The following is a 57,543-nucleotide window of genomic DNA, read 5'->3' as shown; positions in this document are numbered from 1 at the left end:
CGTCGAAATAGACGAGCACCAGCGACGGACTACGCCCCCACCGCGCCCGCGCCGTTCGCACGCCAGGTCGCGTCGGCGGATTCCAGGAAGGCCGCGAAGGCCTTCGCCCGGGCCAGCGTGAACATGATCGTGTGCGGGTTTCCGGCTGTCTGTCCGGACGGCCGGGCGGCGAAGCCCCGCAGCGGCCCGGGGTCGGATTCCGTCGCGAGGAACACGTAACCGTTCACGAGGAGCGTCGGTTCCTTGCTGACGATCCGCACCACGTCGGCGAGGGCCACGGTGGCGTCCTTGTTCCCGCCCAGCTTCGCCAGGCGGCTCCGCCTGATTTCGACGCGGTCGTGGTGAAGGGTCGCCGTGGCCAGGTAGCCCTTGAATACCAAGGGCTGCCAGGGCGGCGGCCGCAGTGCCGGATCTTCGCTGAAGCTGCGCATCGGCCCAGTGTGGCGGCTGATGGCGGGCCACCGGGTGGCTTACCCCGATACCCCATTTGCGCGACTGTGATCGCGCGGCGCCGTCGCCGCTCCTAGCGTTCGGGTTATCGAGGTGCATTTCCTGCCATGTGTGGATAAAGATTCCGCCGCTGCCCCTCGGGACCCGGAGGATTGACCATGCGCGCGATACGTCTCGCATCGGCCGCCGCGCTCGGCCTCAGCGTTCTCTCGCTCACCGCCCCGGCAGCCTCGGCCGTCGGCAGCAAAGTCTCCCCGTTGGTCGGTACCGCCACGCCGTCCACCATCGCCCCCGGCGGACAGGTCACGCTGTCCCTCTCGGGGTGCGAGGGCGAAGCGGACGCGTCTTCGGCCGTGTTCGACGTCGTCAGGATCTCTCAGGGTCGCCCGGCGACCGCCACGGTCGACTGGGACGCGAAACGTGGGGCCATGTACAGGGTGACGTACACCTGTGACGACGGTCGGCAAACCACCTCGCAGCTCACCATTGCCGGCGCCCGGCCGAGGCCCACCTTCACCACGCCTCGCCCGACCGTGACCACCACGGCCACGGCCACCCGCTCCCCCGCCGGCCCCGCCAGGGGTGGCGTGGGCGGCAGCCAGGACGGGATGAACGCCGGGGAGATCGCCGCGGGTGCGGCGCTGGTCGTCGCGGCCACCGGGGGCGTGATCTTCGTTCTGCGCCGGCGCGCCGGCAGCCGCCAGCACTGACGAACCCGGAGAAATCGCGGCCCCGGCCGCCCGAACGCCCGTTGCCCCGCGTCCTGGTCAGGACGCGGGGCGACGGGCGTTCACACAAGCAGGAGGTGCTCAGAACTCGGCGCGGTTCAGGCGACGCCTGCGTGCGATGAAGAGGCCACCACCGACGGCCGCCACGGATACGAGACCGGCCCCGACCTGCATCTCCGTGTCGGAGGGGCCGACCGATCCGCCGATACCGACGTTGGCGCCCCGGCCCGCGACGACCCGGAACTGGTGCGTGACGATCCTGGGGTTGTCGTTGCACTTGACGGCCAGGTGGTAGGTGCCGGGAGTGGCGTTGTGCCTGATCTTGGCGGTGGCGTACGACGTGGTGTCACTCGCCGGAAGATGGGCGGTCCGCTGGAAGACGTGGGACGACACAGTGCCGCCATGGCCGCACCCGGAGGCGCTGACCGTCAGCACACCGCCCTGGTGGACCCTGAACGGGTTGACGTTGACGTTGCTCGGACCGTTGGTGGCGGCGGCGATCGGGGCGGCGAGACCGACCGCCGCGCAGGCAACCGCGGTCACCAGGCAGGCGCGTGAAGCACGCATCGTAAAACCTCCACGGGACGGCGCCCCGGAGCGGTGCTCCGGGAAGATCGACGAGAACGCCTCCCAGACGAACACTTACCGACCGGGGCGATTAACGCATTTCGGGACTGGTCCACCCCGGTGAGGCGACACGCCGGTGCGGCGCGCCCGGATCTAACGGAGCCGCAGGTCACACACCGTCAGATATCTTGTACGACGAGTTACCCGGATGGGGTACCCGGAGGCCGCCCCGCCACCCGTTCGCCCCTCACGTCTCGCAGCCCCCACCCCGCGCGCTTAGCGTCCGTACAGACGCGTCGAAGGGAGCACCATGGGCCAGGAGTACACAGGCTCCGAGCCGAGAAAACGCTCGCCGTGGGGGGTCCTGGCCCTCGCCATGCTCACCGGACTCGCCCTGATGCGAAACGGCGCCGACGTGTCACTCGGCCCCCCGCAGCCCGCATCGGCCGCCTCCCTGAACAGCCGCTCCGACGTCGTCGGCACCGAGAAGGTGCGTCGCACCTCCGTCCAGCCTCTGCCGTACGCCCCGGCCTCCCGGATCCGCCTTCCCGACATCCACGTCGACGCGCCCATCGTGGACGTGGGACTCGACGCGGAGGGCTGGATCGACGCACCGCCGCCGCAGGACCCCAACCTCGTCGGCTGGTACCAGAACGGCATCGCGCCCGGCCAGCGCGGCACCTCGGTGATCGTCGGCCATGTCGACAACTCCGCCGGGCCCGCCGTGTTCTACAACCTGGGTTCGCTCAAGAAGGGCCACCGCATCCAGGTGGTCCGCTACGACGGCCGCGCCGCCGTCTTCGAGGTCTACGGCGTCGAGGTCTTCTCGAAGGAGGACTTCCCCGGCCCCAGGGTGTACGGCGACCTCGGCAGGCCCGAGCTGCGCGTGATCACCTGTGGCGGCGGCTATTCGAAGAGGGCCGGCTACACCGGGAACGTCGTCGTCTTCGCCTCCCTGGTCGACACCCGCTGAACAGGCGGCGCCCAGGGAGGCGGTTCGGGTACGGCACTTACCCCCGCAGCGCGGTGCTCGGCGCCGTGATCCGGTAGCCCGCGTCCAGCAGCTCAGGCAGGTACGTCCGCAGGGCCTCGACGCTCTGCCGCCGGTTGCCCCCGGCGTCGTGCGAGAGCACCACCACCCCCGGGCCCGCGCCGCGGCGCACCCTGCGGATGATGGCCGCGGTGCCCGGCTCGCGCCAGTCCAGGGTGTCGAGGGTCCAGGCGAGCGGCTCCATGCCCAGCTCCGCGCCGATCTCGAAGGAGCGGCGGTTCCAGGCTCCGTACGGTGCGCGGTACCAGTCGGGGGCGTGCCCGATGGTCCGCTCGACCACGTCGCTCGTACGCCCCAGCTCGGCGCGGATGCGGTCCGGCGACAGCCGCGGGATCAGCGGATGGGACCAGGTGTGGTTGCCGACGACATGGCCGTCCTCGGCCATCTCGCGCAGCAGGTCCCGGTTCTCGACCGCCATCCCCCCGCACACGAAGAAGATCGCGCGCACGTCGTAGCGCCGCAGCGTCCGCAGGATGTCCGGGGTGTAGCGCGGGTCGGGCCCGTCGTCGAAGGTCAGCACCATGCTGCGGCCGATCCCGCCCATGCGCAGGAAGGGCCTGCGGCGCACGGGGGGCCGGGCGGGTCTGAACTTGGGCGGGGTGTACGCCGTCATGGGCCGCAGCCGGTACGCCGAGAACCTAGCCGGCGCCCCGGCCTGCGGTCCTGCCGCCGGGGGCGGGCCGGAGGGATAGCGTCCCGGCGTCTGGGCCGCGTCCGGGCCGAGGAACCGCACGGCGGTGGCGGCCCCGAGGCAGGCGGCGAGGCGCAGCATCGCTCTGCGCCCCGGATACATCTGATCCTTTTTCATGACTAATAGCTCGCACGGCCGCAGGCCCCTGAGCCCGACCCACACCGGGCAGCGGGCGCCGAAGTACCCGATGGGACGAGCCGGTCCGTGCCGGACAGCGGCCCGAAGGTGATCGTCGCCGGCCTGGACGGATCCGGTTCCTCGCTGCGTGCCGCGGCGTACGCGGCGGGCCTCTGCCCGGCGGCAGAACGCGCTGCCGGCGCTGGATCTACGTACAGCCGCTGATGCCGGCCGGGGCCGCGCTCGGGATGCCGGTCACGGTCGTGCCGTAACCGAAAACCGGGCAAGCGGAGGAAGACGCCACTTGGCGTACGACACCTTTCGTCACAGCCGCACCTGAGCCATCATGAGCCGCCATCAGCCGACAGTCGTCTGCGGAGGTACCAGCCATGGCCGGACCGCGGATGGGGCAGGGCGTACTGCGCCGCAAGCCCATCGAACAGATCGAAGAGGGCGACGCGAGCGAGCGGCTGACCGGAACTCTCGCCCTCTGGCAGCTCACCGCGATCGGCGTCGGCGGCATCATCGGCGCCGGCATCTTCACCCTCGCCGGTACGGTCGCGAACGGTACGGCGGGCCCCGCCGTCCTCATCTCCTTCCTCATCGCGGGTGTGGCGAGCGCGGCCGCCGCCTTCTCGTACGCCGAGTTCGCGGGAATGATCCCGAAGGCCGGTTCGGCGTACACCTACGGCTATGCGGTCCTCGGTGAGCTCGCGGGCTGGTTCATCGGCTGGGACCTGCTGCTGGAGTACACGGCGATCGTGGCGGTGGTCGCGATCGGCATCTCCGGCTACTTCAACTTCCTGATCGAGGACATGGGCGCCGAGCTGCCCAACTGGATGCTGGGCGCGCCGGGCACCGGGGACGGCCACCGTGTCGATCTGTTCGCGGCGGTGCTGTGCCTGTTCGTCGCGTACTGCTGACGCTGGGCATCAAGAGCGCGGCGCGCTTCGAGACGGTCGTGGTGGTGCTGAAGGTCCTGGTGGTGCTGCTGGTGATCGTCGTCGGTTTCTTCCACGTCAGCACCAGCAACTACAGCCCCTTCTTCCCCTTCGGTGTCGGCGGTGCCTTCACCGGCGCTGCGACGGTGTTCTTCGCGGTCTTCGGGTACGACGCCATGTCGACGGCGGCCGAGGAGTCCAAGGACGCGCAGCGGCACATGCCGAAGGCGATCATGTACTCGCTCGCGATCACGATGGTGCTGTACGTACTGGCCACCCTGGTGCTCACCGGCATGCAGAACTACACGGAGGTCGACCCGGAGAGCGGCTTCTCGACGGCCTTCCAGTCGGTGGGGCTCGACGCGCTCGCGGATGTGATCGCGGTGGGCGCCATCATCGGCATCCTCACCGTGATGTTCACCTTCATGCTGGGTGTGACACGCATGCATCCAAGTGAACATTGTTTCCGAGCAGCAGTTCCGGCATGACCCACAGACGGATGTGGGTGGGCGGGATCGGCGTGGGGTCGAACGGCTCGGCGCCGGGCAGGCCCTTCAGGCGCTCCATCACGGCGGGCCAGACGCCCGTCATCCACCCAGCGTTGACCTTCCGCAGCGCTTGCCCGTCTCCGTACTCCTTGGGCAGCTTGCCCCAGGCAACCCCGGTGCGGACCTTCTCCAGCATCCCCGCCAGGGCCCGGCGGGCATCCCGCCCCGGTGCCGGCGGGATGACGTCCTTCACGCGCTCCCATGCCTCGTCGGTGAGCTCCGGCACCTGGTATTCGTTCTCTCGGAACCAGGCGATCAGCGAGCACCGTACGCCCGCCTTGCCTTGCGGAGCCGACGCCGTGACGGTCACCTCGGCTTCGAGCAGCGTCAGCAGCCGGGCTTGCTTCTCCAGCGAGAGGCGCCCGAAGCGCTCCTGAGCAGCCTTGGCGAGCTTCATCAGGTCTTCGGCCCTCATGGTCGTCTCCGTGGCCTCCTTCTGCCACTGGGCGGTGTCCGCCCGCAGTTTCTCCAGGCCGGCCAGCTGCTTCTTCAGTGGCCGGACGGCGTCAATCGCCTCCTGAGCGGCTTCAGCCTCGTCCAGGCCCCGGTCCAGCGCTTCACCGATGGCCACGGCACGGGTGACCTTGACGGTCTTCTTCTGCCGCTCGATCTTGGTGTCGAGTTCCTTGATCCGGTCCTCGAAGTTCACGTCCCGCTGGGCGGCCATGCCGATCCAGGCGGCGGCCACTCGCTCCAGGCGGTCAAGGTCGCTCAGGGCTTCCTGGACTCTGCGCCAGACGTCCTTCTCCATCGCTTCGGCCGGCACCAGCTTGCACTGGGGACCGCCCTTGTTGCAGCGGTACTTCGGGCTGCGCTTCCCAGTGGGATTCCATCCCGTGTACGTACCGCCGCAGAGGCAGGTGAACCTGCCGCTGATGGGATATGCCCGCCCTCCGTTCAGAGCAGGCCCCTTGGCGGCCATCAAGCAGGCCGCCTTCAGCTCCTCTCGCTCCTGATCCGTGAAGACGGGGGGCAAGTCGATGACGACCTCTTCGCCATGCAGCGGCTTGCCGTTGCGGTCCAGCTTCGCCTTGCTCTTCTTGCGAAAGACCTGTTGGGCATGCAGCAGCGCGTCTCCGGTCAGGACGTTGCGGAGGTTGTTACCCGACCACGGAACACCGCTGCGGGTGAACAGGCTTTCTGCATTTAGAAGGTCGGCGGCCTTGTCCCAGTTGCGATGTTCGACGAACAGCACGCGCCCCCGTTTGGCGACGGGGAGTTCGTGACGCTCCCGGCACCCTTCGCCGTGCCCGCAGACGTCGGGCACGAGCCGACTCTCTCGCTTCTTGCCCATGTTCTCAACGCGGTAGGCGAACGGAACGTAGCCGCCCGTGTATCCGCCGTCTTCGGCGTGCTCCTGGACGCCGCCCTGTGTGCGTGAGCGGATGCGCGTGTACTCCTTGAAGGCAAAATTCGCCTCCTCACGCATCTTGTCGCGGCCCTCGTCCGTGGTGTTGTCGATGTCGAGCTTGGCGTCGGCCACGAAGACCCCGAGGTCTTCGAGCTTCCATACCCACGGGTAGTAGGCCCGGTCCGCGCGGCCGATGGCCCGACCCTCGGGGACTACGACCACGTCGAAAGGTCGTGGCGTCTGCTGCGCCATCTCCATGAGCCGATTGAGATCTTCCCGCTCCGTCCAGTCCAGAGAGCCGGAAACCCCTTCGTCAGCGAAGGTGGTGATGTATGCCCAGTCCTTCTTCTCGATGTACCGCCTGGCTCGCTTCTCGCCGGCTTCGATGCCGTAACCCTTGGCCTGTTCCTCCGTGGAGACCCGGGCGTAGATCACGGCCCGGAGCTGGCCGGGTCGTACAGCCTGCTGCGCCACATCGATGGCGCTCATGAGAATCTGGGTCACGTCAGCCCCTTCGCGACTGGCAGTAGGCCCCGGTTTGCGCCTGGCCGCGCTGCCGGGGCCGCCTCTATGGCGGCATTATGTCGCCCTCTCGACGTCCTCGGGACCAAACAGGATCTCCAACACCTCCCGGTAGACAGCCGGGTTGGACTCCGCAACCACGAGAGTGATGTCGATCTTCGGGTCCGGGTCTATTGCGAAGTGCTCCCTGAGCCACTGGACGGCCAGCTGGCCGTCCACGGCTTTGCCGTCCTGCATGGCTCCTCCTTCCCGCCCCACAAGGGCGGGGTCACGCCGCGGTGCTACAGCGGTGCGGTTCGACTACGTCATGCCGGTAGCAGTGGCGGCCCATGTGGCGCCGCAGAAGCCCGGGCGAGCCGGGAACGCCATCCGTACGGGCAGCGCTGCTGGCTCGGGGAGCGGAAGGTCGACGACCTTCGGCGTGGAAGCGGGCTGGGCCATGAGGTGCTCGACGTACGAGTCCACGAGGAAGCCCCCGGCGGTGGGCCGTCTCCCCGACTGAAGGCGGATCTCGCTCCAGCTCACCCCTGCCTTGCGCAGGCGGTGGATGTGCTCACCCCAGGCCAGGATCTGGTCCCTGGGCCAACGCCGGACGTTCCGGACGAGCTTCCTGCGGAGCAGTGACCGCTGGTGATGGTCGAGCCCTCCCCAGACGCCGTACTCCTCGCCCAGGGTGTCCCTGCGGCACTCCTGGAGCGCCGGGCACTGAGCGCAGATTTCCTTGGCCCGGTCCCACATCCTCTCGGCGTGCGCGCTCGGGGGCGAGGCGGGCAAGCCGCCGTCAGCAAAAAAGTACGGCCAGTCCTCCACCCGGCATATGGCCCTGGGCGCCCAGCGCCTCTCGGGGTCGTACAGCACGAGCCCTCCTATCTGTTCCATGCGACCACGAAGATGAGGCCGATCACGGCGCCGGTCAGGCCGCCGGCTACGGACGACAGCACGTCATTCAGGGACCACCGCCACTCGATGAGGCGGAGGCGGCCGGCGATGGCTGCGAAGAGCTGCTTGGTTCTGGTCATGTCGTCCTCTCAGGAGCAAATGCAGTGCACCCGCTGGCAGTAGGGACATACGGGGATCAAGTCGTCTCCTCGCGCTTTCTCAGGGCCCGGTATCCGGCCTTGCTCCGCTCGGCCATGACGCCGCGCTGGTAGGCGAGCTCGAAGTGGGGGAGCACGGCCGCCAGGACGGCGTCACGGACCTTGTGGACGCCCTCTGTGCCGCCGCAGTCCACATGCAGTCCGATGGCGCACTCGATGTCTCCCTTGAGGTCCAGACGGCCTTTGTCGCGGGGCATTTGGGCCTCCAATGCGAAGAGCCACCGCGGTTGGCGGTGGCTCTGTCGGTGTTCTTGCTGGTCAGGCGGCCACGCGGGTGTGGTTCTCGATGAGCCGCGACGGGCTGCTGCCGCACTGGTTCGCCAAAACCCACCCGACCCGGCATGTGCCGGTCCGGGTGACCTGGATCGTGGGAGTCGCGTCGGCGCTGATCGCCGGATTCCTGCCGATCGGCGAGGCGGCCGAACTGACCAACATCGGGTTCCTGTTGGCCTTCGCCGTGGTGTGCACCGCCGTGATCGTGCTGCGCTACCGGCAGCCGGACCTGCCGCGCAGCTTCCGCACCCCCGGGATGCCGTTGGTGCCGGCGATCGGGGTGGTGTCCTCGATCTGGCTGATCACCTACCTGGCGTGGGAGACGTGGCTCCGCTTCGCCGTGTGGTTCGCGCTCGGCCTGGTCATCTACTTCGCCTACTCATACCGGAAGTCGGCGCTGGCGAAGACCCCTCCTGCGGTGGAGCCGCGCGGCAAGGAGTAACGGACGTCCTACCCTGCGGGGCATTCCCCTACCCGCCCCTTCCCGCTGTGACACTTTGCGGCTCCGCCGCGTGGGGGCTCCGCCCCAGACCCCGCTCCTCAATCGCCGGACGGGCTCCTTTGGAGCCCGTCCGGCGATTGAGGACACGGTCGGCCGGGGCTACTGCCCCATGACCAAGCCCCCCTTGCCCGCGCCGCGGCTCAGCACCACCTTCCGGATCCGGTCCCGTACGGCTGAGTGGTCCGCACCCCCCGCGATCGCCGCGTTGAGATTCACCACCCGCCCCGCCTCCGTGTCGAACCACTGCGGAATGAACTCCGCCTTGCGCACCACCCACCGCTCCCCCGCCCGCGCCGGCGGCGCGAAGGTGAAGCGGCCGATCGCGCCCTGGTTGCCGCGCGGGTCGTGCGCGCCCGAGTGGTTGACCATGGGACCGGCGATCTGGTCGCCCATGCCATAGATGATCCAGGTGCCGTTGACCTTCTCGTACGCCTGCGGGACATGCGCGTGCGTACCGAGGATCAGGTCGATGTCGGGCCGATCGTCCGTCTTGGACGCGGTGAGCGCCTTGCCGAGCTGCAACTGCTGGTCGTCCGGCGCGTCCTGCCACTCCGTGCCCCAGTGCAGCGATACGACGACCACGTCGGCGCCCGCCTTCCGCGCCGCCCGCGCGTCGGCGACGATCTTCTCCTGGTCCATGAGGTTCACCGCCCACGGCCGCTCCTCCGGCAGCGGGTAGCCGTTCGTGCCGTACGTGTACGCGAGCTGCGCGACCTTCGCGGTCCCGCCCTTCAGCCAGGCCGGTTCCCGCGCCTCGGCCTCCGCCCGGGCCGAGCCCACGTGCTTGATGCCCGCCTCGTCGAGCGCGCCGAGCGTCCTGTCGATCCCGTCGGCTCCCGCGTCCAGGCTGTGGTTGGAGGCGGTGGAGCAGGAGTCGTAGCCCGTGCTGCTCAGCCCCTTGGCGACCTCGGGAGGGGACTTGAAGTTCGGGTAGCCGGTGTACGGGCCGCCGTCCGCGCCGTACACCGTCTCCATGTGACAGATCGCGAGGTCCGCCTCGGAGACGACCGACTTGGCGCCCACGAGCATCGGCGCGAAGTCGTAACCGCTGCCGCCGGCGTCCCCTTGGGCCTGCCGGATGATCGAGGCGTGCGGCAGTACGTCGCCCGATGCGACCAGGGTGAAGCCCCGCTGCTCGCCGTCCGAGCCACCCGCGACATCCGGGTCCGGCAGGGGCGTCGCCGTCGGCAGTCCGGAGCATGCGGTGACGCTCCCGATCAGCAGCGCGGCCATGGCCGACATCCCTTGCAGCTTTCGTTTCACCATCAGACCGACTTCCAGCTTGTATGACTTTTGGTGAATTGAATCCATACGGGGGACTTCGGGAAGTCAAGGGACGCGGCCGGTCCCGTCACCGGAACGGACGCGCGGTCGCGACCGTTCGTCGCGCCATTCGTCGCACCGTTCGACCGCTCACCGCACGGCCCCTGCCGCCCGTTCGGCCGCCGCCTCCCGCACCGCCGCGCATCGGGCGGGCGGCGGATATCTTCGCCGCCGTCCGGCCATCGGCCACCCGGTCTCCCGAAGGGGCGTCAACGGTGACTTCCTCCGCTTCCCCGCTCAAGCAGCACACCGACGAACGAGCCATCGCCGACCTTCAGCGCGAGCACGGCAGGGCGCTGTTCGGCTTCCTCCTGGGCCTCACGTACGGGGACAGCCAGCGCGCGGAGGATCTCCTCCAGGAGACTCTGGTACGGGCGTGGCAGCACCCGGAAGCGCTGGCGAGCGACCACGACTCGATGCGCCCCTGGCTCTTCACGGTGGGCCGCAGGCTCGCGATCGACGCCCGCCGCGCCCGCCGCGCCCGGCCGCACGAAGTCGGCGACGACGTACTGGAACAGTCCGCGCTCCCCGACGACGACGTGGAACGCTCAGTGACCGCGCTCGATGTCCGGGAGGCCGTCAGGGCGCTGCGCGGAGAGCACCGCGAGGTGCTGACGCAGGTCTACTTCCGCGGCCGGTCCGTGGCGGAGGCGTCCGAAGTGCTCGGCATACCCGCGGGAACGGTCAAGTCCCGTACGTACTATGCTCTGCGCGCCCTGCGAAAGGTGCTTCCCGGGTACGGTCGCGACGCCGCCTGAGGCACCTTCGTCCCACCCGCCCCGCAGGTCAAAATCTTCACCCTCCGTACCCGTGCAGAGCAGGCCGATTTCGAAACCTCAGCGTCAAGTTGAGTAAAGACGGCACGCTGTGCGTCTGTGAGAGTGAAGGCTCGGCGGTGCCCCGAAGAAACAGAACAGATCCGTCCGGGAGAAGGTGGAGTGCTGTGCTGCCCGAGAGTACGAATGGCACCAGCGGAGAAAGGCTCGCGGTACCGATGGCTTGGCTGTACGCCGAGTACATCGCCGACGAGCTGCTCCGCACGGGCAATCTGATCGCGCCCGGCACGATCGAGTTCCGGGCCGGCCGGGAGACCCTGGCGCTCACCATCTATCTGTCCGACAGCTCGGACGAGCTGTCCGGCATCCGCGTCGTCTCCAGCCTCGACGAGTGGCTTTCGCTCACCGCGTACGGTCACCCCTGGGAGACGTGGGTACGGGAAGGGCTCGCCGACCGCACCGCCACCGACAGCCGCCGGGAAGAAGCCAGCCCGGATCTCGAACTGGCCCTGGCCTCATGGCGATGGCTCAGCGGGACGGAACTCCTCGCCACCGATCTCGGCGGCGCGATCCCCTCGCACCAGGCGGCGGATCTCGGCGTGGACGAGAGCGATCGGGTGTGGACCCCGGCCTGGCAGTTGGGCCTGCCGCTCGGTCATCTCGCCATCCACCTCTTCTGATCACGGTCGCGTCCGGCGGGCGCCGACGAGTGCACTCCCGCGCGGTACTTGGGAAACCGCAGCGTGATCTTCATGCCCGCGCCCACGCCCGTCTCGATCACGAGGCCGTAGTCGTCCCCGTACACCTGGCGCAGCCGGTCGTCGACATTCGACAGGCCGATGCCGGACGACGAGGTGTGCTCACCCGCGAGGATCTGCCGCAGCCGTTCGGGATCCATGCCGACACCGTTGTCCTCGATGACGACCACGGCCTCGGCGCCGGCGTCCTGGGCGGCGATGGTGACCTTGAACTCCTCCCTGGAGTCCTCGAGGCCGTGCTTGACGGCGTTCTCCACGAGCGGCTGGAGACAGAGGAACGGCAGCGCGACGGGCAGCACCTCGGGGGCGACCTGGAGGGTCACCTTGAGGCGGTCGCCGAAGCGGGCCCCTGCCAGCGCCAGGTACTGCTCGATAGAGCGCAGCTCGTCGGCGAGGTTGGTGAAGTCGCCGTGCCGGCGGAAGGAGTAGCGGGTGAAGTCGGCGAATTCGAGGAGCAGTTCGCGGGCACGCTCGGGGTCGGTACGGACGAACGATGCGATCGCGGCGAGCGAGTTGAAGATGAAGTGCGGCGATATCTGGGCGCGCAGGGCGCGGATCTCCGCCTCCACGATCCGGGTGCGTGAACGGTCGAGCTCGGCCAGCTCCAGTTGTACGGACACCCAGCGGGCCACCTCGGTGGCCGCCCGGACCAGCACCGCCGACTCCCGTGATCCGTACGCGACGAGCGCGCCCAGCACACCCTCCTCGCCGGTCAGCGGCGCGATCACGACCCACCGCAGCGGGCACTGAAGGTCGTCGCAGTCGCTGCGTACGCTCTGGCTGCGCCCGGAGTCGAGCATGTCCCGTACGCGGCGCATCACCAGTTCCCTGTGGTGATCGCCGCCGGGCCCGTCCCAAGCGAGCACGCTCTCGCGGTCGGTGAGGCACAGCGCTTCGGTGCCGAGCAGGGAGCGCAGCCGGCGGGCGGCCTTGCGGGCGGTGTCCTCGGTGAGGCCGGCGCGCAGCGGGGGCGCGGCGAGCGAGGCGGTGTGCAGGGTGTGGAAGGTGGCGCGCTCGACGGGCGTACCGAGGTCGAGGTCCTCGCCGCGGCCGTGGCGGGCGGTGACGCGGCCGAGGACGATGCCGGCGGCAAGGAGTACGGCGCCCGCGGCGGCCAGCGAAGCGATTTCTATCCCGGTCATCGTTCCACTCCCATGAGGTCCTCCGGCAGGTGCAGCCGGGCCAGGGTGGCGGCGGTCCCGGCAGGTATACGCTCACGCGTCGCCAGCGACACCAGCACCATCGTCAGGAAACCGAGCGGCACCGACCAGACCGCGGGCCAGGCCAGCAGCGAGTGCGACCAGCCGTCCGCCGGCAGTCCCGCCCTGGTCGCCATCACCGCGGTCAGCGCCGCGCCGCCGCCGACGACGAGCCCGGCCACCGCGCCCGGCGGCGTGAGCCCCCGCCACCAGATGCCGAGCACGAGCAGCGGGCAGAAGGAGGAGGCGGACACGGCGAACGCCAGGCCCACCGCGTCGGCGACCGGCACATTGACCGTCACGATGCTCAGGCCGAGCGGCACCGCCATCGCGAGGACGGTGGCGAGCCTGAAGTGCCGTACGCCCCGGGACGGGAGGACGTCCTGGGTGAGGACACCCGCGACGGACATGGTGAGCCCCGACGCCGTGGACAGGAACGCCGCGAACGCCCCGCCCGCGAGCAGCGCCCCGAGCAGGTCGCCGCCGACGCCGCCGATCATCCGGTCGGGGAGAACGAGAACGGCGGCGTCGGCCTCGCCGGTCAGGGACAGCTCGGGGGCGTAGATCCGGCCGAGCGCGCCGTACACCGGGGGCAGCAGGTAGAAGGCGCCGATCAGGCCGAGGACGACGAGGGTGGTGCGGCGGGCGGCGGTGCCGTTGGGGCTGGTGTAGAAGCGCACGGCAACGTGCGGCAGGCCCATGGTGCCGAGGAAGGTGGCGAGGATCAGTCCGTACGTCGCGTACAGCGGATGCTCCTCGCGGCTGCTGGCCAGCGGCTGGGACCAGCTGGACGCACCCGTCCGCTCGGCGCCCGCCTTCTCGGGGACCTGGGCGTGCGCGGGAAAGCCGAGCTCCGTACCCGCGCCGATGCGGTGGACGCCCGCGTCGAGGGCGACCGGTTCGCGGTCGTGGCGGCGGTCGTCGACGGTCCCGGTCACGGTGACGCGCAGCGGCCGGGCGAGGTCGATGCGTACGGTGTCGTCGATCGTTACGACCGTGTGCTCGCGGAAGGTCGCGGGCTCGGCGAACCGGGCGCGCGGCGCGTCGTCCCCCAGCCACGCGACGACGAGGAAGAGGGCGGGAACGAGCAGTGCGGTGAGCTTGAGCCAGTACTGGAATGCCTGCACGAAGGTGATGCTGCGCATCCCGCCCGCCGCCACCGCCCCCGTCACGACGAGCGCCACGACAAGGCCGCCGACCCAGTCGGGTGCGCCGGTGAGTATCTCCAGGGTCAGGCCCGCGCCCTGGAGCTGGGGCAGCAGGTAGAGCCACCCGATGCCGACGACGAAGAGGCTGGCGAGCCTGCGGACCTGCGGCGATTCGAGGCGGGCCTCGGCGAAGTCGGAGAGGGTGTACGCCCCTGAGCGGCGCAGCGGGGCGGCCACGAGGACCAGGAGGACGAGATACCCGGCGGTGTAGCCGACCGGGTACCAGAGCATTTCGGGGCCCTGGAGGAGAACGAGTCCCGCGACGCCGAGGAAGGAGGCGGCGGACAGGTACTCGCCGCTGATGGCGGCGGCGTTGAGGCCCGGCTTGACGCTGCGGGAGGCGACGTAGAAGTCGGAGGTGGTCCGGGATATGCGCAGGCCGAGCCCGCCGATGAGCACGGTGGCGAGCACGACGACAGTGACGGCGGCCACGGCGTACGCCTGGTTCACAGTGCGGTCAGCGCCCTTCGACGAGCTTGCTGAACGCGCGCTCGTTGCGCTCCGCGCGCCGGACGTGCCAGCGGGCGATCAGCCACATGACCGGGTAGACCGCCACGCCGAGCACGACCCAGACGAAGGGCGCGGGCGACGGCAGGTCGGAGGCGGAGAAGACCTCCGGGAGCGAGAACAGCAGCGGCAGCGAGCCGACGAGCAGCACGAGCGCCCCCAGCGAGATCAGCGCCGTTCGCAGCTGGCTGCGCATCAGGGAGCGTACGTACGTCGCACCCAGGGTCGTCTGCTCGGTGATCTCGGAGCGCGCCGGGGCATGTCCGGGGGGACGCCGGGCGCTGCGGGGCACGCCGGTGACGGTTTCGCGGCGGGGCGGTGGCCGATCTGGGGACGGTTGATCCGGGAGCGGCTGATCTGCGGACATCGGCGCGAGTCTACGCAGCGGTGATTACGGTCGGTAGGGTCAGCGGGAGGGCTTTTGGCCGCTTCGGCCGCAGTCGTTCAGCGCGAATTCCAGCTCGACGTACGATTCCTCGGCCCTGCGGAAGGCGATCTCCAGGGCGGCGGCGGTGCGCGGACCCGCGATGCTCTGTGCGGACTCCCGCACCTCGTCCAGCACATCCGCCCAGCGGCCCGCCGCGCTCTTGACCCTGGTCAGCAGCGCTTCGAGGTCGCGCGCGTCGGACGGCCGGGTCGGCGGCAGACCGCGGAGTTCCTCCAGCAACGCGTCGAGTTCGGACATCCGGGCTCCTTGTGACGGGTGGCCCGACCGAGCGTAGGCGGTGCGCGGGGGCCGTACGGCCGTCAGCGGATCAGGTGCGGCAGGCGGCAGCTGTACGGCGGCGAACGGCGGCCCGGGGCAGGTCAGCGGTCGGCCGTCAGCCGTCAGCCGTCAGCGGTCGGCCGTCAGCCGCGTGCCCGGCGCATCAGCAGGTCACGTAGTTCGCGCGCGTGGCGGCGGCTCACCGCGAGTTCGGCGTCGCCGACGCGTACGGTCGTCGCCCCCGCGTCCAGCCGCAGTTCGTCGATGCGGCCGAGGGCGACGAGGTGGCGCCGGTGGATCCGGACGAAGCCGCGGGCCGCCCAGCGTTCTTCCAGGGTGGAGAGCGGGATGCGTACGAGGTGGCTGCCGGCGGGCGTGTGGAGGCGGGCGTAGTCGCCCTGTGCCTCGACGTACGCGATGTCGTCGATCGGGATGAAGCGAGTAACTCCGCCCAGTTCGACCGGGATCTGGTCGGCGGCCGGGGTCTGCGACGGGACGGCCGGCGGGGGGCTCGCGTCGACCTGGTCGCAGACGCGGCGTACGGCTTCGGCGAGGCGTTCGCGGCGTACCGGCTTGAGGACGTAGTCGACGGCCTTCAGGTCGAAGGCCTGGACGGCGAAGCCCTCGTGGGCGGTGACGAAGACGATGAGCGGCGGGCGGGCGAAACCGGCGAGGAGTCTTGCGACGTCGAGGCCGGTGAGTCCGGCCATGTGGATGTCGAGGAAGACGACGTCGATGGCGTCGTCGCCGTCCGGCCCCGCGTCGAGTGCGCGGTTGATCCGGCGGAGGGTCTCGGTGGCGTCGGTGGCCCCTTCGGCGCTGCTGACGCGGGGGTCGGCGCGCAGCAGGTAGAGGAGTTCCTCCAGCGCCGGTCGTTCGTCGTCGACAGCCAGTGCACGCAACATGGTCCGGAGTGTAGGAGCAGGTCGGGTGACCTGGACATACGGGTCCGGTTCGCGACTGCCTTCAGACGTCCTCGGGGCCCGCCGCCAGATCGTCGGCCGAGAACAGCGCGAGCAGCGTGGCGGCGTCGGCCACTTCGAGGTAGGCGGTGCGGCACAGGTCGCACTGTCCGAGGTGGGAGGCGACCTCCGCGTCCTCGCCGGCCGGCAGTGCGTCGAGGACGTACGCGCCCAGCAGCAGCTCCACATGCCCACCTGTCACCCGCACATTCTGCGGGGACCGCACCGCGCCCCACAAGAACCTCTGGACGACGCGGGAATCCGGTGGAATCCGGCGGGATCCCCTGTTCGCGTGAGCAGAAACCCCATGGATTGCGTACCTGAGGATGACCGGTCGGTTACCCCACGAACCACGCGAGACCCCTAGGAATTGCCCCATGAGCACGAACCAGCGGCATCGGGACGTCGGAGCGTACGCGCTCGGCGTCCTCGATCCAGCGGATTCGTTCCGCTTCGAGGAACATCTGGCCGACTGCGCGACGTGCGCCGTGCGGCTCAGCGAGTTCGCCGCGCTCGAGTCGACGCTGGCCGCGTACGCCCATCCCGGCGCCGGCGTAGTACTGGCCGAGAGGCCCACGCCCGGGCTGCTGGACCGGCTGCTCGACAGGGTGGAGGCCGGGCGCCGGCAGCGCGGCAGGCGCCGGATGCGGCTGGTCGCCGCGGCGGCTGCGCTGATCATCGCCGGTCCGGCGGCGGCGCTGGCCCTTCAGCCGGGGGCCGCCGACGGCGACGGCGACGGCACGGTGCAGCGGTACGCCGCCACCGACCCGGCCTCCGGCGTCTCGGCGTCGGTCGCCCTGAGGGAGCGCGGCTGGGGGTCGGGGGTGGGCCTCGAACTCGCGCGGGTCAAAGGCCCGCTGACCTGCGAACTGATCGCCATCGGCAAGGACGGTGAGGAGCAGACGGTCACGACCTGGGCGGTGCCGGAGGGCGGTTACGGCATGCCGGGCGTCCCGGGCCACGAGGAGCCACTACGCACAGAAGGCGGCGCGGCGCTGTCCGACACCGAGATCGACCGCTTCGAGGTCCGCACGCTGGACGGAAGACGCCTGGTCACCATCGAGGCGTGACGCGCGAGGCACGGTTGCGCGGCCTCCGGCCTCGCTTGTCCTCAATCGCCGGACGGGCTGTATGCGCGCGGCGGAAGGATTACGCCCGCGCGGGACGCACGCTGCGGTGCCGACCCGAACGCACGATGCGGCGTGTGGCGGCCGCGCGGGGCGGCCGGCGCTGCCCGGCCCGACGCACATGCCGCAGCCCCGGACGCACGGCGACCGTACCGAACGCACGATGACCGTGCGGGGCGCACGGTGCTGCGCCCGACGGCTGGTGCCCGTACCGGACACACCGTCCGCGTGCGGAACCGCACGCACCATGGCGCCCGCGCCACCGGCGCTACTTGAGCAGCCGCGACAGCCTGCGGTCCGCCAGCGGCTTGCCGCCCGTCTGGCAGGTGGGGCAGTACTGCAACGACGAGTCGCTGAACGACACTTCGCGGATCGTGTCGCCGCAGACCGGGCAGGACTCCCCCGTCCGGCCGTGGACCCGCAGCCCGCTCTTCTTCTCCGCCTTCAACCGCCCCGCCGCGACGCCGCGCGTGCGCTCGACGGCCTCGGCGAGGGTAGCGCGCAGCGCCTCGTACAGGATGGTGATCTCGTCCTCGGACAGGTTCGCGACGGGCTTGAAGGGTGACATCTTCGCCGCGTGCAGAATCTCGTCGCTGTACGCATTGCCGATTCCGGCGATCAGGCTCTGGTCGCGCAACGCGCCCTTGAGCTGCCGGCGTTCCCCTTTCAGCAGCTCCGCGAACCGGTCGCGCCCGAAGCCCTCGGCCAGCGGATCGGGGCCCAGGCGCGCGATGCCCGGCACGTCTGCCGGGTCGCGTACGACGTACACGGCGAGGCTCTTCTTCGTGCCGGCCTCCGTGAGGTCGAAGCCCGCGCCGTCCGCAAGGGCGACGCGCAGCGCGAGCGGCCCCTTGCCCGGGCGCGGCGGTTCGGCCGGCAGGTCGTCCTTCCAGCGGAGCCAGCCCGCCCGGGCGAGGTGGGTGACCAGGTGCAGACCGCCCGCGCTGATGTCGAGGAACTTGCCGTGCCGGCCGACGGCGGTGACCGCGGCGCCTTCCAGCGCCGAGGGCGGCGGGTCGTACGTCTTGAGGACACTGACCGCGACCGGGACGACCCGTGCGATCTCCCGGCGGACCAGGTGCTCGTCGAGGAACTCCCTCAGCGCTTCGACTTCCGGCAGCTCAGGCATGTACCCAGCCTGCCTCAGCCCGTGGCGGCCCGCAGCAGGGCTGCCAGCTCGTCGGTCATGCTCCCGGCCAGCCGGTCCAGGTCGGGGACCGCCTTGGCGTCCGCGACGAGACCGACGTGCACCTGGCCGCCGTACGTCGTCAGGGCGACGGCCAGGGACTGACCGCGCGCCAGCGGCGCCATCGGGTAGATCGCGCGCAGCGGGCTGCCGCCCAGGGAGAGCGTGGAGCGGGGCAGCGGCACGCTCGTGACGAGTACGTCGAAGAGCATGCGGGCCGCGTTGCCCGCGATCGGGGCGCCGAACCGGTGGGCGAGCGGCGGGAGGTGGTCGGCCAGTACGGCGACCGCTCCGGCGCCGCGCCCCGGCCCCTCGGCCTTGTTGCGGTCCATGGCCCGGCGCACCGAGGCGAGCCGCGCCCAGGCGTCGGGCTCGGAGACGGGCAGCCCCACGAGGTACGCCGAGAGTTTGTTGCCGGAGGCCGCGCCGCTTCCGGGACGGCGCCGGGACACCGGCACCAGGGCGCGCGGGTCGGCGCCGGGCAGCGGTTCGCCGCGCTCCAGCATCCACCGGCGCAGACCGCCGGCGACCACGGCGAGCAGCACATCGTTCGCTGTCCCGCCCGCCACCCTGCGGATCTTCAGCACGTCGTCGAGGGAGAGCACGGCGGTGCCGAGCCGACGTGTGCCGCTGGACCCCGCCGCGAAGGCACTCGCCCCCCACAGATCGAACCTGCTGGCCCGCATCACGGACGCGCCGATGCCGACCGCCCGGCCCACCTCCTCGAGCCGGTCGCGGGCAAAACCCACCACCTGGTGCGGCCCCGGCAGCCAGGACCGGGGCGGCACGCTGCGCTCCCGCCGGGCGCCCGCCGCCCGCGCGCCCGCGATCTGGTCGAAGATGCCGGCCCCGATGGCGACGGCGCGCATGCCGTCGGCCAGGGCGTGATGCAGCTTGACGAGTACGGCGAACGTGCCGGACTCCGCGGCGGTCAGGACGTACATCTCCCAGGGCGGCAGGCCGCGTTCGAGCGGCTGTTCCATCAGTTCCCCGGCGATGTGGGTGGCGTGGGCCTCGAAGCCGCCGTCGGGGAGCCTGATCTGCCGGACGTGGCGGCGTACGTCGAAGTCCTTGGCCGCGGACCAGGCCGCGCCGCCGATGGGCAGCAGGACGGCGCGTACGCGCATTCTCAGCCGGGGGATCGCGGCGGCCCGCTCGGCGAGCAGCTTCGCGACTGACTCACCGTCGACCTTGCTCTCGCCTCCGCCCTCGAAGAAGGCGAGCGCGCCGAGATGCATGGGATGTTCGGTGGATTCGAGGTGCCAGAACGCCAGGTCAAGAGGTGCCAGAAGCTCGGTGCTCAATGAGCCCTCACGTCGTCGGAGGCCGGTGGAGAGCCGCAGTCAATCCCGAACGGTCGGTTACGGTCAAGTACGTCCGCACCACGGACCGTTACCGAACGGTACGGTCAGGAGCGCTCAAAGCCGGTCGGGAACGACAAACTCGCACCACACGCACTTGCCGCTCCCCCGCGACTCCACGCCCCACACGTCAGCCAGCCGGTCCACCAGCATCAGCCCCCGCCCCGACACGCCCGCCTCCCCCGCGTCCCGGCGGCGCGGCAGCGCGCTGGATCGGTCCTCGACCTCGATCCGCAGCCGACGCTCCGCCCCGGCCAGCACGCGGGCGGTGATGACGGCCGCGCCGTCCGTGTGCATCAGCGCGTTCGTCATCAGCTCGTCGGCGGCCAGCTCGATCTCGTCCGCACGCTCCCGGGCGCCCCACGCCCGCACCGCCGCACGGACCATGTGCCGCGCCGAGCTGAGCGCCTCGGGATCGTTCTGCGCGACGTGCTGCTGGAGGCGCCCGCCGGTCTGCGGCACGTCCGCGCCCCCGCGGCGCAGGAGCAGCAGCGCCACATCGTCCTCGCCGCCCCGCTCGTCGACCACTTCGCAGAGCTTGTCGGCCAGCTGCTGGAGATCCCGCGGCCCGGTGCGGACGAGGGCGGAGAGCATCCGCATGCCGTCGTCGAGGTCGGCTCCCGGGAGCTCCACGAGCCCGTCGGTGCACAACAGCAGCGTCTGGCCGGGGTCGAGTTCGACCGTCGTGACCGGATATTCGAGCTGTCCGAACTCCGCGGAGAGGCCGAGCGGCATGCCACCGGCGGCGGGCAGTCTGCTGCAAGTGCCGTCGACGTGGCGCACGAGCGGGTCGATGTGCCCGGCCCGGACCAGCTGGACCACTCCGGTGGTCAGGTCGGTCTCGGCGTACGTACAGGTGGCGAAGCGGTCGGTGTCCAGCTCGTGCAGGAAGACGGAGGCGCGGGCCATCACCGTCGCGGGGGTGTGGCCCTCAGCGGCGTAGGCGCGCAGCACGATGCGCAGCTGTCCCATGACGGCGGCGGCGTGCGTGTCATGGCCCTGTACGTCGCCGATGACCGCGCCGACGCGTCCGTTGGGCAGCGGGATCACGTCGTACCAGTCGCCGCCGATGTCGCGGCCGAGGCGGGCCGAGCGGTAGCGGACGGCGATCTGCGCGCCGGGGACGGAGGGGATGCGGCGCGGCAGCATGGCCTGCTGAAGGCCTGCGGCCAAGTCCTTGTCCTGCTCGAAGAGCATGGCCCGCTGGAGGGACTGGGCAATGCTGCTGCCGAGCGCGATCAGCACGTTGCGTTCGTCGGAGGTGAACCCGATCCGGTCACCGTAGAGCAGACCGAGCGCGCCGACCGGCCTGGCCTGGGCGATGAGCGGCAGATAGGCGGCGGAGGTGATGCCGAGCCCCCGGATGTGCGGCCACAGGACCGGATAGGAATTGGCGAAGTCCTCCGGAGACTCGATGAAGCGCGGCGCGAGGGTACGGACCACCTCGCTCATCGGGTACTGCTCGTCGATCCGGGTGTAGCGGGTGCCGGGCACGAAGGAGCCGTCGGGGCCGTCGGCGACGAGATGGATGCGGCCCGCCTCGACCAGCCCCATCACGAGGCTGGTGGCCCCGAGGTTTTCCAGGCCCTGCGAGTCGTTGAGTACGTCGATGACGTCCTTGACGGTGCGCGCGTGAGCGAGGGCGGCGGTGGTGCCCTGGACCACGCTGATCCTGCGGCGCCGCTCCGCGTCGTGTTCGAGCCGGTCGGTGGAGTCGGCCAGCTCCTGGGTGGCGTCGCGGACGACGCCGATGATGCGGCGCGGCCTGCCGGTGGCGTCGCGGCGTACGCACCCTTGGGTGTGGGTCCAGCGCAGGGTGCCGTCGCGGCGGCGGATGCGGAAGTAGGCGCCGTACGTGACGCTGCCGTTCTTCAGCGCCTGGGAGACCAGGGCGTCGAGCCGGGCGCCCTCCGTGGGCGGCACGCGGGCTCCGAGGTCCCCCGGACGGCCGGAGTACTGGTCGGGGGGCGTGTCGAAAACGGCGAGAGCGGACGCGTCCATCCGCATGAGGCCGGTGTCGAGATCCCAGTCGAACCCGCCGAGGCCGAGCTCGGGCCCGTACACCTCGAAAAAGCAGCACGCCACACCCCCTTTCCGCTCCCAGCAGCGGCAGTACTCCGCCGCCTCGCCGCCCCCTGCGCCCGCGTCCATGGGGCCACGCTAGGCGCAGCGTGGGGCGCGCGCATGCGGGACAGGGCGGGACCTCGAACGCCGTTGAACATGGAAGCCATTTTCATATAGGATGGCGCTGAGCCACAGACCCCGGGGTGGGCAGTGGTCGCAGCCACGGCACTGTCCACCCCGGAAAGACGTGAGGTTCAGTCGCCCTGATCCTCACCGCACGCGGCGGGCCTCCAGGGGTGCGGCTCTCAGCCGTTCCTCGGTCTCCCGCGGCAGGTGCGGGGTGTGGTTGACCAGCCGGGCCGAGTTCCCGACGACGGCGATGCTGCTGGTGTTGTGCAGCAGCGCGGCGAGGACGGGGTTCATGGTTCCCCCGGCGCCGGCGAGCAGGCCGAGCAGGTTGACGCCGATGGCCAGGCCGTAGTTCTGGCGTACGACGCGCAGCGTGTGGCGGCTGAGTTCGACGACGGCGGCGACCTGCCGCAGGTCGTTCCCGGCGAGAGCGATGTCGGCTGTCTCCAGCGCCACGTGCGAGGAGTGCTCGCCCATGGTGATCCCGACATCGGCCAGGGCGAGGGCGGGTGCGTCGTTGGTGCCGTCGCCGACCATCGCCACCGTGTAGCCCTCGGCCTGAAGGTCGCGGATCAGCTGGAGCTTGCCCTCCGGGAGCGCATGCGCGTGCACTTCGGGGATGCCGAGTGCGTCGGCGACGACCTGCGCGGTCTCCGGCGCGTCCCCGGTGAGCAGCACCAGCCGCGACACACCGAGGTCCCGCAGCTGCCCGATGACGGTTTCGGCGCCGGCCCGTACGGCGTCGGACACGCCGAGCATGCCGATCAGGTCCTCGTCGTGGGCCAGACAGATGACAGTCTCGCCGCCACCCCTGAGCCGTTCGGTCCAGCCCTGTGCCTCGTCGGTCAGCTCGACGCCGTGCTGCCGCAGCAGAGCCGGGCTGCCGACCAGCAGGCGCGTACCGTCCAGCTCGGCCCGCATGCCCATCCCGAGAACGACCTCGCAGGCCTGGTGGATGGGAACGTGCAAATGCTGTTCCTCGGTACGGGCGACGATGGCCTGGGCGAGCGGATGCCGGGCGTGCAGTTCCCCGGACGCGGCCAGGCTGAGCACCTGGTCGGCGGTGAACCTGTCGCTGAGGGTGACCACGCTGGTGACCAGGGGTCGCCCGAAGGTCAGGGTGCCGGTCTTGTCGAACACGACGGCCGTGACCCTTCCGACGCCCTCCAGGTGCGTTCCGCCCTTGATGAGCGTTCCGCGGCGCGCTCCGTTGCCGATGGCGGCGCTGATGGCCGTAGGCGTGGCCAGACCGGCCGCACACGGGCAGGCGATCAGCAGCATGGTCATCGCGCGTCTCGCGTCGCGGGTGAAGACGTACGTGAGAGCGGCCAGCGCGAAGGACACGGGAACGAAGCGCTGGGTGAAGCGGGTGGCGACCGTCTGGATCGGCGCCCGGTCCGCCTGTGCCTCTTCGACGCGGCTGATGATCCTGCCGACTGTGGTGTCCGGCCCGACATAGGTGGCGCGGACGTGGAGCGAGCCGGAGGTGACGATGGTGCCGGCGTAGACGTGGGAGCCGGTACGGGCGTACACGGGAAGGGCCTCGCCGGTGACGGCGGCCTGGTCCACCAGGGCCTCGCCCGCGACGACGTGTCCGTCGACCGGGATCCGGTGGTGCTCGTACACGGAGACCACGTCGAACGGCTCGACGTCCTCGAGCGCGACCTCGACCTCGACTCCCTCCCGTACGAGCCAGACGCGCTCCTCGCCGATGGTGAGCAGCTCCTCGATGGCCCGGCGGGTGCGGCGCAGGGTCAGGGTCTGGAGGAACTCGCCGATGTTCAGGAGCCACAGCACGGTGAGGGCCACGGCGTTCTCGCGCAGCACCAGCGAGATGACCGTGGCGGCGGTGACGAGGGTGTCCGTCCCCGGAGAACTCCGGCCGCGCAGCGAGCGCAGGGCGCCCCGGAAGAAGGGCAGGCCGGTGAAGAGTGTGACCGCCCCGAGGAAGCCCGACGAACCGAGGGTCATCCGTGGTCTGCGCAGCAGGCGGCGCAGTGCCACGAGCGCGAGGACCGCGCCTCCGACGACCAGCCGTGCGACCTCGCCGGTGGACGAGTCAGGTACCGACCGGGTGGGCGTGGCCGGCGCGGACGCGGGCGGGGGTTCTTCCAGAGCGGCCACCAGACGCTCGACGTCCAGGCGGTCCGGCTCGACCCAGATCACGACGCTGCCGGTACGCGGGAAGATCCGCAGCGCACGGAAGCCGCTGATGCCGGTCAGGCGTTCGTCGACGAGTCCCGCACTGCCGGGGCGGGCTCGTACCCAGGGAACGGTCAGCCGCGCCCGGCCGGCGGCCACGGAGCACACGACCACGGCTGACATGGTCAGTGCTCGTGTCCGTGATCGTGGTTGTCAACCTTGACCGCCGAGGGCGGCGGGACCTCTTCGCCCAGGCTGGTCCGGGCCTCCGCGAGCATGTCCCCGGCCTTGAGCCGGGCCTCTTCGGCGGCCGAGGCGACCCAGCGGCCGGCGACGATGCTGTTCGCGATGCCGCCCACCAGGGCTTTGCGTGCGACGGGTTTCGCGTCGGGAAGGCGCTTGGACGCTCCTCGGATGATCAGACCGCCGACCACTCCGGAGACCGCATAGTGCGCGAGACGGCCGGCTGCGGCGCCGGCGAGAGCCAGGGGATGCATGAATGTCTCTCCTTCCGTCTGTGCCCGAGGGGCGCGCGACGGACCTCTCTTCAAGTCTGCGCCCGCCCGGCGGACCGCAGCCAACGGAAGCTTCCCGGGAACGGAGACTTGAACGCGTTCAACAGAAACCGTATGGTCATCGCGAGATTGATTTGAACACGTTCAACTCTGGGGGTTCCGCGATGTCCGTGCTGGTCAATCTGATCGTCATGCTCGGCATGCTCGTCGTCGTTCCCCTGGGACTGCGGCTCGTCCATTCGCCCGGGCTCAGCCGCATCCGTCGGCTGTGGCCGCTGCTCGCGGCGCCCGGGGCCGTCGCCCTGTGGCTGCCGCGCGGCGGGGTGGCGACCGCGCTCGCAGCGGTGTACGCCGCCGGAACGCTCGCTCTCGCACTGCATGCCCCGGCGCGGCTGGCCCGTACGCGTTCCCTCGCCCCGGCCGAGATCGCGGTGCTCACCGCCCTCGCGACGCCGTCGGTCGCCGGGCTCGCGCTGGTCGCCGAGCGCTCGGGGCACGAACTCTTCGGCTTCGACCTCGAAATACTGGCGCTCACAGTGCCGCACTTCCATTTCGCGGGCTTCGCCGCCGCGCTGGTCGCGGGGCTCGTCTGCCGGGTGTCCCCCGGCCGCCCCGCCGGGCGGTTCGCGGCGCTGAGTGTGCCGCTGGGCACGCTGCTGGTTCTCGCGGGGTACTTCATCGACGACTGGGCCGAACTCGCGGGAGCGCTCCTACTGACCGCCGGCATGTGGGCGGTGGCGCTGCTGACCTGGCAGGACGTACGGGGCGACGGGCACGACCGGACGACCCGCACCCTGCTCGCCGTCTCGGCCGCCGTCCTGGTCGCGACCATGCTGCTCGCCCTCAGCTGGGCGCTCGGCGAAGCGACCGGCATCCCGCACCCCAGCCTGACCTGGATGGCCGCCACCCACGGCCTCGGCAACGCCCTCGGCTTCGCGCTCTGCGCGCTGCTGGCCTGGCAACGACTGGAACGACCCGCACGACCCTGACGACCCGGACGACCCGGACGACTCGACAAGGAGACCACCGCATGAGCACCTTCACCTACCCCGAGGTCGGCGCCACCCGGCAGGACACCGACCTGCCCGCCGGTTACAACCACCTTCGCCACCGCGTGCCCGTAGGCGCGGGCCGCGCGGCCTTCGAATCTGCGGGCACGGCCGTGACCACCTGGCAGCTGCACCGGGCGTCGGGCGTACGGGTGCGGGCGGACGCGGCGCGGGCCGAGCCCGGCGTGGCCGTCGAAGTCTCGCTCGGCGCCGGGCCGCTGCGGCTAGCGGCACCCTGCGAGGTGGTCTGGACGGCGTACGAGAACGACAGGACCGGCTTCGCGTACGGGACGACCGGCCGGCACCCGGAGCGCGGCGAGGAGTCGTTCGTCGTGGAGCTCGCGGACGACGGGACGGTGTGGTTCACCGTCACCGCCTTCAGCCGCCCGGCCCGCTGGTACAGCCGGCTCGCCGGACCCGTCGTGCCCGCCTGCCAGCTCTGGTACGCCCGCCGGCTCGGCAGGACCCTGCGACGGATCGCCGCCGGAGCGCCCGTGCGCCGATAATGGGCGTAATGGAGTGGTTCACGGAGCCCGACTACTGGCTGAGCCGGCTGGTCTTCCAGCGGGGGCTGGCCGCCGTGTACCTGGTCGCCTTCCTCACGGCGGCGCTGCAGTTCCGTGCGCTCATCGGCTCCCGTGGCATCCTGCCGGTGCCCGCGTATCTGCGGCGGATGCCGTGGCGCGAGACTCCCACGCTCTTCCGGCTCCACTATTCGGACCGCTTCTTCGCGGGGTGCGCCTGGGCGGGCGCCGCGCTCGCGGCGGCGCTGGTCGCGGGCGCGGCCGATCAACTGCCGCTGTGGACCGCGATGCTGATGTGGGCGGCGCTGTGGGTCCTCTATCTCTCCATCGTCAATGTCGGGCAGACCTGGTACAGCTTCGGCTGGGAGTCCCTGCTTCTGGAGGCCGGATTCCTCGCCGTCTTTCTCGGCAATGAACGCACGGCGCCACCGGTGCTCGTGCTGTGGCTGCTGCGCTGGGTGCTGTTCCGGGTCGAGTTCGGCGCCGGGCTGATCAAGATCCGCGGCGACCGTTGCTGGCGGAAGCTGACCTGCCTGGACTTCCACCACGAGACGCAGCCGATGCCGGGCCCGCTGAGCTGGTTCTTCCACCACCTCCCGAAGCCCTTCCACCGAGTGGAGGTCGCGGCCAACCATGTGACCCAACTGCTGGTCCCCGTGCTGCTCTTCACGCCGCAGCCGGTCGCGGGAGCGGCGGCCGGCCTGATGATCCTGACGCAGCTGTGGCTGGTGCTCTCCGGCAACTTCGCCTGGCTGAACTGGCTGACGATCGTCCTGGCGGCGTCCGTGATCGACTTCTCGCCGTGGGTCACCGCGCCCGCCCTACCCGCTTCCCCGCTCTGGTACGAGGTGCTGGTCATCGCCGTCACCGCGCTGCTGCTCGCCCTCAGCTACCGGCCCGCGCGCAATCTGTTCTCGCGGCGCCAGGCGATGAACCGTTCTTACGATCCGCTCCATCTGGTCAACGCGTACGGCGCCTTCGGCAGCATCAGCCGGGTCCGCCAGGAGATCGTCGTCGAGGGTACGGACGAACCTGTGGTGCACCGGGGCACGGTGTGGCGCGCGTACGAGTTCAAGGGCAAACCCGGCGATCCGCGCAGGCTGCCGCGCCAGTTCGCGCCGTACCATCTGCGCCTCGACTGGATGATGTGGTTCGCGGCGCTCTCCCCCGCATACGCCTACTCCTGGTTCGACCCGTTCGTCGAGCGGCTGCTGACGGGTGACCCGGCGACGCTGCGGCTGCTGCGCGTCAACCCCTTCCCCGACGCCCCGCCCACGCATGTCCGGGCCCGGGTCTACCGCTACCGCTTCACCACCTGGCGCGAACTGCGGGACACCCATGCCTGGTGGCACCGCACGCTGGTCCGCGACTTCCGGCCGCCGATGGCTCTCGCCCGCAGAGCGTCGCCCTGACAGAATCAGCCGTTCATACGGATCGGCCGTTCATACGGAATGCGGGGAAGCGGGCGGGGACCATGACGGCGGAAACTTTCGAGGCGGCCACCGGTGACGGCCCCGCGCCCGCCGCGCCGGACGGGAAGCGGGCCGCCGAGGTGCGGGTCGCGTTCGAGGGGCTGATGCAGATCAGGCGCCTGACGAACACGGACACCGACGCGCCGGAGGCCGTCCCCGCGCCTTGGGAGATCAATCAGGTCGTACGTTCCGTGGCCCTGGCGCTGGAGGCGGCCGGCATCGCTACTTCCGCCGTCGACGCGGCCGGCGTGCGCACCACGACCGGCTACCGCGTCAGCGCGGGCGAGCGCCCGGGGACGGCTCGCGTGGAGTGGCTCGGCCCGCCGGGCAGCGGTGCCGCCCACGAGGAGCAGGAGGCCCTGACCGGGTGCGCCGCCGAGCTGGGCCGCCTCGGCTGGACGGCCCTGATGTACCGGGGTCCACGGCGGCGGCGCTTCCTGGAGGTCGAGCCTCCGGCGTCGGCCCGCCCGCGCTGAGAAACCGCCCGAGATCACCGTCCTGGTCCCGATGACCCTGAGAACTGACCCGCCGTATGGCGTACGTGGCCGGTACGGGCGCCGCGCTCTGAAAGTCGGCGTCCCCCTGCCGGACCGGGTCGGTCCGGCAGGGGGACGCCGACTCACTCAGAGTTCGCTCAGTCGATTCCTGGCAGGATGTGCGGCTCCGCCAGGTCCTCTTCGTACCCCGCCAGCCTGATGGGGGCGGAGCGGGACCACACTTCGAGGCTGCCCAGTTCGTCGGGCCTTCGGCGGCGGGCTTGGCCGGCCCGTTCGCCGCTTTCAGGGGACCGCTTGTCCTGCTTTGTCATCTCTGGCGTCACCGCGCACTCCTCTGTGTCGCGTAACCCGTCGGACGTATCGCCTCGGCCTTGGCAGGCGGCGACCGGGTCGCCCGGCGGGTCAGGAAAGTTAGGGCTGTTCGGTCGCGGTGGCGCCGTTTTACTCACATTGGAGTGGCCTTGGTGAGGCTGTCCGTGCCCACCAGAGTACCCATATGAGCGCGGTTCCGCTCGATGGTTTACGTCACCTTTCGGCCCACTGCCCTTCTTGCCCTGTTCAGCCGAAGGCCGCGCCCGCTTGATCTGCTCGCCGGCCGAGGCGGGCGGTGACGCTGTACTGGTGGCCGCAACGCACAAGTCCGGTGCGTAAGACCCCGGCTGGGGCGTCACGCACCGGACTGGTGAACGAGTGTCTGCTTCCTACCAGTTGGCGGGGGCGTAGTCCTTGAGGAAGACGCCGAAGAGGTCTTCGCCGTCCTCGCCGCGCACGATCGGGTCGTAGACGCGGGCCGCGCCGTCGATCAGGTCGAGCGGGGCGTGGAAGCCCTCCTCGGCGAGCCGCATCTTGTCCGGGTGCGGGCGCTCGTCGGTGATCCAGCCGGTGTCGACGGCGGTCATCAGGATGCCGTCGGACTCCAGCATTTCCTGGGCGCTGGTACGCGTGAGCATGTTCAGCGCGGCCTTGGCCATGTTGGTGTGCGGGTGGCCCGCGCCCTTGTAGCCGCGGCTGAAGACGCCTTCCATCGCGGAGACGTTCACGACGTACTTGCGCTTCGCGGCGGCCGCGGCCATCGCCGGACGCAGCCGGCTGATCAGGATGAACGGCGCAGTCGAGTTGCACAGCTGCACTTCGAGCAGCTCGACCGGGTCGACCTCGGAAACTGTCTGGATCCAGCTGTTCGTGTCGTCCAGGTCCGGTACGAGCCCGCCCGCGTCGATCGCCGTGCCCGCCTCGATCCTGGCGAGCGACGTCGAGCCCGTGACCAGCGCCAGGTCGGTGACCTGCTGGGCGGTGAGGCCCTCGGGGCGGGCCGTGGGCAGAGCGAGCTGAGCGCCGGAGCCGAAGGCGCCGATGACCTCGGCGGCCGGGAGCTCACCGGCCGGCAGCGGGGCGGACTCCGCGCCGATCAGCTCGCTGTACGCGCGCGGGGAGCGGCGTACGGTCTGAGCGGCGTTGTTGATCAGGATGTCGAGCGGGCCCTCGGCCGCGACCGAGTCGGCGAGCGCGACGACCTGGGCCGGGTCGCGCAGGTCGATGCCGACGATCTTGAGGCGGTTGATCCACTCGTCGCTGTCCGGCATCGCCTTGAAGCGGCGGATCGCGTCGTTCGGGAAGCGCGTGGTGATGGTGGTGTGCGCGCCGTCGCGCAGCAGCCGCAGCGCGATGTACATGCCGATCTTGGCGCGGCCGCCGGTGAGGAGGGCGCGCTTGCCGGTCAGGTCGGTGCGGGCGTCGCGGCGGGAACGGTTCTCGGCGGCGCAGGGCTGGCACAGCTGGTGGTAGAAGGCGTCGACCTCGACGTAACGGGTCTTGCAGATGTAGCAGGACCTGGGGCGCTGGAGTATGCCCGCGATCTCGGCGGTGGCCGAGGAGGACGGCAGGACGCCCTGCGTCTCGTCGTCGATGCGCTCGGCGGAGCCGGTGGCGGTGGCGTGGGTGACAGCCCTGTCGTGGGCGGTCTTCGCGGCGCGGCGCTCCTGGCGGCGGCGCTGCTTCACGGTGCGGTAGATGCCGGCGGTGGCGCGGCGTACGGCGATGGCGTCGGGGTGGTCGACGTCCAGCTTGTCGAGCTCGTCGAGCACGCTCAGGCAGACGGCCATGCGGTCGGGGTCGATGCCGGGGCCGAACGCCGGGGTGTCCTGGCCGTCCGGGATGTTGTCGTACGCCGCCGGACTGTCCTCTGTCATCGTCACTGCCGCTGCCGCTCCTCTGTGCCGTGTTGCTGATGCCTGTGTCCGGGCGGTATCCGGAATCGGCCGCCCGCACAAGTTTGCCACGCTGAAGGAGTGACTGGCTCCGACCGCTGCGCGGGGCCTCCCGCTCAGCGGCACCGTCCTGCCCCTCCGGCGTTTGAGGAGCGGGGTCTGGAGCGGAGCCCCAGTTCGGGAAGGGGCGGGGCGGGGAAAGGCCCCGCGCAGCGGCCGGACGGCTACGAGACCGGCTGGCCCTTGCCCAGGGCTATGACGCCATTCTTCGAGACCGTGTAGAGCTGCTCGTCACGCTCCGGGTTCACCCCGATCGTCGCCCCCGGCGGTACGTCGACGTTCTTGTCCAGGATCGAGCCCCGGACCACCGCTCCCCGGCCCACTCGCACGTTGTCGTGCAGCACAGACCCCTGCACCACCGCCCCCTCCTCCACCACCACCCCCGGCGAAAGCACAGACCGGGTGACCTGCCCCCCGATAACGCACCCCGCGCTGACGATCGACTCCCCCGCGATGCCGCCGGACACGAAACGGGCGGGGGGCAGCTGCCCGGGGTGGGTGTAGACCGGCCAGCGCCGGTTGTGCAGGCTGAACTGCGGCTGGGCGGAGATGAGGTCCATGTGGGCGCCGTAGTACGTGTCGAGCGTGCCGACATCGCGCCAGTAGCCGTGCTCACGCGCCGTCTCCCCCGGCACATGGTTGTCGTCGAAGTCGTAGACCTGCGCCACCCCGCTCTCGGTGAGCATGGGCAGGATCGAGCCACCCATGTCGTGCACCGAGCGCTCGTCCTCGGCATCCCGGTGCAGGGCGTCGATGAGCACCTTTGCGGTGAACATGTAGTTGCCCATGGAGGCGAAGACACGCCGAGGGTCCCCCGGCAGGCCCGGCGGGTCCGCGGGCTTCTCCAAGAACCGCTCGATCCTGGTCCCGTCGGACGCGGGCGTGATGACCCCGAAGGACGACGCCTCGGTTCGCGGAACGCGGATGCCGGCGACCGTGACACCCGCCCCGCTCTCGATGTGGCGTCGCAGCATCTGCCGGGGATCCATGCGGTAGACGTGGTCGGCCCCGAATACCGCGATGTAGTCGGGCTGCTCGTCGTGCACGAGGTTGAGGGACTGGAGGATCGCGTCGGCGCTCCCCAGATACCAGCGCGGCCCGAGCCGCTGCTGGGCCGGGACCGGGGTGACGTAATTGCCGAGCAGGCTGGACATCCGCCAGGTCGTCGTCACATGGCGGTCCAGCGAGTGCGACTTGTACTGCGTCAGTACGCAGTTGCGCAGGATGTCGCCGTTCACCAGGTTCGACAGGACGAAGTCGACGAGCCGGTACGTGCCGCCGAACGTCACCGCCGGTTTGGCCCGGTCGGCGGTCAGTGGCATCAGCCGCTTGCCCTCCCCGCCTGCCAGTACGATCCCGAGCACCGAAGGTCCACCACGCATCTGCGCCCCCTGCTCGTCGCTACTTGGACTTCAGAATCTCCTCGTACACCTGAACCGTGCGACGGGCCACGGCGTCCCAGCCGAACTCCCGCACCGCGCGCTCCCGTCCCGCCGCGCCCATCCGCATCGCGGTGCTCCGGTCATCGGTCAGCCGGTTGACCGCATCCGCCAGGCCCTCCTCGAAGGCCTCGGGATCCTGCTCTTCGTACGGTACGAGCAGCCCGGTGCCGCCGTGCTCGACGACCTCGGGGATGCCGCCGACCGCCGAGGCGACGACGGGCGTGCCGCACGCCATCGCCTCCAGGTTGACGATGCCGAGCGGCTCGTACACCGACGGACAGACGAACACCGAGGCGTGGGTGAGGAGTTGGATGACGTCCGGGCGCGGCAGCATGTGCGCGATCCAGTGCACCCCGTCGCGGGTGCCGCGCAGCTCGCTGACGAGCTCGCGGAACTCGCGCTCGATCGCCGGGGTGTCGGGAGCGCCGGCGCACAGGACGAGCTGCGTGGCCGGGTCCAGGCGGCGGGCCGCGCGGAGCAGATGGGGGACGCCCTTCTGCCGGGTGATCCGACCGACGAAGAGGGCGTACGGGCGCTCCTCGTCGATGCCGACGCGCTCCAGCACTTCCTTGTCCGGATCGGGCCGGTAGAGCGAGGTGTTGATGCCGTTGTGTACGACGCGCACGCGGTCGGGGTCGAGGGCCGGGTAGCTGCTCAGGATGTCGGCCCGCATGCCGTGCGAGACGGCGACGACCGCGTCGGCCGACTCGATCGCGGTGCGTTCGGCCCAGCTGGACAGGGCGTAGCCGCCGCCCAGTTGCTCGGCCTTCCAGGGGCGCAGAGGCTCCAGCGAGTGCGCGGTCATGACATGCGGAATGCCGTACAGCAGCTTCCCGATGTGGCCCGCGAGGCTGGTGTACCAGGTGTGGGAGTGGACCAGGTCGCACCCTTCGAGTGCGGCGGCCATCGACAGGTCGACGGAGAAGGCGCGCAAGGCTTCGTTGGCGCTTTCGAGTACGCCGTCGAAGCGGTGACCCCTGACACCCTTTTCGAGCGTGTCAGCGGCGCCCCAGCAGTGCACGTCGACGTCGGCGAGGGACCGTAACTCCCGGGCCAGGAATTCGACATGGACCCCGGCGCCGCCGTAGACGTCCGGCGGATACTCACGGGTGAGCAGTCCCACCTTCACCGCGGTCCTCCCGTCGTCACCCTCCCTTGATGGTCACTCAGATACGGGCTGTGCGGAAGACCGCTGCGGAGAGTGGTCGAATACGCAGTCGCCGCACAGGCCACCGGACGGGCAGCGGTAGTAGAGACAACAGCTGCGGCGGCGGAAGGCCGCGCCGTCCAGAGTGCCGGTGGGACGCAGGTCCGGGTGGCGGAAGAGCTCGGCGGTCAGCTCCAGGGCCCGCTCCCCCACCTCGGGGCGCCCGTTCTTCCCTGCCCAGGCGTGGAGCTCACGGGCAGCGCCGGCCAGCGCCGAACCCGCGTTGCCCCAGAGCAGCGGACGTGAGATCCGTCCGTCCCGGCGGAACGCGTCCGCGAGGGGCAGGAGATGACCGTACTGAACCACCTCGCGGATGCGGTCGGCGGTGGCGGGCAGCGGACGCGGCGGCGCCGCCAGCCACAGGTCGTGCGGCGACGTCAGGTCGGGGTTCCACCGCAGATCGTCCGGCGGGAGGTCGGGGAATTCGCCGTACAGCGCGGCCGGCCCCAGGGCGAGCGACCACAGCCGGGCGGCGAGTCCCAGATGCGCGATGGAGGCTGCGACTCTGCGCTCGGGGGCGCCGAGCCGGGCGGCGACCTTGTCGACGCGGAACGTCAGCGGGCCCAGGTCACCCGCGTAGATCCGCGCGAGCGGAACGTGAGCACCGGCACCGGCGTCCGCACCCGCACCCGCGTCGGGTGTCCGGGTGCGCAGCGCGAAGAATCCGCCCACCGATGCCACTTCTTCCCAGTCTGCGAGGTCCATGGTCGTGCCCCTTTCACCCGCGAAAGTCTCACATGGCGCTGTGCTGAGAGGCGGGGGTCCCTGTGTCCACCCGTGGGAGGGGGGAAGACCGCCGGGAGGAGGACCTCAGGGCTACTGCGTACTACGTCGGCAGTACGTCCGAATGCCTGCTCAAGGACGACGACGGGAAGGCTTTGAAGAGACATCGTGGAGTGCATGAGTGCTCTCGCGATGTCCGTGCTGCTGGCGCTGGTCTCCGCTGTCGCCTATGCGGCCGGGGCCATCGTCCAGGAGCGCGTCGCGTCCACCACCCCGACCCGCCCGTACGCCCCGCTGCGCCACGGCGCGTGGTGGGCGGCCGTCGCGCTCAACGGGCTCGGAGCGCTGCTGCATGTCGGGGCTCTGGCGTACGGGCCGCTGAGTCTGGTCCAGCCGCTGGGCGCGCTGACCATCGTGTTCGCGCTGCCGATGGCGGCTGTGTTCGTACGCCGAAGGGCGGGCGCGGCCGCCTGGCGCGGCGCGATCATGGCGTCGGCCGGGCTCGCGGGGCTGCTGTCGCTGACCGGCACGGCCGACGCACAGTCGCTGGGCGGCGGCGAGCGGCTGGCGCTGGGGCTGGTGACGTTCAGCGCGGTGGCGGTGGTGTTCCTCGTGGCGCAACGGGTGCACCGTGCCGTCGTACGCAGCATCCTGCTGGCGACGGCCGCGGGCGCCGCGTTCGGCATCGCTTCGGTGTTCACCAAGACGGTGGCTGTCGACTGGGCGTCGTCGGGCGGCCTCGGCGGACTGACGGGAACGACCGGACTGACAGGACAGCTGCCGAGCCTGCTGACGATCGCGGGGCTGGCGGCCGCGGGCATGATGCTCTCCCAGGCGTCGTACCGGGGCGCCGGCCTGGCGGCCCCGCTGGCCACGGTCACCGTGGTCAACCCGGTGGTCGCGGCCGCCGTGGGCATCACGCTCTTCGGCGAACACTTCAGGTACGGCGCGACGGGTACCGCTCTGGCGCTGGGCTGCGGGGTCGTCGCGGCAGGCGGGCTGATCCTGCTGACGACGGAGCGGCTCGGGGCGCACACCGAGCGGCAGCGGCGGCTGCCCGCCGTACCGCCGCCGGCGGCGACATCACCGGCGTCACCGGCGGCGCCTGCGCCGAAGGCACTGGCGCCCGCACCGGCAGTACTGGCAGGGGCGCTTGTTCCGGTCGGGCCGCAGGCACGGACTCAGATGGTGACGCCACCCGCCCTGAGGTAGGCCAGCGGATCGATGTCCGAACCGTAGCCGGGCCCGGTCCGCACCTCGAAGTGGAGGTGCGGGCCCGTGCTGTTGCCGGTGGAGCCCGAGCGGCCGATGCGCTGGCCGGCGCCCACTTTCTGGCCCTCGCGGACGGTGAGCGCCGACAGGTGCGCGTACTGGCTGTACTTGCCGTCGGCGTGCTGTACGACGACCTGGTAGCCGTACGCCCCGCCCCAGCCGGCCGAGACGACCCGGCCGGGAGCGACGGATTTCACGGCGGTGCCGGTGGGCACCGGGAAGTCGACACCGGTGTGGTAGCCCTTGGCCCAGGAGGAACCGGCCGCGCGGTAGGGCGTACTGGGGCCGGTCTCGACGGGGGCGGTGAGCGCCGGGGCCTTGCTCTCCTTCTTGGCAGGCTTGGTGACGGAGGCGCGCTCGGCTTCGGCCTTCGTGCCGGCTCCCCTTTCCGCCTTCCCCTTCCCCTTCCCCTTCCCGTCCTCCTTCGGCTTCCCGGCCTCCTTCGGCTTCCCGGCCTCCTTCGGCTTCCCGGCCTCCTTCGGCTTCCCGGCCTCCTTCGGCTTCTCCTTCGCCTTCGTGCCCGGCTCGGGTCTCTTCGCGGCGCCGTCCAGAGACAGCCGCTGCCCCGGAAGGATCAGGTCGGGGTCGCTGCCGACGACGTCGCGATTCGCGGTGTAGAGGCTCCGCCAACCGCCGCTCACGTCCTCGGCGTCCGCGATGGCGGAGAGGGTGTCGCCACTGGCCACGGTGTACGTGTTCGCAGCGCCGTTCGGCTTCGGCTTCGCCTTCCCCTTCTCCTGTGCCCTCCCCTTGCCCTTCGCTTCGCCCTTCTCCTTGCCCTTCTCCTGCGCCTTCGCCGGACCGGGATCCTTGGTACCGGGCCCGGCGGTGCCGGTCGAGGCCTTCTTGGACTGCGTCGCCGTCCTGGGGGCGGCCTTGGGCCCGGTGCTGACGTCCGGCGCGCCGCCACCCCGGGTCAGGCCGGCCCGTACGGAACACAGCGGCCAGGCCGTCGGCCCCTGTCCCTTGAGCACCTTCTCGGCCACGGCGATCTGCTGATCCTTTGTGGCAAGGTCGGCGCGCGCGGCGTACGCCGTGCCGCCGTACGCCTGCCAGGTGGACTGCTTGAACTGCAGCCCGCCGTAATAGCCGTTGCCCGTATTGATCTTCCAGTCGTTGGTCGACTCGCAGGCCGCGACCTTCTCCCAGACATCCACCGATGCGGCATCTGCCGGTCCTGAAGCGACCAGCGGCAGGGCTATCCCGGCTCCGCCGGCCGTGACCGTCAGCGATGCACGGTTGATACGGCTCGGCTGGTATCGGCGGTGTCGACCGGATGCGGCCATGGCTCGGTTCCCCCCACTTACGCGTCGGACACGTCGCAATCGGCAAAAGTACGGCCCTCCACGAGGCATGACAAGGGCACAAACGGCTAACTCTCCACTGCCGCTGGCATATTGACTTCCCTTCAATCGAATTTCCACCGGTCCGGGCCCGGCCGGAATGCGGAAGGGGCCGCGCGGCTTGAAGATCGGTGAACAGCCGGGTCCGTTGGTACGTATCCCTACGGACGCAGACACGGACACCCCAGGAGCTCACACATGAGTGGTAAGGCCCAGATCGGTGTAACGGGGCTCGCGGTAATGGGCAGCAACCTCGCCCGCAACTTCGCGCGCAATGGCTTCACGGTCGCGGTGCACAACCGCACGGCGGCCAAGACGCACGCCCTCGTCGAGGAATTCGGAGACGAGGGCACGTTTGTTCCTGCCGAAAAGGCCGAGGACTTCGTAGCCGCTCTTGAGCGACCGCGCCGCCTGGTCGTCATGGTGAAGGCGGGCGACCCGACGGACGCGGTGATCCAGGAGTTCGCGCCCCTGCTGGAGCCGGGTGACGTGATCATCGACGGCGGCAACGCCCACTTCGAGGACACCAGGCGCCGGGAGAAGGAGATGCGGGAGCTCGGCATCCACTTCGTCGGTACGGGCATCTCGGGCGGCGAGGAGGGCGCGCTGCACGGCCCGAGCATCATGCCGGGCGGGTCGGCGGAGTCGTACGAGTCGCTTGGCCCGCTGCTGGAGAAGATCGCCGCGAAGGCGAAGGACGGCACACCGTGCGTCACCCACATCGGTCCTGACGGCGCGGGCCACTTCGTCAAGATGGTCCACAACGGCATCGAGTACGCCGACATGCAGCTGATCGCCGAGGCATACCACCTGCTGCGGGCCGTCGCGGGATACAGCCCCGAGCAGATCTCCAGGACCTTCCGTTCGTGGAACACCGGCCGCCTCGACTCGTACCTGATCGAGATCACCGCCGAGGTGCTGGCCCACATCGACGACACCACCGACAAGCCCTTCGTCGACGTCGTCGCGGACGAGGCCGAGCAGAAGGGCACGGGACGGTGGACGGTTCAGATCGCGCTCGATCTGGGCGTGCCGGTTTCGGGGATCGCGGAGGCGGTCTTCGCCCGCTCCGTGTCCGGGCATACGGATCTGCGACAGGCCTCGCGCGGGCTGCCGGGGCCGACGGCGGCGCCGCTGGGCGAGGCCGAGGCGGCCGCCTTCGCCGACCAGGTCGAGCAGGCGCTCTACGCGTCCAAGATCGTGTCGTACACGCAGGGCTTCCACCAGATCCGGGCGGGCAGCGAGACGTACGACTGGGACATCGACCTCGGGGCCGTTGCCTCGATCTGGCGCTCGGGCTGCATCATCCGGGCGGCGTTCCTCGACCGGATCAGGGCCGCGTACGACGCCGAACCCGGGCTGGTGAGCCTGCTCTCCGACAAGGGGTTCGCCGAGGAGATCGGCGCGGCGCAGGACGACTGGCGTGCGGTGGTGGTGGCCGCCGCGTTGCGGGGCGTGCCGACGCCCGGCTTCTCGGCGGCGCTCGCCTACTACGACGCGCTGCGCGCGGAGCGGCTGCCCGCGGCCCTCACGCAGGGGCAGCGTGACTTCTTCGGCGCGCACACCTACCGGCGCACCGACCGCGAGGGTTCGTTCCACACCCTCTGGGGCGGTGACCGGTCGGAAGTGCGCACCGGCTGATCAGACGCCGGTCGGTCAGACGCCGGTCGGTCCGGGCTGCGGCTCCGGATCGGGTACGGGGTCGGGCCCCGGCGGCTTCGGGATCGGATCGGGCGCCGGACCGGGCGGAACCGGGCCCGGGCCGGGGGTCGGAGGCGGGGCCGGGGTCGGGCCCGGACCTGGGGCGGGGCCGGGCTCCGGACCGGGGCCGGGACCGGGCGCGGGGCCGGGACCCGGGCCGGGCAGGGGGCCCGGATCCGGCAGCGGGCCTGGGGCGGGCCCGGGGCCCGGACCGGGGGGCGGCGTAACGGGGTCGGCGTAGGGAAGAGTCATTGCTGGCCTCCTGCCTCTCGTCGTTGTATGACGGACCCACTTTCTCCCCGTGCGGCTGCCCGCGCCCGCCGGGGCCACACATCAGGGACCGGGACTAACCGGAATGAGGGATACGGCCGCGGCTGCCGCGCGCAGCCCGGGCGCCGGGCTGGAGAGTACGGGCACGGTGATGTGACTACGGACCCGCGCGGCCGCGTCGGCCATGGAAGCCTGGGCCAGCACCACCACATCCACCCCGGTGATGGTGTCGACGGCCCGCGCGACGAGGTCGAGGTAGCCGGTCCGGTCGCCGTCCTCGAAGTGCTTCCAGGCGCCTTCGGCCAAAACGGTGCGGATATCGGCCGACCGCCCCGCCGCGTCCGCTTCTTCCCGTATCAGGTCGCAGGTCGGCCCGAAGGTACTGTCCACCGCGGCGACCACGGCGATACGGACGGTGTCGCGTTCCGGCGCGGCGGCGACGGCGAGGGCCGCCATCGGGCGGTCCACGCGCAGCACGGGCACGCCGAGCCGCGCGGCGTACGCCTCCGTCGCCGCACCGATGGTCGAGCACGTGCAGAGCACGGCCGTGGCCCCGTCCTCGCCGACGGCCTTGGCGAGCACCGCGGCGATCGCGGAGTCCGCTGCGGCCCGCCGGAGCGGGCCAGGGCCAGCAGTTCCTCGTCGACCACATGGCGCATTTCGAGGCCGGGGTGCCCCCGGTCGCGCAGCGCGTCGAAGACCGGCACGTGGACGGGGGACGTGTGCAGCAGTGTGAGCATGCCGCGATGCTAGGCCGTGAGCGGGCCCGCCTACTGAGCGCCGGCGCCGGCCTCTACCCCTTCGCCGGCACGGGCGTAGGGGCTCCTGCGGGTGTCGCTGCCCGGTACGGGCTCCGACGGATCGGCGCCGAGCGCGGCGATCCGGTTTCCGGCGTCGACATGCACGATCCGCGGCTTCAGGGCGCGCGCCTCGGCGTCGTCGACCTGGGCGTAGCTGATGAGGATGACGAGGTCGCCCGGGTGGATCAGATGGGCGGCGGCGCCGTTGATGCCGATAACGCCCGAACCGCGCTCGCCCTCGATGACGTACGTCTCCAGGCGCGCACCGTTGGTGATGTCGACGATGTGGACGAGCTCCCCGGGGAGCAGGTCGGCCGCCTCCATCAGCGCGGCGTCGACGGTGACGGAGCCGACGTAATGAAGGTCGGCCTCAGTCACGGTGGCACGGTGAATCTTGGACTTGAATATTGTACGAAACATGAAGAAACTCCAGATTTGTCAGCTCCCTGCCTGCTCAACGCAGGTCAAGGGCGGTCTCCGGACAGTACAGCGATTCGCATGTTCGGTCAGCTGTCGTCGGGTGTTCCAGGACTCACACTGACTCTTTGCTGACTTGCCAACGGACCGTCAGGTCGACGCCAAGGCCCCTGTCCCTCATTCGCTGCGCCGAGGAGCCGCGGAAACACCCAGGCCGACATCGCCCCGGCCTCCCCACCCTGCAGGTCTTCTGCCACCGCACGCTCCAATGATTCCGTGGCGGACCCCCTCACAATGAACCGGCCCGAGACAGCCACCCTTCGCAGCCGGAACCATCAGCTCGACCGGACTTACTCCACCGACGAGGCGCTCCACCCGACAACCTGCGGTCAGCCTCCACCAGGCTGGTCGCACCCCAAAGAACCCAATAGCTTGTTGACAACGTCAACACAGAGGTAGGATCCTCGCCAAAAGGGACGGTATACGCTCGCTGCGGCATGTACCCAGCCTGCATGCGACGGGTGAAACGGGGAGGGGCAGTGGGCCTGGAAACGGTCGACGGACGGTTCCGCATCACGGGGATCGTGGGGCGCGGGAACATGGGGGAGGTACACCGGGCCGAAGACCTTCAGGCCGCCCCTGACTCCCCGAGCCGCGAGGTCGCGGTCAAGACCGTGTTGCGCGGCCGGACCGGAATTGCGGTCGACGCCTCGGGGTCCGGCAAGGAGATCGACCGCTTCCGCCGCGAAGTGCGGATCATGCGCATGCTCTCCCAGGGCCACCCGAACCTCACCCTGCTGATCGACGGCGGCGTGGACCGGACGCCGGGCGGCAGCGGTCTGCCCTACCTGGCCATGGAGCTGCTGGACGGTCATCCACTCGCGGACCTCATCGACGAGGAGCCCCAGCTCCCGGTCTCCTGGGTCGCCGCTGTCGGTGCGCAGATCGCTGCCGGTCTCACCGCCGCGCACACCGCCGGGGTCGTCCACCGCGATCTGAAGCCGGCCAATGCGATGCTGACCCGCGACGGCACCGTCAAGGTCCTCGACTTCGGTATGGGTTCGGTCGTCGACGATCCCGACCAGACACGGCTGACCAGTACGGGCGTCAGCGTCGGCACGGCCCGCTACATGGCGCCCGAGCAGTTCCGTGCCGAACGGGTCTCCGCGTCGGCCGACCTCTACGCGCTCGGCTGCATCCTGTACGAGCTGCTGATCGGGCGGCCGCCGTTCTCCGCCAGGACCCCCTTCGAGCTCTCCGAACAGCACCAGCACGAGCGGCCGCCACTGTTGACCTTGGTACGCCCCGACCTGCCCGCCGAGCTGGTCCGGCTGGTGGACCGTCTGCTGGAGAAGGACGCCGAACTACGGCCGGACAATGCCGCCCTGGTCCGTGAGACGCTGATCCCGCTCGCGTTCGCGCCGGACGACACGGCCGCCCTGCTGGCCCCGCACTGGCAGGTGATGGACCCAGTGGCGCGACTGCGTGCCCTGCTTCCCGAGCCCGCCCCGGCCGTGCCCGCACCCGTGCCGCGCAGGGAGCCGCGCCTGCCCGAGGCGATGGACGTCTTCGGCATCCACGCCGACCTGATCGGCGAGTACGAGAACTTCACCAAGAGCGCGACGGTGATCCGGGACGCCCGGATCGACGGCTTCATCGCGGACGACCTGGCGGCGAAGTCGCAGTGGCCCGACCCGTGGCTGTCACTGAACCCGTTCTTCGCCGACGGCGGCCAGGTCACCGACCTCGTGCGGGACGGAGTGCTGCACCCGAGGTGCGCAGAGATCTTCCAGGCCGGCAAGAAGGAGACTTCGCCGCGTCCTGACGGGCGGCCGCTGACGTTCCACCTCCACCAGCGGCAAGCGGTCGAGGCCGCGCAGGCGGGCGACTCCTACGTGCTCACCACCGGCACCGGCTCCGGCAAGTCGCTGGCGTACATCGTCCCGATCGTGGATCGCGTATTGAAGGAGCGTCAGGCGGCGGGACCCGACGCCGGCGGCCGGGTGCGCGCGATCGTCGTCTATCCGATGAACGCGCTGGCCAACTCGCAGCTCGGAGAGCTGGAGAAGTACCTGCGCCACGGTTTCGGGAAGGGCCGCGAGCCGGTCACCTTCGCCCGCTACACCGGCCAAGAGTCCACCGAGGAGCGCCGCGAGCTGCGCAAGAACCCTCCGGACATCCTGCTGACCAACTACGTGATGCTGGAGCTGATGCTTACCCGGCCGGACGACCGATCCAGCCTGATCCGCATGGCCGAGGGGCTGCAGTTCCTCGTCTTCGACGAGCTGCACACCTACCGGGGCCGGCAGGGCGCGGACGTGGCGTTCCTCATCCGCCGGGTCCGTGAGGCCTGCCGGGCCTCCGCGACCCTGCAGTGCATCGGCACCTCGGCGACCATGTCCACCGAGGGCTCCTGGGAGAACCAGCGGCGCGAGGTGGCCAAGGTCGCCGGCCGCCTGTTCGGTACGACCGTGCTGCCGAAGCGGGTCATTGGCGAGACCCTGGTCAGGGCGACCGACGAAGCCCCCGAGACCGTGCCCGCCGAGCGCCTTCGGGTGCCGGCGGCACCCCGCGCGTACGAGGCGCTGACGAAGGATCCGCTGGCCCGCTGGGTGGAGTCCCGGTTCGGTCTGGAGCGCGAGGAGGGTACGGGGCGGCTGCGGCGCTGCGCCCCGGACACCGTCGAGGAGGCGGCGGCCGAGCTGGCCGCCGAGTCCGGGGTGGCCGAGGAGAGCGTGCGCGAGGCGATCCGGACGACGCTGGAGGCGGGTGCGCAGGCCAAGAACCCGAGAACGGAGCGGCCGCTGTTCGCGTTCCGCCTGCACCAGTTCCTCTCCAAGGGCGACACCGTCTACACGACGCTGGAGGATCCGCTCACCCGGCCGCTGACCCGCACCTACCAGCTGGAGCAGCCGGACAGCGACGGCAAGCCGCTGTTCCCGCTGGCGTTCTGCCGCGAGTGCGGCCAGGAGTACCTGACCGTCTGGCGCACCGAGGAAGGCGGCGCGTTCCGGTACGAGCCGCGCCGGGACACCTCCGCCTCCGGGGGCCGTGAGGGCGAGGGCTATCTGTACCTGGGCATGCCCGGCGAGGACTACGAGTGGCCGGCCGATCCGCAGAAGGCCGTGGACGACAGACGGTTGCCGGAGTCGTGGCTGGAGCCGGACGCGCAGGGTGTGACAGTCGTCAGGAAGTCCTACCGGCCCCGGCTGCCCAAACGCGTCGTCGTGGACGCCCACGGCAACGAGTCGGGCGAGGGGCTGGTGGCCGCGTTCGTCCCGGCGCCGTTCCTGTTCTGCGTGCACTGCCAGGTCTCCTACGAGCAGACCCGCGGCCGGGACTTCGCCAAGCTGGCCACCCTGGACCAGGAGGGGCGTTCCTCGGCCACCTCGCTGATCTCCGCGTCGATCGTGAAGTCCCTGCGGGCGGTACCCGAGGAGAGCCTGGGCAAGAAGGCGCGCAAGCTTCTCACCTTCGTCGACAACCGGCAGGACGCCTCGCTGCAGGCCGGGCACTTCAACGACTTCGCTCAGGTGACCCAGTTGCGCGGGGCCCTATACCAGGCAGCGGTGCGGGCTGGTGAGGAGGGGCTGCGCCACGACGACCTCGCCGAGGCCGTCACCGATGTGATGGGCCTGGCGCCCCGCGAGTACGCGGCCGGCGCGGACCTAGCTCCGTCGATGGAGCGGCGGGCGACGAAGGCGTTCCGGGACGTCGTCGGGTACCGCCTCTATCGCGACCTGGAGCGCGGTTGGCGCATCACGATGCCGAATCTGGAGCAGACGGGGCTGCTGCGGATCGATTACGAGGACCTGGGCTGGATCGCCGCGCGGCCGGATCGCTGGCAGTCAGCCCACGCCGTGCTGCGCGACGCCGACCCGGCGCTGCGCGAGGAGATCGCCCGTACACTGCTCGACTTCATGCGGCGTGCCCTCGCCATCGACGTGCAGTACTTCCGTGACGACTTCGACACCCTCCAGCGGGCCAGCGAGGAACGCCTCACCGGGCCGTGGGTGCTGGGCGAGAGCGACCGGCCGACCGTCGGCACCGCCTACCCGTACGGCTCACGGCCGGGCATGGAGCGCTCCGCGCTGTTCCTGTCGGCCCGCGGCAAATTCGGCAAGTACCTGCGGCGGAACATGCCCGAACTGCGCGATCCGTCCATGTCCTTGGACGACGTCCAGACCGTCATCGAGGACCTGCTCAAGGTGCTGCGTGACGCGGACCTGGTGCGTGAAGTGGAGGCAACCCCCGAGCACTCCGGCCCGGCCTACCGCCGCCGTGCGGAGCAGAAGCGCACCGGTTACCGGGTGTCGGCCGCCACCCTCGTCTGGCGGGCCGGGAACGGCGAGCGGGGCACGGTCGACCCGCTGGCACGCACCTACAGCAGCGGCGAGGGCCCGCGCGTCAACCCGTTCTTCCGCGACCTGTACCGCACCGCGGCCGCCGAGCTGGCCGGACTGTACGCGCGGGAGCACACCGCGCAGGTCACCCCGGAAGACCGGCTGGAGCGCGAGAGGCAGTTCCGTGACGCCGAACTGCCCCTGCTGTACTGCTCGCCGACGATGGAGCTGGGAGTGGACATCTCCTCGCTCAACGCCGTGATGATGCGTAACGTGCCGCCGACCCCGGCGAACTACGCGCAGCGCTCGGGCCGGGCGGGCCGCTCCGGTCAGCCCGCGCTGGTGACCACGTACTGCGCGACGGGCAACAGCCACGACCAGTACTACTTCCGCCGCTCCCAGGACATGGTGTCGGGGCAGGTGGCCCCGCCGCGCCTGGACCTGGCCAACGAGGACCTGGTCCGCTCCCATCTGCAGGGCATCTGGCTGGCGGAGACCGACATGAAGCTCGGCACCGCGATCCCGGACGTCGTCGACGTCGCCTACGACCCCGACGCCGGCGACCGCCCCGATCCGCAGATGCAGCTGCCGCTCCTCTCCCACATCAGCGACAAGTCCTGGGACGAGGACGCCCGCAGGCGCGCGGCCGCCGCCGCCCGTACCGTCCTCGCCCCCCTGATCGCGGACTTCGAGTCGACCACCTGGTGGTACGACGAGTGGATCGAGGACCGGATCGAGCGGGCCCCGAAGGAGTTCGACGCCTCGTTCGAGCGGTGGCGCCAGCTGTTCCGGGCAGCCGTCATCGACCAGTACGAGCAGAACAAGCGCGTCGTCGACCACACCCTCTCCCCGGGCGAGCAGGGCCGGGCGCGCACCCGGCGCCGGGAGGCCGAGACACAGACGAACCTGCTGCTGAACCGCTCATCCGACAGCAAGTCGGTGATGAGCGACTTCAATCCGTACCGTTATCTGGCGTCCGAGGGGTTCCTGCCCGGCTACAGCTTCCCGCGGCTGCCGCTGGCCGCCTACATCCCGCGCTCCGGCAACCGCCGCAACGCCGACGGCGACTATCTGCAGCGCCCCCGGTTCCTCGCGATCCGTGAGTTCGGCCCCGGTGCGCTCATCTACCACGAGGGCGCCCGCTACCAGGTCACCCGCGTGCAGCTGCCGCCGGACGCATCGGGCGACCTGGCGACGGCGGAGGCGCGGCGCTGCGACGGCTGCGGCTACCACTACGCCGTCAGGCCCGGCGCCGACCAGTGCACGATGTGCGGGGAGGAACTGGGGAGCAAGCGCACCGGTCTGCTCCACCTGCACACCGTGTACACCACGCCGCGCGAGCGGATCTCCTCCGACGAGGAGGAGCGCCGCCGGGCCGGTTTCCGCCTGGAGACCTCGTACGCGTTCCAGGACCACGGCGCCCGCAAGGGACGCCTCACCTCGCACGTCACCGACGCCGACGGCGCGCCGGTCCTCGACCTGGACTACGGCGACTCGGCGACCGTCCGCATCACCAACCTCGGCCGCGTCCGCGACAAGGAGGGCGAGCCGGACGGCTACTGGCTGGACCTGGGCGACGGCCGCTGGCTCAACGACCGGGCCGCCGCGGACGCCATCGAGGGCACCGGCATGCCGGTGGTCGACGAGGACGGCAACGAGAAGCGCCGCAAGAAGCGGGTCCTGCCCTTTGTGGAGGACCGCCGCAACATCCTCGTGGTCACCCTGGACGAGCCGCAGCCCGAGCCGGTGGCCCTGTCGTTCCTGTACGCGCTGGAGCGGGGCATCGAGGCGGCGTTCGAGCTGGAGGACTCCGAGCTGACGGCGGAGCTGCTGCCACCGGACGACGGTCCGCGCCGCCGCATGCTGTTCACGGAGGCCGCCGAGGGCGGCGCAGGTGTGCTGCGCCGGATCCAGCACGACAAGGACGCCCTCTCCCGGGCCGCCCGGACCGCCCTGGAGCTCTGCCACTTCGACCCGGACACCGGCGAGGACGAGGGCGGTCCGACGGACGACGAGAAGTGCGCCCGGGGCTGCTACGCCTGCCTGCTGACGTACGCCAACCAGACGCACCACCGCAGGCTGAGCCGGCACGCAGCCCGCCCGCTGCTGAAGCTGCTGGCCGACGCCCGTACCGAGCGCGAGGACCGCGGCGAGTCCCGCAGCGAACGGTTCCGCAGGCTCACCCCCGCGGCCGGCGGCGCGAACACCGCGCCGGGCACGTCCGGCAGCGCTCCGGCGTCCGCGCCGACCCCGGTGGAGTCGGATCTGGCGGCCCTCGTCGCACAGGGCGACCTGCTCGGCTGGCTGCGGGCGATGGGCTACCGGCTGCCGGACGAGGTCAACACCTTCGTCGACGGGGCGGGGGCCTGCCCCGACCTGGTCTTCCGTCTGGGCGGTGCCGACCTCCTCGCCGTGTTCGTCGACGTCCCCGGCCAGACCGCCGACTCCACCCGCGACATCGAGGCCGGCTACCGCTTGGAGGAGGCCGGCTGGGACGTCGTGCGCTTCCCGACGGACGCGGACTGGGACGCCATCGCGGACCACAACGCCGGATACTTCCACCTCCGCTGACTCCTCGCCCCCTCTCGACCTCTAGGAACTGAGACATCTCATGAGCCTCACGTACACAGCCGGCTCGCTGGTCGCCGCCCGCGGCCGGGAATGGGTGGTGCTGCCCGAGAGCGCCGCGGACATGCTGGTGCTGCGCCCGCTGGGCGGGAGCGAGGACGACATCGCGGCCGTGTTCCCCACGTTCGAGGACGTGCGTCCCGCCGAGTTCGCGGCGCCGAGCCCCGCCGACCTGGGCGACCAGCGCGCCGCCGGTCTGCTGCGCACGGCGCTGCGCATCGGGTTCCGGTCGGGTGCCGGCCCGTTCCGCTCGCTGGCGTCGATCGCCGTGGAACCCCGCGCCTACCAGCTCGTTCCGCTGCTGATGGCGCTGCGGCAGCACACCGTGCGGCTGCTGATCTCGGACGACGTCGGCATCGGCAAGACGATCGAGGCGGGTCTGATCGCCAAGGAGTTGCTCGCGCAGGGCGAGGCGACCCGGCTGGCCGTGCTCTGCTCACCGGCACTGGCCGAACAGTGGCAGGGCGAGCTGCGGGAGAAGTTCGGCATCGACGCCGAACTGGTCCTGGCCTCCACGGTGTCGCGTCTGGAGCGCGGCCTGGAGCTGGGCCAGTCCCTGTTCGACAAGCACGCCTTCACGATCATCTCGACGGACTTCATCAAGTCGACCCGCCACCGCGAGGATTTCGTACGGCACTGCCCCGACCTGGTGATCGTCGACGAGGCGCACACCTGTGTGGCCGCCGACGACGCCGCGCAGGGCGGGGCGTCGTCCTCCTCCCACCAGCTCCGCTACGAGCTGCTGCGGAGGGTCTCCGCCGACGCCGACCGTCATCTGCTGCTGCTGACCGCGACCCCGCACTCCGGCAAGGAGTCCGCGTTCCGCAATCTGCTCGGCCTGGTGCGGCCCGAACTGGCCACGCTGGACCTGGAGTCCCCGGTGGGGCGGGCGAAGCTCGCCGATCACTTCGTGGCCCGCAAGCGCGCCGACGTCCGCGACTACCTCACCAAGGAGGACGGCCTCGCCGACGACTCCCTGGCCGAGCGGACCGCCTTCCCGTCCGACCGCTGGACGAAGGACGAGCCGTACAGGCTGACCTCCGCTTACCGGGCGCTGCTCGACGACGCCATCGCCTACGCGCGGGACCGTGTCGAGGCGGCGGGCGAGCAGGGCAAGCGGGAGGCCCGTATCGCCTGGTGGTCGGTGATCGCGCTGCTGCGCTCGATGGTCTCCTCGCCGGCGGCCGCCGCGCAGACCCTGAAGACCCGCTCCGAGTCCGCCGCCGCCCGCACCGCGCACGAGGCGGACGTGCTGGGCGCCCCGGTGGCCGCCGACTCCGCGGACAACGACCGGCTGGAGGGCATGGATGTCGCGCCGGGCGCCGCCGAGACGGAGGACGCGGGCGCCCGGCTGCTCGAACTCGCCGAGCGCGCCGCGCAGTTGGTCGGCCCGGCCGAGGATGCGAAGCTGAAGGCGCTCACCCGGCACCTGAAGGGTCTGATCGCCGACGGCTACCACCCGATCGTCTTCTGCCGCTACATCCCCACAGCCGAGTACCTCGCCGGGCAGCTCGACGGCAAGCTCGGCAAGAAGACGAAGATCGCCGCCGTGACCGGCACCCTCTCCCCTCAGCAACGCCTGGAGCGCATCGAGCAGCTCGCCGCCGAGGCCGCGGAGGAGGGCGACGCCCCGGCCGTCCGCCGGGTGCTGATCGCCACCGACTGCCTGTCCGAGGGCGTCAACCTCCAGCACCACTTCGACGCCGTCGTCCACTACGACCTGGCCTGGAACCCGACCCGCCACGACCAGCGCGAGGGCCGCGTCGACCGGTACGGCCAAAAGCGCGACCAGGTCCGTGTCATCACCATGTTCGGCGAGGACAACGGCATCGACGGCAAGGTCCTGGAGGTGCTGTTCGCGAAGCACCGGCAGATCAAGAAGGACCTCGGCATCTCCGTCTCCGTGCCCGACGAGACCGCTTCCGGCGTCACCGACGCCGTCGTGGAGTGGCTGCTGCTGCACGGACGGCAGGGCAGCCAGGACAGCCTGTTCGACCTGGACGGCAACCAGGAGTCCTTCGCCCGCATCGAGCGCGAGTGGAACTCGGCCGCCGAGCGGGAGAAGACATCCCGCTCCAAGTACGCCCAGCGGGCCATCCACCCGGAGGAGGTGGCCCGCGAGGTCGCCGCCGTACGGGCCGCGCTCGGCGGCGCCGACGAGGTCCGCGGCTTCGCCCTGGAGGCGCTGCGCGACCTGGACGCCCTGGTCCGTGACCCGCGCGACGGCACCGGCGACTTCACCGCCCAGGTCGGCGGCACCCCGGCCGGGCTGCGCGACGCGCTCGCCGCCGTCCTCGGCGGCCGGCTCGTCGAGGAGGACCGCGAGATCCCGTTCCGCGGCTCCCCCGCCACCGCCCGCGGCGAGGCCGCCCTGGTCCGCACCGACCCGGCGATCGGGGCCGTCGCCTCGTACGTCCTGGACTCGGCGCTGGACGCGAACGCCCTCGGCCCTCGCCCGGCCCGCCGCTGCGGCGTCGTCACCACGGACGCGGTGACCACCCGCACCACGCTCCTCCTGGTCCGCTACCGCTTCCACCTCACCCTGCCGTCCCGCACCGGCGAACGGCAGCTGGTCGCCGAGGACGCCCGCCTGCTCGCCTACGAGGGCCTGCCGTCGCGCGCCCGCTGGCTGGATGACGACGCGGCCGCCGCCCTCCTCGCGGCCCGCGCCACCGCCAACACCCACGAGCAGCGGGCCCGCAACCAGATCACCCGCGATCTGGACGGGCTGCCGGACCTTGCCGCCCACCTCACCAAGTACGGCGCCCGCCTGGCCACCGAACTCGACGCCTCGCACCGTCGGGTCCGCAAGGCCAACGAGGAGATCGTCCGCGGCCTGAAGGTCGTCCCGCAGGAGCCCGCCGACGTCCTCGGCGTGTACGTGTACGTGCCGCCGCAGCAGTCGGCCGCGTCCGCCTCTACCGTGTCCGGAGCCGAAGCCTGATGTCCGCCGCCACCCGCACTGCCCTGGCCTTCACCGCCGTCACCACGGTCGGCGGGCTGCTCCCCGCCGACATGCTGCTGCGCATCGCCGAGGCGCGGAACCTGCCGGGCGCCAAGTCCGCCGACTACGGCCTTCCCGCCTCGGTTCCCGTGCGCGACGAGGCCGAGCGCGCCTGGGAGTACCTCAAGCCGCTCTGGCATGATCTGCGCACAGCCCTGCCCGCCGACGCCGTGACCGGCGCGCCCGCCGCCGACCCCACCGGCCGGGCGGGCACCGACTGGCTCGCCCAGCTCTTCCGCAAGCTGGACTTCGGCGCGCTGACGGAGGTCGGCGCGGCGGGCATCCCGGCCGACTCGGACCCGGAGAAGCGGTTTCCGGTCTCCCACCGGCACGGCCCGGCCCTGCTTCATCTCATCCCCTGGAACCAGGAGCTGGACAAGCGCCCAGCCTCCGGCCAGGTCCCCCCGCAGTCCATGCTCCAGGACTGCCTCAATCGCACCGAGGCCCACCTGTGGGCGGTCCTCACCAACGGCCGCCGCCTGCGCCTGCTGCGCGACACCTCGTCTTTCGCCACCGCCGCCTATGTCGACTTCGACCTGGAAGCCATCTTCGACGGCGAGCTGTTCAGCGAGTTCGTGCTGCTGTACTGCGTCCTGCACGCGTCGCGGTTCGAGGTGGCGGAGGGGGCGGCGGCTTCGGGGTGCTGGCTGGAGAAGTGGCGGACGGTCGCCATCGAGTCCGGCAGCCGGGCGCTGGACCACTTCCGCGACGGCGTCCAGGCAGCCCTCACCGTCCTCGGCACCGGGTTCCTGAGCCACCCGCACAACAACGAGCTCCGCGAGTACCTGGACGTCCACGCCTTCCAGACAGCGCTGCTCCGGCTCGTCTACCGCATGATCTTCCTCTTCGTCGCCGAGGACCGGGGCGCCCTGCTCGACCCCGACGCCGACGAACAGACCCGCGATCGCTTCACCCGCTACTTCTCGACCGCCCGCCTCCGCCGCCGGGCCCTGCGCCGCCTAGGTACCGCCCACGACGACCAGTACCGTGCCCTGGAGCTGCTGATCGAGGCGCTGGGCTCCGAGGAGGGCCGCCCAGAGCTGGGTCTCAAGGGACTCGGCGGCCTCTTCAACGACGGCCCCGCCGACGAGCCCCTGCGCGGTGCGCGACTGGCCAACCGCCACCTGTTCGAGGCGGTCAAGCACCTGGCCCGCATGCGCGACTCTGGCTCCGCCCGCTGGCGGCCCGTCGACTACCTGCACATGGGCGCCGAGGAACTCGGGTCCGTGTACGAGGCATTGCTGGAGCTGGTGCCCAAGCACAGCGCCGCCGACCGCACCTTCGAACTGGTCGACCGCATCGGCAACGACCGTAAGAAGACCGGAAGTTATTACACCCCGACCGCGCTCACCGAGACCCTGCTCGACTCGACGCTGAACCCGGTGATAGACGACGCCGTCAAGCGCGGCGAGCAGCGGGCAAGCGCCGAGGGCCGCTTGGACCCCGCCGACACGATCGTCGAGGAACTCCTCTCCCTCACGGTATGCGACCCCGCGTGCGGTTCGGGCCACTTCCTCGTGGCGGCGGCCCGCCGCATCGCCAAGCACGTCGCCGCCGTCCGCGACCGCAACCCCGAGCCCACGGCCGAGACCGTGCGCCACGCCCTTCACGAGGTCGTCGCGCGCTGCGTGTACGGCGTGGACCTCAACCCGATGGCCGTCGAGCTGGCCAAGGTGTCCCTGTGGCTGGAGGCCATGGAGCCCGGCAAGCCCCTCAGCTTCCTGGACGCGCACATCAAGCACGGCAACGGCCTGATCGGGGCGGCCCCGGCCCTGATGCGGGACGGCATCCCGGACAAGGCGTTCAAGAAGGCCGAGGGCGACGACGAAACCTGGGCGCGGTCGCTGCTCGCCCGCAACGCCCTCGAACGCGAGGGCCAGCACGGCCTGTTCGAGATCGAGACGGAGACGAAGGTCGCCAACGCCTCCTTCGCCCGCGGGCTGCGTCGGATCACCGCGGCCCCGGCCGACGACCTTACCGACATCCGCCGCAAGGAGGCCGCCTACCGCGACTGGTCGACCTCGGCCGAGTACCTGCACGCCTTGCACCTGGCAGATGCTTGGTGCGCAGCTTTCGTCTGGGTGAAGCACGAAGACGCGCCGCCGACCATCACCCACAAGGTGTTCCGGGGGCTTGAGGACCCCGAGGGCGACGCGGCACCGAAGTCCACCCACGACGAGATCGTGCGCCTGCGCGACCAGTACACCTTCTTCCACTGGCACCTGGAGTTCCCCGAAATCTTCTCGGTCCCGGAGGGCGGCGGCGCGTCGGCGAATGTAGCCGCAATCGACCCGACCACGGGGTGGAACGGCGGGTTCACGTGCGTGGTGGGCAACCCGCCGTGGGACAAGGTCGACTTCCACGACAAGCAGTACTTCAGCGTGGTAGCCCCCGAGATCGCCGACATCTCCGGCACGGCCCGCCGTACCCGTATCGCCGAGTGGGAGCAGGAGAACCCGGAGGCCGGTAAGCGGTACCGCCAGGCTCGGCGCGCGGTCAAGGGGACATTCCACTTCGCAGGAGATTCGGGAGTGTCCCCGCTGTGCGCGAAGGGGTTGACGGTCAAGGGCGTCAACTCCCTCCAGACGGACCAGCTCTTCGCCGAGCGAATGGCAAACCTGGTCGCGCCCGAAGGACGCTTCGGCTTGATCCTGCCGACGGCAGTCGCGACGGGCGCGGGCGCCCAACATCTGTTCGCGGACTTCATGCGACGGGGAGTACTGGCTTCGCTGTACGACTTTGAGGTCAGACGCCCGAAGTCTCCAGCGCTTCCCAAGGGTGGAAAATGGTTCGACATCGACTCGAAGCAGTCATTCTGTCTACTCTCCGTGACCGGCCGCGGAATCCAAGCAGACGCAGCGCGCCTCGGCTTCTCCATGTCTGATGTCACAGATCTCCACAACCAGGACCGAGTCGTAGCGCTGAGGCCTGAGGACCTAGCGATCATCAATCCCAACACGGGCACCCTCCCCAAGCTGAAATCCCAGCGGGACGCAGACCTCGTGGCTGGCATACACCGGCGTGTGCCCGTGCTGTGGAACGAGGGGCGCCGGGACGGCAACCCTTGGGGCATGGCCTTCAAGCACCTCTTCAACATGACCGACGACTCCGACCTCTTCCGCAGCCGCGAAAGGCTCAAGGCTGAGGGGTGGGAACTTCGCGGCAACGTCTTCGAACGGAAGGGGGTGCGGATGCTGCCGCTGTACGAGGGCAAGATGGCACACCTCTTCGACCACCGCTGGAACTCATACACCGGTACCGGCAACGAGGACCGCCGCCGCATCGGCACCTCGGAGAAGGCGAACCCCGCAACCTACGCAGACCCCCGATACTGGATCCTGGAAGACGGCCTCATCGCCACGGTCCGCCGAGGTAAGGACACTGCGGAGCGTGGCGTCAATAGGCGTCTCGCTGAAGTGCACTGGCCTCACGGATGGTTGCTGGGGTGGCGTGACATCACCTACTTCACCAACGAACGTAGCGCCATCCCCGCCTTCCTTCCGCGCACGGCCGTAGGCAACACCTACACCCTGATGCTTCCCCGCGTCGCGCCTCCACTGGTCGCAACGATGGTCGCCACCCAGTCCTCCCTGGTCTTCGACTTCGTGAGCCGCCAGAAGATCAGCGACGCTCATATGAAACCGTTCATCTGGAAGCAGCTCCCCGTCCCCACCCCCACCACCCTCGAACCCCACCTCCCCTTCCTCCTTCCCCGCATCCTGGAACTCGTCTACACCGCCTATGACATGACTCCACTCGCCCGCGACCTCGGCGACGAGGGCGAACCGTTCCAGTGGGACGAGGACCGCCGCGCGCAGCTGCGCGCCGAGCTGGACGCGTACTTCTTCCACCTCTACGGGATCTCCCGCGAGGACACCGACTACATCCTGGAGTCCTTCCAGTCGGAGTCGGGCGGCCTGAAAAACAACGAGATCGCCAAGTTCGGCGAGTACCGCACCAAGCGGCTGGTCCTCGCCGAGTACGACCGCATGGCCGCCGCCGGCGTGACCCCGGAGACCCCGCTCACCGAAGGCGAGTCCGGTACCTACCGCTCCACCCTCACCCCGCCCCCCGGCCAGGGCCCCCGGCACGGCTGACCCGCCCAGACACACCCAAGGAACCACCGCAACGTGGTACGCAGAAGCCAGAGCAGCAATCCGCGCTCGTCCGTCGTCCTGACCTCGGGCGCGGACTGGGGGACCCGTGCGGCCGGGCAGCGGAGGAGCAGTGGGGCCGAGTCACCCATTCCCCGGCGGCAGGCAGCGAAGGTGAAGGCGCTCCAGCAGACCCTCGGCGTGGTGCGTACCGCGATCAACGCCAAGCGCTGGCCGCAGGCACGGTACGGGCTCAGCCGGGCCCGGGCCATCGTCAACGCGCTCCCTGCCGATCAGACCGTCCAGGAGCGCGCGCAACTCTCGGAGCTGCGCAGGCGGTTCGAGGCACGCGGCACACCGGCGGCCAAGAAGGCCCAGAGCGCGAAGAGTGCCAAAAAGCAGAAGCCCGTACCCGCCGCGCAGGCCGGTGGTAAGAAGGCCGTCACCAAGTCCGCGGCGAAAGCCGCACCGCCGAAGCCGAAGCCCGCGCCCGTTCGCGACCTCGGCGACCGCTGTCTCAACCGTGCCGCCCTCAGCTACACGCCCACCGACGGGTCGTAGCCCAGGACGCGACACACCACACGCACCACCCTGCACGTCTCACATCTTTGGGGGGATGATCGTCATGGAACCGCGTGGTTACCGCATGGTGGTCTCGACCGAGCAGAACTATGTCGACACCTGCGCCGTTGCAGAGCGAGAGCTGATCGAATGGCTCCGCAGCAAGGCATACGACCCGTCCGGGCTGGACGAGGGGCGGACCGAGATCGCCCCGCACGCCACGCTCGACCGTGACTCGGAATCCGGCCTGAACGGTGCGTACAGCCGGTGGCGCATGCGCGAGACGCCCTCCGCCACCTCGGGTACCTGGCAGTCGACCCTGGTCGTGCGCGCCGGCCTGCCCGAGGACGAGGGACGTACCTGGTTGCAGGTCGACATCGAGCACCAGCCGGCCCGTGAAGGCCAGCACCCCACCCGTGCCAACACACCGAACCTGGTCCGCTCCCTCCTCGACCGCCTGGAGGCACGCGACGGCCAGGCGGACGTCGCCACCGCGCCGGCGTTCATCGAGGCCGACGACATCGACGACCTGCTTGGGGAGCTGTGCGACGACCAGCGGCGGATGCCCGTCGTCGTCGCCACGGTGCCGTACGGCAAGGATGCCGACGGCTGGTCGCGGGAGGTCGTCGAGCCACTGTTCCGCAATCTGCACGGGCTGGCCGTCCTCTACATCCTCACACCGGAGGCTCAGGCCAAGTTCAACGCCGAACTGGAGTACCACCCGGTGTTCGGCGGCGGTGTCCGCACGTACGTCCCCGGGCTGGACCCGGCTTGGAAGCCGGACGCGCAGCGGCATCCTGTGATGTCCCGGCGGACCATCGAGAGCGGCGTCCACCGGGCCGCGTCCATCCTGGCCGCGCTTCCGCAACGGATGGCCTCACGTCACACGCTGCCCACCGCGCTGCTCAGCGTCCCGCGCCATCGAGCGCGCCCCCGGCCCAACCCGGCCGCCGCGGACATCGACCAGCTCCGTACCGAGAACTCCGCGCTCACCGCGCTGCTGGACGAAGCCGAGCGGGCCGAGGCCATACGGGTCGACGAGATCAACGATCTGTACGCGGAACTCGCGAAGACGGAACGCGGCAGCGACGAACTCCGGGGCGAGAACGAGGAGTTGTACGACCGGGTCAAGGAGTCCCAGCGGCTCATCCGCTATCTGCGCGAGCGGCTGGAGTCCGTCGGTGGGTTCGCCACCGCCCACACCCCGACCGACGCCCCGGCCATCAGCTACCCGACAGCCTTCGCCGACCTGCTGGACAGGCTGGACGAGCTGCCCTACATCTCGTTCACCGGGAACCGCAAGACCACCCGGGCACTCGACAGCCAGTCGGTGGACAACTGGCTGTACGTCGCCTGGGACGGACTGCTCGCCCTCAACGACTTCGCCCGCACCTCAGCTGAGAGCACGGTCAGCGGTGACTTCCTGAACTGGTGCAAGTCCGACGCGTCCAGCGTCTTCCCCTTCCCGGCGGCCAAGGTCGCCATGCGTGAGTCCGACACCGTCGCCAACAACGGCAGACTGCGCGGTGAGCGCATGCTCCCGGTCCCGAAGGCCGTCGACTCCGGCGGGCGGGTCTTCATGCAGGCACACCTGAAGATCGGCGGAGGCAACACGATCGCTCCCCGCCTGCACTTCTACGACGACGGCCCTCGGTCCGGGAAGGTCTACATCGGTTACCTCGGCCCGCACCTGCGCAACACTCTCACCTGACCGCTGACACGAACCGCACGAAAGGCGCCCACTCCTCGTTCCCCACCGCGAACGCCGGACGGGTCACGTCCTTGGAGTCCCGTACGTGGACGGCCTGTTCGGCGATCGCGACCTCCACGCAGTCGTCTCCCTGGCTGCCGCTGTAGCTGGACTTGAACCAGGCGAGATCTGTCGTACCGCTACTCATAGCTCTCCTCGCAGTCGCTCCAGCAAGGCCCGGGATTCGTTTGGGCTCAGGGCCTGCGAGCGCAGTGTGTCATAGCGCTGGCAGAGCATGCTCACCTCTTTCGGGTCGGAGATCAGCCGCCCGTCATCCTGGCCCTCGGAGTAGCCGAGCCGCTGCCCCTCAGGCGTCTCCAAGATCCGCACGGGCCCATCCAGACACGCGTGCAACCCAGCCTCCAGCGGTACCACCTGAAGCGTCACGTTGCGCGGGGCGCTGCACTCCAGAACGTGGCCGAACAGCTCGCTCATCGCCTCCGCATCGCCGAACCGCCGCCGGAACACGTGCTCCTCGACGATGAAGCTGAACGGCACCGTCGGCCGCTCCCGCATCATCGTCTGTCGTTCCATCCGGGCGGCGAGCTGCGCTTCCAGCTCGTCGTCGGTCCGCAGCGGAATCGTGCCCTCGAACACCGCCCGCGCATACGCCTCCGACTGCAACAACCCCGGCACCAGCCGGCACTCGTACGTGCACAGGCTCACCGCCTCCCGTTCCAGCCGTGCCCACCGCCGGAACCACGCCGCGAGGCCCGCCTCGCCCCGGGTGAGATGACCGGAGGCCTTCCGCAGCGCACCGGTGCTGCCCAGCGCTTCCTCGGCGCGCTCCACGAACGCCTTGTCCGGCATCCGGCGTCCCAACTCCACCGACTCGACGGTGTGTTTGGAGTACCGCACCCGGGTGCCGAGATCCGTGCGGCTGAGTCCCGCGTGTTCGCGCAGCGCCTGGACGACCGCGCCGAACGTGCGCAGACTGTCCGACAGATGCGGCTCCCGCTCCCAGTCCCTCGCCGGAGCCGTCGACCGCACATCGGCGTCTCCGGCTCCCTGTTCGGCCCCGGCCCCGGCCGCGTCCCCTTCGACGATGTCCATCCGCCGCCCTCTCTCCGTACCGGACCGCGACAGCTCCTCACGGCCTCGCGCTCAGCACTCAGCGTGACGGAACACCGCACGTACTGTCCACCGAATGTGCCCGTACGCTCACTCCGCGTACGGGGTGCCGCCCTCGCACCCACCCGCGCCCGACCGCCACTCTGGCGTCATGGACCACCCTCTTCCCCAACTCGAAGCCCCCGCCCGCACCTTCACGCAGCTGCTGTCGTCCACCCGGCGCGGCGCCCGTCTGGCCCGGCTTCTCGGTGTCACCGCGCTGCAGTCCTGGGGCGCCCCGCCCGACCTCACGGAGCGTGCCGAACTC

Annotated in this window: 47 protein-coding genes and 4 pseudogenes (2 of these 51 running past the window's edge); 21 read left to right on the top strand and 30 right to left on the bottom strand. The window is 70.6% G+C overall.

Annotated features, from left to right (window positions below):
• Positions 1–11, top strand: partial view of a DUF4239 domain-containing protein gene (locus J7E89_RS20995; RefSeq protein ID WP_214975774.1) — the end only. 754 nt of this gene lie to the left of the window's left edge; the window shows 11 of its 765 coding nt (coding positions 755–765); its start codon lies beyond the left edge, outside the window; its stop codon occupies positions 9–11.
• Between the two features lie 18 nt (positions 12–29).
• On the opposite strand, the gene J7E89_RS20990 is transcribed toward J7E89_RS20995, so the two are convergent.
• A complete protein-coding gene (locus J7E89_RS20990) occupies positions 30–431 on the bottom strand; it encodes a hypothetical protein (RefSeq protein WP_214975772.1) in 402 nt (133 codons plus the stop codon).
• A 177-nt stretch (positions 432–608) separates the two neighbouring features.
• On the opposite strand from J7E89_RS20990, the gene J7E89_RS20985 reads away from it, so the two are divergent.
• The gene (locus tag J7E89_RS20985) at positions 609–1,160 is read left to right on the top strand and encodes a hypothetical protein (protein ID WP_214975770.1); all 552 of its coding nucleotides are present in this window, start codon (positions 609–611) and stop codon (positions 1,158–1,160) included.
• Between the two features lie 99 nt (positions 1,161–1,259).
• On the opposite strand, the gene J7E89_RS20980 is transcribed toward J7E89_RS20985, so the two are convergent.
• Positions 1,260–1,745, bottom strand: a complete 486-nt coding sequence (locus J7E89_RS20980) for a hypothetical protein (protein ID WP_214975768.1) — start codon at positions 1,743–1,745, stop codon at positions 1,260–1,262.
• A gap of 310 nt (positions 1,746–2,055) precedes the next feature.
• On the opposite strand from J7E89_RS20980, the gene J7E89_RS20975 reads away from it, so the two are divergent.
• Entirely contained in the window at positions 2,056–2,718 is a 663-nt protein-coding gene (locus tag J7E89_RS20975; RefSeq protein WP_214975766.1) for a class F sortase, read from the top strand.
• 37 nt (positions 2,719–2,755) lie between these two features.
• On the opposite strand, the gene J7E89_RS20970 is transcribed toward J7E89_RS20975, so the two are convergent.
• The gene (locus J7E89_RS20970; RefSeq protein WP_214975764.1) at positions 2,756–3,604 is read right to left on the bottom strand and encodes a polysaccharide deacetylase family protein; all 849 of its coding nucleotides are present in this window, start codon (positions 3,602–3,604) and stop codon (positions 2,756–2,758) included.
• A gap of 87 nt (positions 3,605–3,691) precedes the next feature.
• Here J7E89_RS20970 and J7E89_RS20965 point away from each other — a divergent pair.
• Positions 3,692–3,861: pseudogene (locus J7E89_RS20965) on the top strand (universal stress protein); the annotation flags it as partial.
• A gap of 132 nt (positions 3,862–3,993) precedes the next feature.
• Positions 3,994–4,991: pseudogene (locus J7E89_RS20960) on the top strand (amino acid permease); the annotation flags it as partial.
• Here J7E89_RS20960 and J7E89_RS20955 read toward each other — a convergent pair.
• The 5 genes from J7E89_RS20955 to J7E89_RS20935 form a co-directional block, all read right to left on the bottom strand.
• Positions 4,969–6,933: a recombinase family protein gene (locus J7E89_RS20955; protein WP_251060860.1), complete on the bottom strand. Its 1,965-nt coding sequence runs from the start codon at positions 6,931–6,933 to the stop codon at positions 4,969–4,971. The pseudogene J7E89_RS20960 and the gene J7E89_RS20955 overlap by 23 nt on opposite strands.
• A 90-nt stretch (positions 6,934–7,023) precedes the next feature.
• On the bottom strand, positions 7,024–7,203 hold the full coding sequence (locus tag J7E89_RS20950) for a hypothetical protein (RefSeq protein WP_214975760.1): 180 nt from the start codon (positions 7,201–7,203) through the stop codon (positions 7,024–7,026).
• Positions 7,204–7,266: 63 nt separating this feature from the next.
• Complete coding sequence (locus J7E89_RS20945; RefSeq protein ID WP_214975758.1) at positions 7,267–7,845, bottom strand: WhiB family transcriptional regulator; 579 nt, start codon at positions 7,843–7,845, stop codon at positions 7,267–7,269.
• The gene (locus tag J7E89_RS20940; protein ID WP_214975756.1) at positions 7,833–7,985 is read right to left on the bottom strand and encodes a hypothetical protein; all 153 of its coding nucleotides are present in this window, start codon (positions 7,983–7,985) and stop codon (positions 7,833–7,835) included. The genes J7E89_RS20945 and J7E89_RS20940 overlap by 13 nt, the downstream gene beginning before the upstream one ends.
• A gap of 56 nt (positions 7,986–8,041) precedes the next feature.
• The gene (locus tag J7E89_RS20935) at positions 8,042–8,260 is read right to left on the bottom strand and encodes a hypothetical protein (RefSeq protein ID WP_214975755.1); all 219 of its coding nucleotides are present in this window, start codon (positions 8,258–8,260) and stop codon (positions 8,042–8,044) included.
• Positions 8,261–8,328: 68 nt separating this feature from the next.
• On the opposite strand from J7E89_RS20935, the pseudogene J7E89_RS20930 reads away from it, so the two are divergent.
• Positions 8,329–8,778: pseudogene (locus J7E89_RS20930) on the top strand (APC family permease); the annotation flags it as partial.
• Between the two features lie 159 nt (positions 8,779–8,937).
• On the opposite strand, the gene J7E89_RS20925 reads toward J7E89_RS20930, so the two are convergent.
• Positions 8,938–10,104: a CapA family protein gene (locus J7E89_RS20925; protein ID WP_214975753.1), complete on the bottom strand. Its 1,167-nt coding sequence runs from the start codon at positions 10,102–10,104 to the stop codon at positions 8,938–8,940.
• Positions 10,105–10,376: 272 nt separating this feature from the next.
• Here J7E89_RS20925 and J7E89_RS40985 point away from each other — a divergent pair, with 272 nt between their 5' ends.
• Both J7E89_RS40985 and J7E89_RS20915 read left to right on the top strand, forming a co-directional pair.
• Positions 10,377–10,919, top strand: coding sequence for a sigma-70 family RNA polymerase sigma factor (locus J7E89_RS40985; protein WP_308315548.1), 543 nt, complete (start codon positions 10,377–10,379; stop codon positions 10,917–10,919).
• Positions 10,920–11,155: 236 nt separating this feature from the next.
• The gene (locus tag J7E89_RS20915; protein ID WP_214975749.1) at positions 11,156–11,617 is read left to right on the top strand and encodes a hypothetical protein; all 462 of its coding nucleotides are present in this window, start codon (positions 11,156–11,158) and stop codon (positions 11,615–11,617) included.
• On the opposite strand, the gene J7E89_RS20910 is transcribed toward J7E89_RS20915, so the two are convergent.
• The 6 genes from J7E89_RS20910 to J7E89_RS40980 form a co-directional block, all read right to left on the bottom strand.
• Positions 11,593–12,837 carry a sensor histidine kinase gene (locus tag J7E89_RS20910; RefSeq protein WP_214975748.1) on the bottom strand — a complete coding sequence of 415 codons (1,245 nt, stop codon included), beginning with the start codon at positions 12,835–12,837 and terminating at the stop codon, positions 11,593–11,595. The genes J7E89_RS20915 and J7E89_RS20910 overlap by 25 nt on opposite strands.
• Positions 12,834–14,552 (bottom strand): cation acetate symporter, encoded by a 1,719-nt coding sequence (locus tag J7E89_RS20905; RefSeq protein ID WP_214975746.1) that lies wholly within the window; start codon positions 14,550–14,552, stop codon positions 12,834–12,836. Before J7E89_RS20905 ends, J7E89_RS20910 begins: the two co-directional genes overlap by 4 nt.
• A gap of 7 nt (positions 14,553–14,559) precedes the next feature.
• Positions 14,560–14,976 carry a hypothetical protein gene (locus J7E89_RS20900; RefSeq protein WP_214975744.1) on the bottom strand — a complete coding sequence of 139 codons (417 nt, stop codon included), beginning with the start codon at positions 14,974–14,976 and terminating at the stop codon, positions 14,560–14,562.
• Positions 14,977–15,015: 39 nt separating this feature from the next.
• Positions 15,016–15,294, bottom strand: coding sequence for a hypothetical protein (locus J7E89_RS20895; RefSeq protein ID WP_214975742.1), 279 nt, complete (start codon positions 15,292–15,294; stop codon positions 15,016–15,018).
• A 164-nt stretch (positions 15,295–15,458) separates the two neighbouring features.
• The gene (locus J7E89_RS20890; protein ID WP_214975740.1) at positions 15,459–16,220 is read right to left on the bottom strand and encodes a LytTR family DNA-binding domain-containing protein; all 762 of its coding nucleotides are present in this window, start codon (positions 16,218–16,220) and stop codon (positions 15,459–15,461) included.
• A gap of 61 nt (positions 16,221–16,281) precedes the next feature.
• Entirely contained in the window at positions 16,282–16,479 is a 198-nt protein-coding gene (locus J7E89_RS40980) for a zf-HC2 domain-containing protein (protein WP_308315546.1), read from the bottom strand.
• Between the two features lie 175 nt (positions 16,480–16,654).
• On the opposite strand from J7E89_RS40980, the gene J7E89_RS20880 reads away from it, so the two are divergent.
• A complete protein-coding gene (locus J7E89_RS20880; protein WP_214975736.1) occupies positions 16,655–17,347 on the top strand; it encodes a zf-HC2 domain-containing protein in 693 nt (230 codons plus the stop codon).
• 325 nt (positions 17,348–17,672) lie between these two features.
• Here the strand turns inward: J7E89_RS20880 and J7E89_RS20875 are convergent, their stop codons facing one another.
• From J7E89_RS20875 to J7E89_RS20855, 5 genes are all read right to left on the bottom strand, one after another.
• The gene (locus J7E89_RS20875; protein ID WP_214975734.1) at positions 17,673–18,533 is read right to left on the bottom strand and encodes an Fpg/Nei family DNA glycosylase; all 861 of its coding nucleotides are present in this window, start codon (positions 18,531–18,533) and stop codon (positions 17,673–17,675) included.
• A 14-nt stretch (positions 18,534–18,547) separates the two neighbouring features.
• Positions 18,548–19,894, bottom strand: coding sequence for a wax ester/triacylglycerol synthase family O-acyltransferase (locus tag J7E89_RS20870; RefSeq protein WP_214975732.1), 1,347 nt, complete (start codon positions 19,892–19,894; stop codon positions 18,548–18,550).
• 114 nt (positions 19,895–20,008) lie between these two features.
• A complete protein-coding gene (locus J7E89_RS20865; protein ID WP_214975730.1) occupies positions 20,009–22,102 on the bottom strand; it encodes a SpoIIE family protein phosphatase in 2,094 nt (697 codons plus the stop codon).
• 183 nt (positions 22,103–22,285) lie between these two features.
• Positions 22,286–24,469 carry a cation-translocating P-type ATPase gene (locus J7E89_RS20860; protein WP_214975728.1) on the bottom strand — a complete coding sequence of 728 codons (2,184 nt, stop codon included), beginning with the start codon at positions 24,467–24,469 and terminating at the stop codon, positions 22,286–22,288.
• A gap of 2 nt (positions 24,470–24,471) precedes the next feature.
• The gene (locus tag J7E89_RS20855) at positions 24,472–24,783 is read right to left on the bottom strand and encodes a DUF1490 family protein (RefSeq protein WP_214975726.1); all 312 of its coding nucleotides are present in this window, start codon (positions 24,781–24,783) and stop codon (positions 24,472–24,474) included.
• A gap of 182 nt (positions 24,784–24,965) precedes the next feature.
• On the opposite strand from J7E89_RS20855, the gene J7E89_RS20850 reads away from it, so the two are divergent.
• The 4 genes from J7E89_RS20850 to J7E89_RS20835 all read left to right on the top strand — a co-directional run bounded on the left by J7E89_RS20850 (position 24,966) and on the right by J7E89_RS20835 (position 28,322).
• Entirely contained in the window at positions 24,966–25,790 is an 825-nt protein-coding gene (locus tag J7E89_RS20850; RefSeq protein ID WP_214975724.1) for a YndJ family protein, read from the top strand.
• A gap of 41 nt (positions 25,791–25,831) precedes the next feature.
• Positions 25,832–26,356 carry a DUF1990 family protein gene (locus J7E89_RS20845; RefSeq protein ID WP_214975722.1) on the top strand — a complete coding sequence of 175 codons (525 nt, stop codon included), beginning with the start codon at positions 25,832–25,834 and terminating at the stop codon, positions 26,354–26,356.
• An 8-nt stretch (positions 26,357–26,364) separates the two neighbouring features.
• Positions 26,365–27,786, top strand: coding sequence for a lipase maturation factor family protein (locus J7E89_RS20840; protein ID WP_214975721.1), 1,422 nt, complete (start codon positions 26,365–26,367; stop codon positions 27,784–27,786).
• Between the two features lie 62 nt (positions 27,787–27,848).
• Positions 27,849–28,322 carry a hypothetical protein gene (locus J7E89_RS20835; RefSeq protein ID WP_214975719.1) on the top strand — a complete coding sequence of 158 codons (474 nt, stop codon included), beginning with the start codon at positions 27,849–27,851 and terminating at the stop codon, positions 28,320–28,322.
• Between the two features lie 158 nt (positions 28,323–28,480).
• Here J7E89_RS20835 and J7E89_RS20830 read toward each other — a convergent pair whose 3' ends face one another.
• From J7E89_RS20830 to J7E89_RS20810, 5 genes are all read right to left on the bottom strand, one after another.
• A complete protein-coding gene (locus J7E89_RS20830; protein ID WP_214975786.1) occupies positions 28,481–28,666 on the bottom strand; it encodes a hypothetical protein in 186 nt (61 codons plus the stop codon).
• Between the two features lie 378 nt (positions 28,667–29,044).
• A complete protein-coding gene (locus tag J7E89_RS20825) occupies positions 29,045–30,538 on the bottom strand; it encodes an SDR family NAD(P)-dependent oxidoreductase (protein WP_374196845.1) in 1,494 nt (497 codons plus the stop codon).
• A gap of 236 nt (positions 30,539–30,774) precedes the next feature.
• Complete coding sequence (gene glgC, locus J7E89_RS20820; RefSeq protein WP_214975717.1) at positions 30,775–31,992, bottom strand: glucose-1-phosphate adenylyltransferase; 1,218 nt, start codon at positions 31,990–31,992, stop codon at positions 30,775–30,777.
• Between the two features lie 19 nt (positions 31,993–32,011).
• Complete coding sequence (gene glgA, locus J7E89_RS20815; RefSeq protein WP_214975715.1) at positions 32,012–33,181, bottom strand: glycogen synthase; 1,170 nt, start codon at positions 33,179–33,181, stop codon at positions 32,012–32,014.
• Positions 33,182–33,214: 33 nt separating this feature from the next.
• Complete coding sequence (locus J7E89_RS20810; protein WP_214975713.1) at positions 33,215–33,964, bottom strand: (2Fe-2S)-binding protein; 750 nt, start codon at positions 33,962–33,964, stop codon at positions 33,215–33,217.
• Positions 33,965–34,159: 195 nt separating this feature from the next.
• On the opposite strand from J7E89_RS20810, the gene J7E89_RS20805 reads away from it, so the two are divergent.
• Positions 34,160–35,194, top strand: coding sequence for a DMT family transporter (locus tag J7E89_RS20805; RefSeq protein WP_214975711.1), 1,035 nt, complete (start codon positions 34,160–34,162; stop codon positions 35,192–35,194).
• On the opposite strand, the gene J7E89_RS20800 is transcribed toward J7E89_RS20805, so the two are convergent.
• The gene (locus J7E89_RS20800; protein ID WP_214975709.1) at positions 35,164–36,540 is read right to left on the bottom strand and encodes a transglycosylase family protein; all 1,377 of its coding nucleotides are present in this window, start codon (positions 36,538–36,540) and stop codon (positions 35,164–35,166) included. The two genes, J7E89_RS20805 and J7E89_RS20800, sit on opposite strands and share 31 nt — an antisense overlap.
• A 255-nt stretch (positions 36,541–36,795) precedes the next feature.
• Here J7E89_RS20800 and gndA point away from each other — a divergent pair, with 255 nt between their 5' ends.
• Positions 36,796–38,238: an NADP-dependent phosphogluconate dehydrogenase gene (gene gndA / locus J7E89_RS20795; RefSeq protein WP_214975707.1), complete on the top strand. Its 1,443-nt coding sequence runs from the start codon at positions 36,796–36,798 to the stop codon at positions 38,236–38,238.
• 393 nt (positions 38,239–38,631) lie between these two features.
• On the opposite strand, the pseudogene J7E89_RS20790 reads toward gndA, so the two are convergent.
• Positions 38,632–39,308, bottom strand: a pseudogene (locus J7E89_RS20790) (aspartate/glutamate racemase family protein).
• Positions 39,309–39,338: 30 nt separating this feature from the next.
• Complete coding sequence (panD, locus tag J7E89_RS20785) at positions 39,339–39,788, bottom strand: aspartate 1-decarboxylase (protein WP_214975705.1); 450 nt, start codon at positions 39,786–39,788, stop codon at positions 39,339–39,341.
• Positions 39,789–40,324: 536 nt separating this feature from the next.
• Between panD and J7E89_RS20780 the strand changes: the two genes are divergently transcribed.
• The 5 genes from J7E89_RS20780 to J7E89_RS20760 are packed head-to-tail and all read left to right on the top strand — an operon-like array spanning position 40,325 to position 56,126.
• Entirely contained in the window at positions 40,325–46,699 is a 6,375-nt protein-coding gene (locus J7E89_RS20780; protein WP_214975703.1) for a protein kinase, read from the top strand.
• Positions 46,700–46,739: 40 nt separating this feature from the next.
• Positions 46,740–49,700 carry a DEAD/DEAH box helicase gene (locus J7E89_RS20775; RefSeq protein ID WP_214975702.1) on the top strand — a complete coding sequence of 987 codons (2,961 nt, stop codon included), beginning with the start codon at positions 46,740–46,742 and terminating at the stop codon, positions 49,698–49,700.
• Complete coding sequence (locus J7E89_RS20770; RefSeq protein WP_214975700.1) at positions 49,700–53,857, top strand: Eco57I restriction-modification methylase domain-containing protein; 4,158 nt, start codon at positions 49,700–49,702, stop codon at positions 53,855–53,857. The genes J7E89_RS20775 and J7E89_RS20770 overlap by 1 nt, the downstream gene beginning before the upstream one ends.
• A 33-nt stretch (positions 53,858–53,890) precedes the next feature.
• A complete protein-coding gene (locus tag J7E89_RS20765) occupies positions 53,891–54,415 on the top strand; it encodes a hypothetical protein (protein ID WP_214975698.1) in 525 nt (174 codons plus the stop codon).
• Positions 54,416–54,470: 55 nt separating this feature from the next.
• Positions 54,471–56,126 carry a hypothetical protein gene (locus tag J7E89_RS20760; RefSeq protein ID WP_251060845.1) on the top strand — a complete coding sequence of 552 codons (1,656 nt, stop codon included), beginning with the start codon at positions 54,471–54,473 and terminating at the stop codon, positions 56,124–56,126.
• On the opposite strand, the gene J7E89_RS20755 is transcribed toward J7E89_RS20760, so the two are convergent.
• Together J7E89_RS20755 and J7E89_RS20750 are read right to left on the bottom strand one after the other, a co-directional pair.
• Entirely contained in the window at positions 56,119–56,313 is a 195-nt protein-coding gene (locus tag J7E89_RS20755; protein WP_214975696.1) for a DUF397 domain-containing protein, read from the bottom strand. The two genes, J7E89_RS20760 and J7E89_RS20755, sit on opposite strands and share 8 nt — an antisense overlap.
• Positions 56,310–57,218 (bottom strand): helix-turn-helix transcriptional regulator, encoded by a 909-nt coding sequence (locus tag J7E89_RS20750; RefSeq protein ID WP_214975694.1) that lies wholly within the window; start codon positions 57,216–57,218, stop codon positions 56,310–56,312. Before J7E89_RS20750 ends, J7E89_RS20755 begins: the two co-directional genes overlap by 4 nt.
• 169 nt (positions 57,219–57,387) lie before the next feature.
• On the opposite strand from J7E89_RS20750, the gene J7E89_RS20745 reads away from it, so the two are divergent.
• Positions 57,388–57,543: the start of an ATP-binding protein gene (locus J7E89_RS20745; protein ID WP_214975692.1), read on the top strand. 297 nt of this gene lie beyond the right edge of the window; only the first 156 of its 453 coding nucleotides appear in the window; it begins with the start codon at positions 57,388–57,390; its stop codon lies beyond the right edge, outside the window.

It is taken from the genome of Streptomyces sp. ISL-100 (assembly GCF_018614615.1).
Lineage (GTDB): Bacteria > Actinomycetota > Actinomycetes > Streptomycetales > Streptomycetaceae > Streptomyces.
Note: the sequence above shows the minus strand (reverse complement) of the source record. Positions and strands in the feature narration are given on the sequence as shown.

Coding starts and splice junctions, on each gene's coding strand:
- J7E89_RS20990 (WP_214975772.1), bottom strand. CDS start 431: ATGCGCAGCTTCAGCGAAGATCCGGCACTGCGGCCGCCGCCCTGGCAG.
- J7E89_RS20985 (WP_214975770.1), top strand. CDS start 609: ATGCGCGCGATACGTCTCGCATCGGCCGCCGCGCTCGGCCTCAGCGTT.
- J7E89_RS20980 (WP_214975768.1), bottom strand. CDS start 1,745: ATGCGTGCTTCACGCGCCTGCCTGGTGACCGCGGTTGCCTGCGCGGCG.
- J7E89_RS20975 (WP_214975766.1), top strand. CDS start 2,056: ATGGGCCAGGAGTACACAGGCTCCGAGCCGAGAAAACGCTCGCCGTGG.
- J7E89_RS20970 (WP_214975764.1), bottom strand. CDS start 3,604: ATGAAAAAGGATCAGATGTATCCGGGGCGCAGAGCGATGCTGCGCCTC.
- J7E89_RS20955 (WP_251060860.1), bottom strand. CDS start 6,933: ATGAGCGCCATCGATGTGGCGCAGCAGGCTGTACGACCCGGCCAGCTC.
- J7E89_RS20950 (WP_214975760.1), bottom strand. CDS start 7,203: ATGCAGGACGGCAAAGCCGTGGACGGCCAGCTGGCCGTCCAGTGGCTC.
- J7E89_RS20945 (WP_214975758.1), bottom strand. CDS start 7,845: ATGGAACAGATAGGAGGGCTCGTGCTGTACGACCCCGAGAGGCGCTGG.
- J7E89_RS20940 (WP_214975756.1), bottom strand. CDS start 7,985: ATGACCAGAACCAAGCAGCTCTTCGCAGCCATCGCCGGCCGCCTCCGC.
- J7E89_RS20935 (WP_214975755.1), bottom strand. CDS start 8,260: ATGCCCCGCGACAAAGGCCGTCTGGACCTCAAGGGAGACATCGAGTGC.
- J7E89_RS20925 (WP_214975753.1), bottom strand. CDS start 10,104: ATGGTGAAACGAAAGCTGCAAGGGATGTCGGCCATGGCCGCGCTGCTG.
- J7E89_RS20915 (WP_214975749.1), top strand. CDS start 11,156: ATGGCTTGGCTGTACGCCGAGTACATCGCCGACGAGCTGCTCCGCACG.
- J7E89_RS20910 (WP_214975748.1), bottom strand. CDS start 12,837: ATGACCGGGATAGAAATCGCTTCGCTGGCCGCCGCGGGCGCCGTACTC.
- J7E89_RS20900 (WP_214975744.1), bottom strand. CDS start 14,976: ATGTCCGCAGATCAGCCGCTCCCGGATCAACCGTCCCCAGATCGGCCA.
- J7E89_RS20895 (WP_214975742.1), bottom strand. CDS start 15,294: ATGTCCGAACTCGACGCGTTGCTGGAGGAACTCCGCGGTCTGCCGCCG.
- J7E89_RS20890 (WP_214975740.1), bottom strand. CDS start 16,220: ATGTTGCGTGCACTGGCTGTCGACGACGAACGACCGGCGCTGGAGGAA.
- J7E89_RS20880 (WP_214975736.1), top strand. CDS start 16,655: ATGAGCACGAACCAGCGGCATCGGGACGTCGGAGCGTACGCGCTCGGC.
- J7E89_RS20875 (WP_214975734.1), bottom strand. CDS start 18,533: ATGCCTGAGCTGCCGGAAGTCGAAGCGCTGAGGGAGTTCCTCGACGAG.
- J7E89_RS20865 (WP_214975730.1), bottom strand. CDS start 22,102: ATGGACGCGGGCGCAGGGGGCGGCGAGGCGGCGGAGTACTGCCGCTGC.
- J7E89_RS20860 (WP_214975728.1), bottom strand. CDS start 24,469: ATGTCAGCCGTGGTCGTGTGCTCCGTGGCCGCCGGCCGGGCGCGGCTG.
- J7E89_RS20855 (WP_214975726.1), bottom strand. CDS start 24,783: ATGCATCCCCTGGCTCTCGCCGGCGCCGCAGCCGGCCGTCTCGCGCAC.
- J7E89_RS20850 (WP_214975724.1), top strand. CDS start 24,966: ATGTCCGTGCTGGTCAATCTGATCGTCATGCTCGGCATGCTCGTCGTC.
- J7E89_RS20845 (WP_214975722.1), top strand. CDS start 25,832: ATGAGCACCTTCACCTACCCCGAGGTCGGCGCCACCCGGCAGGACACC.
- J7E89_RS20840 (WP_214975721.1), top strand. CDS start 26,365: ATGGAGTGGTTCACGGAGCCCGACTACTGGCTGAGCCGGCTGGTCTTC.
- J7E89_RS20835 (WP_214975719.1), top strand. CDS start 27,849: ATGACGGCGGAAACTTTCGAGGCGGCCACCGGTGACGGCCCCGCGCCC.
- glgC (WP_214975717.1), bottom strand. CDS start 31,992: ATGCGTGGTGGACCTTCGGTGCTCGGGATCGTACTGGCAGGCGGGGAG.
- J7E89_RS20810 (WP_214975713.1), bottom strand. CDS start 33,964: ATGGACCTCGCAGACTGGGAAGAAGTGGCATCGGTGGGCGGATTCTTC.
- J7E89_RS20805 (WP_214975711.1), top strand. CDS start 34,160: ATGAGTGCTCTCGCGATGTCCGTGCTGCTGGCGCTGGTCTCCGCTGTC.
- J7E89_RS20800 (WP_214975709.1), bottom strand. CDS start 36,540: ATGGCCGCATCCGGTCGACACCGCCGATACCAGCCGAGCCGTATCAAC.
- gndA (WP_214975707.1), top strand. CDS start 36,796: ATGAGTGGTAAGGCCCAGATCGGTGTAACGGGGCTCGCGGTAATGGGC.
- panD (WP_214975705.1), bottom strand. CDS start 39,788: ATGTTTCGTACAATATTCAAGTCCAAGATTCACCGTGCCACCGTGACT.
- J7E89_RS20775 (WP_214975702.1), top strand. CDS start 46,740: ATGAGCCTCACGTACACAGCCGGCTCGCTGGTCGCCGCCCGCGGCCGG.
- J7E89_RS20770 (WP_214975700.1), top strand. CDS start 49,700: ATGTCCGCCGCCACCCGCACTGCCCTGGCCTTCACCGCCGTCACCACG.
- J7E89_RS20760 (WP_251060845.1), top strand. CDS start 54,471: ATGATCGTCATGGAACCGCGTGGTTACCGCATGGTGGTCTCGACCGAG.
- J7E89_RS20755 (WP_214975696.1), bottom strand. CDS start 56,313: ATGAGTAGCGGTACGACAGATCTCGCCTGGTTCAAGTCCAGCTACAGC.
- J7E89_RS20750 (WP_214975694.1), bottom strand. CDS start 57,218: ATGGACATCGTCGAAGGGGACGCGGCCGGGGCCGGGGCCGAACAGGGA.